The organism is Burkholderia pyrrocinia (genome assembly GCF_003330765.1).
GTDB classification, from domain to species: Bacteria; Pseudomonadota; Gammaproteobacteria; order Burkholderiales; family Burkholderiaceae; genus Burkholderia; species Burkholderia pyrrocinia_B.
Genome location: NZ_CP024903.1, coordinates 3189427 through 3247097, shown reverse-complemented (window position 1 = coordinate 3247097; position 57671 = coordinate 3189427). Strand labels below are relative to the sequence as shown.

Below are 57671 nucleotides of genomic sequence, written 5' to 3'. Positions count from 1 at the left end.
GATGCTGTTGAACAGCGCGAACTCGAACGCGGCCGGAACCGTGGGAAAGAACGCCGGCTTGCAGATCGTTTCCCAGAACTCGCGCAGCCGTTCGACGCGATGCTCGGGCGCATTGCCGGCGATCAGCGCGGTGTTGAGCGCGCCGATCGAGATGCCTGCGATCCAGTCGAGCGGAACGCCCGCCTCGTGCAGCCCTTCGAACACGCCGGCCTGATACGCGCCGAGCGCGCCGCCGCCCTGCAGGACGAGTGCGATCGTCTCGTACGGCAGCGACCGCGCGGGGGCCGGCGCGCCGGCTTCGTGATGCAGGTCCGCCGCATCGACGGCCTGCTTTTCGGTACGGGCGTGCGGTTTCATCAGTTGCTCCGAAAAATTCCGCCGTTGATGGCGGAGACGAACGGCGTGCCGTCGACAGACGGCATTCCGTCGTGAGAATAAGCGGTGGTGCGGGAATAATCGCCTCCCGTTCGGGAGGCGGGGGCGTTACTGCATGAACCAGCCGTGGCTGACGATGAACGACTGGCCCGTGAGCGCGGCGCTCGGGAATGCCGACAGGAACAGCACCGTCTGCGCGACGTCCTGCACGGTCGTGAACACGCCGTCGACCGTGTTGCCGAGCATCACCTTCTTGATCACTTCGTCTTCGCTGATCCCGAACTCCTTCGCCTGCTCCGGAATCTGCTTGTCCACCAGCGGCGTGCGCACGAAGCCCGGACACACGACGTGCGAACGCACGTTGTGCTTCGCGCCTTCCTTCGCCAGCACGCGCGCCAGACCGAGCAGCCCGTGCTTGGCCGTCACGTAGGCCGACTTCAGCGGCGACGCTTCGTGCGAGTGCACCGAACCCATGTAGATCACGACGCCGCCGCGATCGTCCTTGTACATGTGCTTCAACGCAGCCTTCGTGGTCAGGAACGCGCCGTCGACGTGGATCGCCTGCATCTTCTTCCAGTCGGAGAACGAGTAGTTCTCGATCGGGTTGACGATCTGGATGCCCGCGTTCGATACCAGGATGTCGATCGAGCCGAACGTCTCGGCCACCTTGTCGATGCCGCTGTTGACCGCTTCCTCGCTCGTCACGTCCATCGCGACGCCGATCGCCTTGCCGCCCGCCTTGTTGATCTCGTCGGCGACCGCGTTCGCGCCGTCCTGGTTCAGGTCGGCGATCGCGACGGCCGCGCCCGCCTTGGCGAGCTCGAGTGCGATTTCCTTGCCGATGCCGCTCGCGGCGCCCGTGACGACTGCGGTCTTGCCATTCAGGTTGCTCATGTTCGAATTCCCGTGGTGAAAGGATTGACAGGGAGAAAGGACTGCGGACGTGTTACTGAGCCAGGTAATCGTAGACGACTTCACCGAGGCCAAGTGTCAAATCTGCTACGAGGTGCCGGGCTTCGACGATCTCGAGCACGGGCAGGTCGGCCACGGGCGCGAGCGCGTGCGGCGCCAGCTCGAGCGATGCGGGGCCTGTCCACGCGCCCTTCATCTTGATGTCCTGCAGGTAGTAGCGCACCAGTTCGCACACGCGGGCGGTGCCATCGACGTGCGGGATGATCTTCAGCAGGAAATTGGGACCGGCGAGGCGCTTCGTCTGCTCGTCGATGTCGAGTTCCTTGTGCTTGTAGCCCATCGTGCCGGTCGCGACGCGCACCTTGCCGTAGTCGAGCGTGCCGAGGATGTGGTCGGTGTTCACGTGCAGGGTGGGCGACGCGAGCTTCTTCGGGAAGCCCCACAGTTCTCGGCCGCCGGCGATCGGCGGGTGGTCGTCGAGATACATCGCGAGCGTGTAGCCGCCCGGCTGGCCGTTGTATTCGACGGGAATCACCTGGCCGCTTTCGGTGTAGTCGCCGAAGCCGGTCGAATCGGCCATGCGGATGAACTCGTAATGCACGAGCGGCTCGGTGATCTGCAGGGGCTCGGGGACGATTGCGCGGAGGAGGTCCGGATCGGTGCGATACGTAATGATCAGAAACTCACGATCGACGAAACGGTAAGGACCCATCGGGAAGGCAGGGCTGGTCAACGGCATTGCAAACGCTTTCGATCGGACATCGCTGGGCTTCATGCGGACTCCTTGTTGTTGATCGCTTCGTGGATGAGTGCTCGTAAGGTCGTAATCGTATGCCTGTGCGCCGCTGTTGTGCGATGCCGCAATTGGAATTAATTGTTGCTTAAATAGAAGGGTTGACCGCGCAAATATTGAGGCAAACGGTGAAAACGGTCCGGACGGCGCCCGGCGGCCCGATCTTCGCACGCGGCGATGACGCCACGATGTGAAAAAGGTGAGTCTTTACGGGATGTCAGGTGAGCCTTTTCGGGAGACAGTCGCGCGGAAATATGACAATTGTATGAACTTGTGTTGCAGTGCAGGCTCTAAGTGCGTTCGCCGCGGTGGGCGGCCCTGTCCCGCATGCCTGTCGCATTAAGCATCGCTTAAGCGGGGGCGCCCTAGCATCGTTCGTGTCCGACCGGGTAACCGGTCGACTCTTTACGCCCTACGCAACCGGATTCATGCAGAACCTCAATCTCACCCTCTTTTCCGCCATCAACGCCGGGGTTGCACCGCAACCGGGCGTTGCCCGCCTCGCGATCTTCGCCGCCGACTGGCTCGTCTATGCGCTGCCCGCGATGCTGCTGCTGACCTGGATCTTCGGCGCGCGCCCGACGCGGCGCCAGGCGATCGAAGCCGGCGTCGGCGTGTGCGTGGCGCTCGCGCTTGCGCAGGTGCTTGGGCATTTCTGGTTCTCGCCGCGCCCGTTCATGGCCGGCGTCGGCACGCAACTGATTCCGCACGGGCCGGACAGCTCGTTTCCAAGCGATCACATGACGTTCGCGTGGAGCATGGCAGTCGGCCTGATGCTCGGCGGCACGACCCGGCTCACCGGGTTCGTGATGGCCGCGCTGGCCGTAGCGATTTCATGGGGGCGCGTCTATGCGGGCGTGCACTGGCCATTTGACATCGCGGGCGGCGTGCTGGTCGGCACGGCCGGCGCGCTGGCCGCGCACCTGTACGGGCAACGCGTGACCGCGCTGCTCGAACGGCTCGGCGATTCGGTGCACGCGGTCGTGATGGGGCGCCGACACGTGCCGTAAGCGGAAGGAAGTCGGGCAGGATGCCGTCAGCCCGGCGAGCGGGGTGTGTGGGCCGATTCGGCCGCCGCGGACGGGCCGCCGCTCGCATCGTGCAGTTCGGGTGTATCCGCCGGGTGCTGTGCGGCGTCGCGTTCAAGGGAGCTTTCCTTCAGGATCGCGCACATCGCGACGAACAGCGCGAGTACGACCGCGGCGAGGCCGCAATAGCCGGCGATCTTCAGGTTGCGAAGGAAAGGCGAAGCGTGGCTTTCTTTTGTCATGACCGGGCGCTCCTGGGCGGGCTGCGGCGGCTGTCGCCCGACAGCGGCGTCGCAGACGTACATATAACCCAGCCGCGATGCCGATGCCAAGCCCGTTGGTGCGCCGGCGCCACGGTCGCATCACCCGTCAGTCAGCCGGGTGCCCGCACTCGTCAGTCTTCCAGCGTTTCGTGCACGGCCGCCGCGCCGCGCTTCCAGTAGGCCGCCGCGCGGATGCGCGACTTGTCGACGCCGCGCTCGCCGGTCAGGTGCTGGCGTACCGCGCGCATCGACAGCGCTTCGCCGGCCGCCCACACGTAGCCGTCGCCGGATTGCGGCAGCGGCAGGTCGCGCACGGCATTCAGCAGCACGTCGCCGTCCGCCGCGTCGGCTTCGGCGCGGAAGCGCCAGATTTCATGCACGTCGGCGCGCGTATCGAACGAGATTTGTGCGGTGCGATCCGCGACTTCGAGCACGACCGCCGCGCGCGCACCGGCCGGCAATTCCTCGAGACGCCGCGCGATGGCCGGCAGCGCCGTATCGTCGCCGATCAGCAGATGCCAGTCGAAACCGGTTGGGACCACGAACGAACCGCGCGGGCCGCCGATGCCGAGCCATTGACCGACGCGCGCCTGCGCGGCCCACTGCGACGCGGGGCCCGGATGGTTCAGCACGAATTCCAGATCGAGTTCGCCGGCGGCGCGGTCGAAGCGGCGCGGCGTGAAGTCGCGCGCGACCGGCTTCGGTTCGCCTTCCGGGAACTCGGGGCCGTTCGCGCCGAGCGTCGGCATCGTGGGCCGTTCGGCGCCGGGCGGCGGGAAAAACACCTTCACGTGATCGTCGAACGACGCGGATTCGAAATCCGCGAGATCGGGGCCGCCGAGCGTGACTTGCAGCAGATGCGGCGTCACCGCATGTACGCGCAGCACCTGCAGCAGGCGGAACTTGAGGGGGTGGCGCACGCGGGTCACGGTGCGGTCGGATGTGTTCTGCATCAATCCGTTCTCCTTGGGTTTTGACGGGCCGGCGCGGATCACGCGCCGGTGCCGCCTTCGATTTCGGCAGTCGCGCGGCGCATGATGGCCGCGATGCGCCGCTGTTCGTCGGCGTCGGCGGCGCTCTTGTGCAGCAGCGCCCGCTTGAGCGCGAGGCGCGCCTCGACGAACTCCGGCAGCCAGCCCGCTTGCGCTTCGTCCTGCGCTTCGTTGCCGGCCGATTCCCCGGCGAACGCGCGGCGCATGAATTCCATCTTGCGTGCGAGGTGCGTGAGGCGGGCGAACAGCGTGTCGACGCGTTCGCGTTGCGCGTCGAGATGCGCGCGGCCGGCATCGGTCAGCGCATAGCGCTTGCGGTTGCCTTCCGGCTGCGACGCGACGAAGCCGCCTTCTTCGAGATACGTGAGCGCCGGATACACCATGCCGGGGCTCGGGCTGTAGAAACCGTTCGAACGCGTATCGAGCGCCTTGATCAGCTCGTAGCCGTGGCTCGGTTGCTCGGCGACCAGCGCGAGCAGCAACAACTGGAGATCGTCGGAGCTGAACTGGCGGCCGCGCGGCATGCCGTCGTCGCCGAAATCGCCAAAGCCGCCGCGCCCGCCACGGCCGCCGAACGGGCCGCCACCACCGAACGGATCGTGGCCGCGCCGGTGGCGGCCGATCGCGTACCAGAGACCGGCGAACCAGTCAGGGCGGGCATGCGCACCATGACCGTCGCATCGGGCATGGCCGCGGGAGGGGTTGTGTCGCATGATCGTGTCCTTGGATATGTCGAAAAACATATCTAAAGATATATATCGAAAGATAGGGCGTCAAGAGGAATTATTGGGGCGGGATGTTGGGTCGTGGCGTGGCTTCAAATTTTTGTGGATGTGACTATCGATAATTTATCCTGATAGTTTTTCGTGCGGCATCCTGCGTAAGACGAGAATTTCCGTCGATACGCTTCCCAACACTTGGCAATTGGACAATCAGGGCAATGCCTGCGTTTGAAATCGTCGGAAGCGACTTATCGTGAAGTGCAGCCGTGGCGAGGCTAATTCTTTTATTGCTGATTCCACGAGATATCCGCTGTGGTTTAAGACCAAGCGCGACTATGCCGCGATGGCATAGAAGAAGTCTTGTCCCTGATAAGTATTCACGATCAGCCTAAATCGCGAATCGCAATTGGACCTCTTCAATTTGGAGGTGGACGATCGTTTCACTTGCCGTGCATAAAAGGCTTCTTGAAGCGAAATCGTGAGACAAATGTAGCGAAATAAACCGACAAATACCAGTCGCCGCTGCATTGCCATCTTCGATGGATCTTACCGCGCGTCATCTCTGACGTGCCGCGCGATCCCTGCAACGAATCCCGCAAGACATTGCATGCGTGACGAGTCGACAGGCAAGCGTGCTTGCACGAGCGAACGAAAATTTTCAGGTGTTTTCGCGCGACGAAGATTCACATAACGACGGAGGTGGGACGGAGATGGAGATGAACATGCAAGAGATTCACATAAGTGAATCTGCTCCCAAAAAGTTGTCGGGAAACATGGGCCCGATCGGCCTGGCACTGATGGTGCTTGCATTCTCGGCACCTTTAACAACGGTATCCGGTTACATCCCGTTCGCGTTGATGTTCGGAGGCGTCAGCAGCCCGGTCCTGTTCGTCGTTGTGACGATCGCTCTTCTGTTCTTTTCCGTCGGTTACGTGACGCTCAACAATATCGTCAAGCGCCCGGGCGATTTCTATGCGTTCGTGAGTTTTGGTATCGGAAAGTCGACCGGCCTCGGCTCGGGCATCCTCGCGGCGGTATCGTACTTTCTGCTGCTCGCCGGTGTGACGTCGTTCTTCGGCGTGTCCTGTTCCGACCTCCTTCATGAAACGACAGGTGCCGTGCTTCCGTGGTATATCCCCACGATCGCATGCTGGCTGGCCTGCGGGATCCTCAGCTATCTGCATGTCGAGTTGTCAGCAAAAGTCCTGACGTGGATCATGCTGCTCGAGATCGCGGTGTGTCTCGTCTTTTCGTTCTTCGTGCTGGTGAAGGGCGGGGCGGCGGATATCTCGGCAACTGCACCGTTTGCGCCAAGCCAGCTGTCGAAGAGCGCGAGTGTGCCGTTTTCGGTGCTGTTCATCGTCGGCTTCTTCATGGGATTCGAGGCGACCGCGCTGTTCCGGGACGAAGTCCGGATGCCCGACCGGACGATTCCGGTAGCCACTTATGGTGCGGTCATCTTCATCGGCGTCGTCTACACGATTTGCGCGTACGCGCTGATCATGGCCTATGGGTCGCATGTCCAGGACATCGCTACCAAGACACCTGCTGCAATGTTTCCCGATGCATTCTCGAAATTCGTCAGCGGTCGTCTCCATGTCGTGATCTCGCTGCTGGTACTGACGTCGGCATTCGCATCGGCGCTGTCGACGCAGAACGTCCTGGCGCGCTATATGCACAACCTCGGCACCGACGGCGCGCTGCCGCGATTCCTCGGCAAGGTTCACCCGAGGCACGAGTCTCCCTATCTTGCATCGATCACGGTGTCCGTGATGGTGCTCTGCGTGCTGATTCCCTTCATCGTGCTGGGCGCCAAGCCGGATCTGCTCTACGGGCAACTTTCCGGAGTAGGTACGTCGGGGATCGTCGTTCTGATGGCCATCGTCAGCATCTCGTCGTTGGTGTGGTACAGCCGAAGCGGCAGGCACCAGGGCGTCAGCTTTTTCAAGTCGGCGGTTGCGCCCGCGATTTCCTCGGTGTTCTTTATCGCACTGGTCGTGCTGATCGCCCTGCACTTCGATGTTCTGGCCGGTGGCGATCCGGGGCAGTACGTGTGGATGTTCTACTGCCTGATTAGCGTGCTGCTCGTCGGCATCGCACTGGCTCAATACTTCAAGTACCTGCGCCCGGAGATCTTCGAAAGACTTGGCCGCAGCCATAAGGACTGAATCGTTGAACGACAGGGGCGGTGGTGTTCCGCCTCAACCTGGGTCGTTTCTCCTTGGATCCCGAGCAATTTTCGGGATCTTTTTTTGTTTCTCCGGTTCGTCGTTCCCCAAGCATCCGGCTACCTGTGCCGGTCGATGCGGAAACGTCGCGACCGGCTCCTCATCATCCGTTCATCCAGAAGATGTCCGATTTGTCGGACGCACCCCAGACCATGGTCGTCGAGACTGCAAGCGAAAACAACAAACGGGCCGCGACGCGCGCATCATTTTTCCTCGCCGGAATCAGCGTCGCGACGTGGGCGCCTCTGGTGCCTTACGCGAAAGCCCGGCTTGACGTCGACGAAGCTAAATTCGGCTTCCTGCTGCTCTTTCTCGGAATCGGTGCCGTTGGGTGCATGCCGCTCTGTCAGCGCGCAGTCGAGCGATTCGGCTGTCGCAATGTCATCGGAGCGGGTGCCGCGATGATCTGCGTGTCGCTTCCGCTCCTTGCGACGCTGTCCGGCATGCCGGCGATGGCTGTCACGCTGTTGATCTTCGGCGCCGGTCTGGGATTCGTCGACGTAGCGATGAATATCCAGGCCACGCTCATCGAGAGGCAAAGCGGTGAGCAGCTGATGTCCGGTTTCCACGGCCTGTTCAGCGTCGGCGGAATCGCGGGATCGTTGGTTGGTGGCTCGCTGCTGTCGGCCGGCGCGAATCCGCTTGGCGTAGCGGGTGCCATGGTTGCCGTCATCGCCGCGCTGATGTTTCGCTACGCGCGATATCTGGAGTCGGCTGGTGCGGGCGAGCGTACGGCTTCGGCACTGATCCTGCCGCAGGGGATCGTGGTCTTGATGGGCGCCATGGCGATCGGATGCTTTCTCGTCGAAGGCGCGATGCTCGACTGGAGCGCACTGTTCCTGACGTCCGTGAAGTCTTATGCGCAGGATCGCGCGGGGTTCGGCTATACCGCGTTCGCGATGACGATGGCGGCGGGGCGCCTGTTCGGCGATATGTTGATTACGCGGTTCGGTCCGCGTGCGGTGATCGTATCGGGCGGGATCCTTGGCGCGATCGGGATGTGCATCGCAATCGCCGCGCCGTCGGGCACCGGCGCGATCGTCGGCTTCGCCGTCTGCGGCATCGGGTGCGCGAACATCGTACCGATTTTGTTCGCCGCTGCCGGGCGGCAAAAGGCAATGGATCCGTCGGCCGCGATTTCGTCGATCACCACATTGGGCTACGGCGGCAATCTCGTCGGGCCGGCAATCGTCGGCTTCTTTGCACATGCCATCGGCCTGCATCTCGCATTCGCGTTGCTCGCCGTGCTGCTTCTGCTCGCTGCGTTCGGCGGCAGGAAGATCGAGCCGTGACGGCGCGCGCTGCCGACGACTGATTACGAATTTCGATCAATAACCATTTTTGTTCTTCATTGGATTGAATCGATCGAGGTTGATGTAATGCACGGACGTCTTTCACCGTGAGCGAATGCCATGACCGATCTCTCCTCCGGCGACTTCTCGGTCGCCGACATCGAAGCCGCCTATGTGCGCATCCTGCCGTTCGTCGTGCGAACGCCTCTGCTCGAGAGCGAAGCACTTAACCGCGCGGCCGGCGCCCGTGTGCTCGTCAAGGCCGAGAGCCTCCAGAAGACGGGCTCCTTCAAGTTTCGGGGCGCGTGCAATCGCGTGCTGCAAATTCCCGTCGCACTGCGGCCGCGTGGCGTCGTTGCCTTCTCGTCCGGAAATCACGCATTGGCGATCTCGGCGGTTTGCGCACGGCTCGGCATGCCCGCGACCATCATCATGCCGGCGGATGCACCCAAGGCAAAAATCGAAGGGGCGCGCGCTTACGGTGCAACCGTGCGTCTTTACGACCGGCAAACGGACGACCGCGAGGCAATCGGCCGTGATATTGCGGAGCGCACCGGCGCGGTGACCGTTCCGCCCTACGACGATCGCCAGGTGATGGCCGGGCAGGGCACCGTCGGTCTTGAGATCGTCCAGCAAACGCAAGCCATGTCCGTGGTGCCGGATGTGGTTCTCGCGGCAGCCAGCGGCGGTGGTCTGGTCGCCGGTGTCGCGACGGCGATCAACGCGTACTGCCGGCAAGCACGAATCTACGCGGTCGAGCCGAAGGGCTTCGACGACCACGCGCGGTCGATTGCGAAGGGGGAGCCGGTGGCCAATGCCACGGGAGCCAGATCGATCTGCGATTCGTTGCAGGTCGCGTCTCCGGGCAAGTTGACGTTCCCGATCAACAAGAGGCTGCTAGCCGGGAGTCTCGTGGTCGACGATGACGAGGTGCGTCGAGCGATGCGCGTGGCGTTCGAGACGCTGAAGCTCGTCGTGGAACCTGGTGGCGCAGTGCCGCTCGCGGCGGTACTGGCAGGGAAGCTCGACGTAGGCGGAAAGACGGCCGTACTGGTGCTGAGCGGCGGCAACGTGGACCACGACGTCTTCGTCAGTGCGTTGGCCTGACCATCCGGCATTCATCAACAAAGAGCGCTTTTTGCCAGGAGGCAATTGCCATGCTGCAACGGGACAGCAAACAGTATCAACGCGTCGCACGCACGATCGATGAATTCATGACGCTCGACTATACGGGCGTCGGGCTCATCGCCAACATTTACGCTGCGCTGCAGAAGCGGCAGCCCGGCTTCGCATGCATGGGCGCGGCCGAACGCATCGTCGAGGCGGTGCGGCGCCACGGTGGCCCGGTGCTTATCGCTACGGGATTCCCTGAGGGTGGCGGTGCACCCGAGACCGACGGGCCGGTGGGTGCTGCGCTGATGGCGCGCGCATTCTTCCTGGGCCTGGGCGTGCCGACTGTCATCGTGATAGACGAAGACTGGGAGGACATGATGATCCAGACCTGCCGCGGCGCAGGACTGGCTCCGATGCCGTTTCCGGACGATGGCGTGGTGAAAGGGATCGAGTATCTGCGGCCCGTCTATATCCGAACCGTTCCCAAGGACAAGGAAGGCAGTCATCGTGTGTCGGACGACTTGCTCGAGCGTACCCGGCCCAGCGTGATGATTTCAATCGAGCGTCCCGGCTGCAATGCGCTGGGGCTATACCACGGCCTGGGCGGCCGTCCGCTCGACGGGCTTGTCGCCGATCTCGACTACCTGTTTTATCAGGGAAAGGAGCGACGCATTCTGCACGTCGGCGTGGGCGACGGCGGCAACGAGCTGGGGATGGGGGTGATTGCAGAAGATCTGCCCGCGTTCTCGCCGAAGGCTGCGTCGACCGGCGTTGCGGGACGGGGCGGAGTGGCCGCGGTCAATGCGGCCGATCACCTCGTCGTCGCGAATGTGTCGAACTGGGGGGCGACGGGCATCATCGCAGCGCTTTCGGCGCTGCTGGAGAACCCGATCGTGTTTCATGACCCGGAGCTCGAGATCCGCTGCATCGAATGCTGCGTCAACTCGGGCGGCGTGGACGGCATGTTCATGGCGCCCGAGCCCGCCGTGGACGGTATCAGCGCGCTCGAATGGGAGGGGCTCCTTCGTACGCTGCGCGCGAGCGTTCGACGCACGCTGGGCGATTCGATCAACTGGCAGGGCGAACGTGGCGACTGGAGGCAGTTGAAATGACGGAAAAAACGACGATCGATGCACGCCTCGCCGAACTGGGCCTCGAACTGCCGCCGGCGAGCGTGCCACGCGGCAGCTATCTGCCGGCGGTGAAGTCGGGAAATTACCTGCAGATAGCGGGTCAAGGACCGCGCCGAGGCGGCGAGCTGCTGTATGCCGGAAAGGTTGGCACCGACCTCGGCGTGGAGGACGGGCAGCGCGCAGCTCAGCTGTGTGCGCTCAACATCCTGAGCCACATCGGGCGAATGCTCGATGGCGATTTTTCGCGCGTCGTTCGCATCGTTCGCGTAGCCGGCGTCGTGCAATGCGACGCCGGCTTTACCGAACACGCGACGGTGCTCAACGGTGCTTCCGATCTGTTCTTCGCCGTTCTCGGCGAAGCGGGGCGGCACGCACGTATCGCGACCGGCGCCAACTCCTTGCCGTCCGGCATGGCTGTGGAAGTGGAGGCGACCGTAGAAGTCGCTTGACGCCCTGCCTATGCAGATGTCCGGGCGCAAGGGGATCACCACGGTACGAAACTGAAGGGACAGAGGTGAGCATGCAATACGATTCAACTGCCGGTCCGGTCCGTGACGGCGAATATTCCGAAGGTACGTACCGGATGGTCGCATTCCGGGTCATGCCTTTTCTGATGCTGTGCTACGTCACCGCATATCTCGATCGCATCAACATCGGCTTCGCAAAGCTGCGGATGCTGTCGGATCTCGGGTTGACGGACGCAGCGTACGGACTGGGAGCCGGTCTGTTCTTCATCGGCTATTTTCTGTTCGAGGTACCGAGCAACGTGCTGATGGCGAAGATCGGTGCGAAACGGACCATCTCGCGAATCATGATTCTTTGGGCGCTGATCTCGGCGGCCTTTGCGTTCGTTTCGACGCCGGCTCGGTTTTACATGCTTCGCTTTCTGCTCGGCGTGGCCGAGGCCGGCTTTTACCCCGGCATCATTCTGTATCTGACGTATTGGTTTCCGTCCGCGCGCCGCGCGAAGATGGTGGCGCTCTTCGTCGGTGCGGTGCCTTTGTCCGGCATGATCGGTGCGCCGGTATCGGGTGCGATCATGTCGGCGCTCGAGGGCGCGCATGGTCTGGCGGGATGGCAATGGCTTTTTGTCATCGAAGCGATACCGTCGTTTGCGCTCGGGCTGCTGACGCTCGTATTCCTCGACGATGGTCCGGGGTCGGCTCGTTGGTTGCCGGATCGGGACAGACGATTCATCGAGCGCGAGCTGGAGGCGGATCGTCGGGCGATAGACGGACAGGGCGCCGGGATGAGCCTGCGGCAGACGGTGACGGACCGCAAGGTCTGGCACATGACGCTCATCTGCTTCTGCTCGGCGATCTGCTCGTACGGCGTTTCGTTCTGGTTGCCTACGCTGATTGCGCAGCTCGCGCCAGGCGACGTCTTGCGCATCGGGTTCTATACGTCGGTACCGTTCAGCGCGGCGTTCGTCGGGATGTATCTGATCGGTCGCAGCTCCGATAAACTTCGCGAACGCCGCTGGCATCTCGTCGTGCCGTTTTTGTGCGTGATTGCGGGGCTCGTCACGAGCGTGTTCGCACGCGGTGCGCCGGCGATCGCCTTGGCAGCGTTGTGTGTCGCGGCCGTGGGCGCGTACAGTACGACGTCGATGCTGTTCTCGATTCCCGGATTGTTCCTGACGGGGATAGGCATGGCCGCAGGTGTCGCGTTCATCAACTGCGTCGGCGGGTTGGGCGGGTTCGTGAGTCCCTATGTCGTGGGCGTCGTCAAGGACATGACCGGCAGCACCGATTACGGCGTTTTCTTTATTTCGACGATGGCCGCAATCGGCGTGGTGCTGACTCTGGGCCTTCCGAAGAAGCTCGTCAATCGTTGAGATCGATGCGCGTCGACACCCGTTGCGTCTGAACGATTGCGGGCGGGGCAATTTTCTTCATGTTCGACGTGAACAGAGCAGATGATCAATCTGAAAAGCCTGGAAACCTTCTACTGGGTCGCCACCCTCAACAGCTTTCATAAGGCGGCGACCAAGATGCACACGACGCAATCGGCCGTGTCGCACCGGATTTCCGGGCTCGAGGACGATCTGGGCGTGCTGTTGTTCGAGCGAGCGGCGCGAACCATCCGGTTGACACCCCGCGGCCGAACGCTGCTGGATTATGCGGAGCGGTTTCTGGCGCTCGAGTCCGAACTGATTTCGGCTATCGCGAGTCCTCAGACGTTGTCCGGCGTGGTTCGGCTGGGCGCCGCCGAAACCATCGTTCATATGTGGCTCACGGAGTTCATCGAGCGTGTGCACCGTGAGCATCCGGGTATCGTCATCGACATCGTGGTCGACATTACGCCGGCGCTTCGCGACGCGCTCAAGTCAGGCGAGATCGATATGGCGTTTCTGCTGGCGGGGCCCGTTGTGGATCCCGATTTCGTCGAAGTGCCGCTGTGCAGGTATCCGGTCGACTTCCTCGTGTCCCCGGATCTCGATGTCGGCGACGGCCCGTTGACGCCGCAGGTGCTCGCTCGCTTCCCGATCATCACGCTGCCGAAGCGGACTCATCCCTACATCACGCTGAGAAACGCCATTGCAACCCGGGACAAGCCTTCTCCGCGAATCTTCGCGAACTGGTCGCTGTCGACGATCGTGAAGATGGCGGTCGACAGGATCGGCATTGCCGTGATGCCCGGCGCGGTTGCCCGGCACGAACTCGAGACGGGCGAACTCGTCGCGAAGGCGTCGACGCTCACGCTGGACGATTTCGTATTCAGTGCGGCATACCCCCGCGGACTCGACATGCGGATCTACGAAATCCTGACCGCTTTGGCGCTTGAAGCGTCTGCGTCGACGCTCGCGTAACCGCGTTCCCGGATATCCGGCCAGCCACCCGCAGGGTGGCTTCTGCTGTCTCTCTCAACGGCCGGCGTCGTGGCTGCCCCGCAGCGGTCATCGTTTCCCGACGGGCCATGGATGCAATCGTCCGACCCGCATCAAATGGGGTTGCATCACGACGAATCCCGCCTTCCTGCGAAGTTTGGCGATTTTTATCATCCTTTGGGTGGACGAGGGACGCGCGCGTCATTTCTAGAATGAAATCAAATGCCGGGATACGCGATGTCACCGCCCGGCTTGACGCGATTCGCACGTCGCAAGCCTTTTGGCGAGTCTCCAACGAAGAGCCGCATGGCGACGTCAGTTCGACCGACAAACAGGCTGTTGATCACGGGCTCTCGCAAGAGAGCGGGACAGGAGGGACGTCTATGACCGATACAAGCGAGAAGAGGGTGGCCTCGATGAGCGCGTCGGTGCGCTATGACGCTTCGGAAAAGCAGAAGGCACAGGCTAAAACGGCGCGCATTCCAATCAAGATCGTCCCGATCGAGCCACTTCGCAAACCACGGTGGATCCGTGCCCAAGTTGCGACGCCGAATACGCGCTTTTTCGAGATCAAGACGATCCTGCGCGAGCACAACCTGCACACCGTGTGCGAGGAAGCGAGCTGCCCGAACATCGGCGAATGCTTCGGCAAGGGCACCGCGACGTTCATGATCATGGGCGACAAGTGCACGCGCCGCTGCCCGTTCTGCGACGTCGGCCACGGCCGCCCCGATCCGCTCGACGCCGATGAACCGAAGAACCTCGCGCGCACGATCGGCGCGCTGAAGCTCAAGTACGTGGTGATCACGAGCGTCGACCGCGACGACCTGCGCGACGGCGGTGCGGCCCACTTCGTCGAGTGCATCCGCGAAGTGCGCGAGCAGTCGCCGGAAACGCGCATCGAGATCCTGACGCCGGATTTCCGCGGCCGTCTCGATCGCGCGATCTCGATCCTGAACGCCGCGCCGCCCGACGTGATGAACCACAACCTCGAAACGGTGCCGCGCCTGTACAAGGAAGCGCGCCCGGGTTCGGACTACGCGCACTCGCTGAAGCTCCTGAAGGACTTCAAGGCGCTGCATCCGGACGTCGCGACGAAGTCGGGCCTGATGGTCGGCCTCGGCGAGACGGAAGAGGAAATCCTGCAGGTGATGCGCGACCTGCGCGCGCACGACGTCGACATGCTGACGATCGGGCAGTACCTGCAGCCGTCCGAGCACCACCTGCCGGTGCGTGCGTACATGCATCCGGATACCTTCAAGATGTATGAGGAAGAGGCGTACAAGATGGGCTTCACGCACGCGGCCGTCGGCGCGATGGTGCGTTCGAGCTATCACGCGGATTTGCAGGCACATGAGGCAGGCATTGCGTGAAGGGACGATTCCTGTGCCCGTGATAAGGATCGGTTATCGAAAAACATCGTCAACGGCAATTGGACCTGATCAATTTGGCGGTGGACGATGGCCCGCGATACGAACTGACCTGAGTACTGTGTCGGCACGCAGTTGACGACGACTGTTCAGACACACGAACGATCGCGGTGCTATGCAGCGCAAGTTCGACAATGCTGGCGAAATGTTGAAGGGGTAAAGAGATGGAGGTGGAGATGGAGATGAAACTGAATATGGACGACGTTCAAATAGAAACGTCTCCGCAGAAGAAGCTGTCGGGCAGCATGGGGGCCGTCGGTCTGGCGCTTACCGTGCTCGCGTTCTCGGCCCCGTTGACAACCGTATCGGGTTACATCCCGTTCGCGTTGATGTTCGGGGGAGTCGGCAGCCCAGTGATATTCATATTGACGACGCTTGTATTGCTGCTGTTTTCCGTCGGCTATGTGACGCTCAACAATATCGTGAAGCGCCCCGGCGACTTCTATGCGTTCATCAGCTATGGCATCGGAAAGTCAACGGGCCTCGGTTCCGGCATTCTTGCCGCGGTCTCGTACTTTCTGCTCCTCGCCGGCGTCACATCATTCTTCGGCGTATCGTGCTCCGATCTCGTGCACGACATGACCGGCGCGTCGATTCCGTGGTACTGGCCGACGCTCGCATGCTGGCTGGTGGTTTCGATGCTGGGATACCTTCATGTGGAGCTGTCCGCGAAGGTGCTGACGTGGGTGATGATTCTCGAGATCGTCGTCTGTCTGGCATTTTCGTTCGGTGTGCTGGCGAAAGGCGGAGTGCCTGGTGTTTCTGCATCCGCTCCCTTCATGCCGAGCCAACTGGCGAACAGTACCAACGTGCCGTTCTGCATGTTGTTCACCGTGTCGTTCTTCATGGGATTCGAGGCCACCGCGTTGTTTCGCGACGAAGTGAAAATGCCGGACCGGACGATTCCGCGTGCGACGTATGGCGCAGTCATTTTTATCGGCGCGATCTACACGCTGTGTGCGTACGCGATGATCATGGCCTACGGACCGGAGGTTCAGTCGATCGCGGCCAAGACGCCCGCGGCAATGTTCCCTGACGCCTTCGCGAAATTTGTGAGCCCTGGCCTGCACCTGATCGTTTCGGTGCTGGTGATGACGTCGGCGTTTGCGGCGAGCTTGTCCACGCAGAACGTGCTTTCGCGCTATATGCACAACCTTGGCACGGACGGCGCGCTTCCCCGCTTCCTCGGCAAGGTGCATGCGAAGCACGAGTCTCCGTATCTTGCTTCGATGACCGTCTCGGTCATGGTGTTGTGCGTGCTGATGCCGTTCATCCTGATGGGCGCCAAACCCGATCTGCTGTATGGGCAACTCTCCGGTGTCGGGACGTCGGGAATCATCATTCTGATGACTATCGTCAACCTCTCGTCGTTGGTCTGGTACGTTCGTCGAGGCCGGCAACAGGGCGTGAGCTTCGCCAAGTCATTTCTTGCGCCGGCGATTTCGTCCGTATTCTTCATTGCGTTGGTTTATCTTGTGGCAGCACACTTCGACGTGCTCGCGGGTGGCGACCCGGGGCAGTACGTGTGGATGTTCTACTGCCTGATCGGTGTGCAGGTTGGGGGCATGGCACTTGCCCAATACTTCAAGCACCGGCGCCCCGAAGTCTTCGAATGCCTTGGGCGCAGTCAGAACGGTTGACGATCACGACAAGCCAGGACTCATCGAGTCCTGGCTTTTCTTGTGCAAAGCAAGCGCGGCGCGTTGCCTACCGCCCTTCGTAACGAGCGGCGACGTTTTGGGCGAGCCCGGCCACGATCGAACTCAGCGGCATGTCGGCTCGGCGAACGAAACTGGCGGTGAACGGCATCACCGGCATCTCGTGGCCGGTATCGATGCGGCGCAGCCGGCCGGTCGCCAGATGCTCCGCCACGACGTGATGCGGGATCGCCGCAATGCCGATACCGTCGAGCGTCATCCGGACGATCGATGACAGCGACGAGTTGCCGAAGATCCTCACGTGATGCAGATGAGATCGATCGAACATCTCCTTCAGCTGCATGTACGGACGCGTCGATCGGGAGAACGTGATGATCGGATGCCGTGCGAGGTCATTCAGCGTGAGGTCTCCCGCGTCGCATTCGAAATCCGACGAAACGATCCAACTGATCGGATAGCAGCACAACGGCAAATTCTCTGCGTTGCTCGCATTTACGGGACCCATCAGCAGCGCGACGTCGATCGTGCCGTCGGCAAGGCCCGCGGTGAGATTCGGCGTGGCGTCGACATTGACCTCGAGTGTGATATCGGGGTACTCGACGCTGAGTCGTTTGAGCAGCGTGGACAGCCATGTGTGCACGATCGTGTCCGACGCGCCGAGCTGGACCGTCCCGCTCAGAGCAGTGCGGCCCGCGACGGCCTCTACCATCTCCGCGCTCAGCGAGATCATCTGTTCTGCGTAGATGAGCAACTGCCTGCCCTTGATGGTCAGGAAGCAACCCCGTTTGTCTCGCTCGAACAGGCGCCCTTTCAGTTGCTGTTCGAGTTGCGCGATGCGCGCGGATACAGCCGGCTGAGTCGTGTGCAACCTCTCCGCGGCGCGGTGAAATCCTCCCAGCTGGGCGACGGCGTAAAAGGTCTCCAGGTTTCGAAGATCGATCATGTGACGAACTCCACCCACATAGGGAAAGGCGATTCGATCGCACCTGTCCGGCGCTCGGTTGCCGATCAGATAAAGCGACGCATTTCCCCATTGCGGGGAAGCTTCGGTCGATCATAACGACGAAGGTTTGAGCGCTCAACACCGAACGCCTGAAACCGGCGAAAGCGGACGCGCTGCACATTCTTTCTCCACCTTTAGGTGGACGAACCTCATCAGGCGTCTAACTAGAATTTCAACAACGCTGAACGAACAGCGCGTTCGTGACTGTTGATGCGAGCGTTGATGATCGATTGCGAGTGCGTGGTTCGCGCGTCGACGTGGATCCCGGATCGGGATTCGGTTTTGTGCTCAGGCACTGATAAGAATCGGTGATCGCACGAAATCGCCAATCACAATTGGACCGAGCGAAATTGGCCGGTGACGATTGAAATGGCATGTCGGCACTGCTGTCGCGATATTCGTCGGGCGATCGGGATTTGCAAGAGGGCTGAGTGTGCCGCGTCGAAGCGCGCTGCCACGCACACCATTTAAATAAAGGAGATTGGAATGTCCGCCTTGAAGTTTCCCAGTGAGCGGCTCGTGGACGCTTATCGCGCCATGCGAACGATTCGCCGCTTCGAGGAGCGGGTGATGGACGAAATGTCGACCGGCGACATTCCGGGCAACACCCATCTTTGTGCGGGACAGGAAGCCAGCGCCGTCGGCGTGTGTCTGCACCTGTCGGACAAGGACTACATTTCGTCGACCCATCGCGGGCATGGTCACAGCATTGCCAAGGGATGCGACATCGGCGCAATGATGGCCGAGCTGTTCGGGCGCGCGACGGGAACGTGCGGCGGAAAAGGTGGCTCACAGCACATCGCCGACCTGCGCAAGGGAATGCTGGGTGCGAACGGCATCGTGGCCGGCGGTGCACCGATCACGTGCGGCGCCGCGCTCACGGCGAAGTTGCTCGGTACCGGTGGTGTGGCCGTCGCGTTCGCGGGTGACGGTGCGATGAATGAAGGCGTGATGTCGGAGAGCTTCAATCTCGCGAAGATCTGGATGCTTCCGATTGTCTTTGTGATCGAGGATAACGGCTTCGGCGAGGCTACGGCGAATTCGTTTGTCTCGGCCGGCAGCTTCACCCGGCGCGCGCAGAGCTACGACATTCCGGCCGCCGAAGTGGACGGTACCGATTTTTTCGCGGTCTACCAGGCCGCGGGCCAGGCGATCGATCGTGCACGCAATGGCGGCGGTCCCAGCCTTCTGCAAATCCACGTGCCGCGCTACTACGGTCACTACAGCGGCGATCCCGACAACTATCGCACCCCGGAAGAAAAGAAGGCCATGCGTCAGGAGCGCGATTGCCTGGCCAATTTCCGCAGGCAAGTGCAGGAAGGGTCGCAAGTGGACAGTGGCGAGCTGGACGCGGTAGACGGGCAGATCGAGGTCCAGATCGACGCTGCCGTGAGTGCTGCGCGTGCAGCACCGTTCCCGCCGCTTTCGGCACTGACCGCCGACGTTTACGTGAAGTATCTGTAAGGACCCACTGCAATGGCAAAGAAATCGTTCCGTCAAGCGCTGAATGACGCGCTGCACTCGGAGATGGCGCGGGATCCGCGCGTGATCATGATGGGTGAAGACCTGACCGGTGGTGCAGGCGCCAACGGCGTCAAGGACGCGTGGGGCGGCGCATTCGGTGTGACACGCGGGCTGCTCGAGGCATACGGCCCCGAGCGCATTCGCGATACGCCGATCAGCGAGGCCGCATTCGTTGGCGCAGCTGCTGGCGCAGCCCTCACGGGGCTGCGTCCGATCGCCGAGCTGATGTTCGTCGACTTCGCGGGCGTATGTCTCGACCAGATCATGAATCAGATCGCGAAGTTTCGGTACATGTTCGGCGGCCACGCCAAGACGCCGCTCGTGATTCGCGCGACATACGGGGCCGGCACGCGCTCGGCCGCGCAGCACACGCAGGCCTTCTATCCGATCTTCACGCACATCCCCGGGCTCAAGGTGGTGATCCCGTCGAATCCGTACGACGCGAAAGGCCTGCTGCTCCAGGCGATTCGCGACGACGACCCGGTGATCTTCCTCGAAAACAAGATGCTGTATGACACGACGGGTGAAGTACCCGACGGCGCGTACACGATTCCGTTCGGCGAAGCACGTGTGGTGCGGGACGGGAAAGACGTGCTGATCGTTGCCCTCGGTCGCATGGTCAGCGTAGCCGAGTCGGCCGCGCGCATCCTCGCCGCAGACGGGGTCTCGGCATGCATCATCGATCCGCGCACGACGTCGCCGCTCGACGAGGACACGTTGCTCGAATACACCGAGGACATCGGGCGCGTCGTGATCGTCGACGAGGCGAACCCGCGCTGCAGCGTGGCGACGGATATCTCCGCGCTGTTGGCTGACAAATGCTTCGACTCGCTGAAGGGGCCGATCCGGCGCGTAACGGCGCCGCACACTCCGGTGCCGTACGCGCCGAACCTTGAAGACGCGTACGTACCTTCGCCGGAAGCCGTCGTGAATGCCGTCCAGTCGATTCTGAAGGGGTAATCAATCATGTCGTTCATTGAAGCCGTCACCATCCCCAAGTGGGGGATGACGATGACCGAAGGCACCGTGCTCGAATGGCACGCGAAGGAGGGAGACAAGGTCGAGCGCGGTCAGGAGCTCCTCGAGGTTGAATCCACGAAGGTCAACAACGTGGTGGAAGCGACCGTGTCCGGGATTTTGCGACGCATCGTCATCAACGAAGGTGAAATTGCGCCGGTTGGCGCACTGATCGGCGTCATCGCCGATGCGGAGGCGACCGAGGAGGAAATCGACGCGCTCGTCGCAAGCTACGCGCATCGCCTGAATGCGGGCGACGCTGACGCAGGCGGTGCTGTTGCACCGAAGGTGGTTCCCGTGTCCGGGGGCAGCGTGAATGTGCTGGAGCTCGGCCCCGGAAGCAACGAATCCGTGCTGTTCATTCACGGCTTTGGTGGCGATCTGTCGACCTGGCTTTTCAACCAGGGCTCGCTCGCCGAGCAGTTCCGGACGATTGCGTTGGATCTTCCGGGGCATGGCGCGTCGACGCCGGTTACCGACGGCGACGTGATCAGAAAGATCACCGAGGCCGTCGAGGAAGCTGCCGACGCAGTGACCTCCGGGAAACTGCATCTGGTCGGTCACTCGTTTGGTGGTGCGATCGCCGCCGCCTTTGCGGCCGACAAACCGGCGCGTGTCGCGTCGGTGACGCTTATCGCGCCGATCGGCCTCGGCAAGGAAATCAACCGGTCATTCGTGACTGAATTCGTCGCGGCAGAGCGCCGCCGTCCGCTTCAGGCTGCGCTGGAAAAGCTGTTTGCCGATCCGTCGAAGATCACGAGCGAAATGGTCGAGGGCACGCTTCAGTTCAAGCGTCTGGAAGGCGTCCAGGAGGCGCTGTCCGCCATTGCCGACACCATCGCCGACGAAAACGGTCAGGTTCAGACGATCGGCGCGACGCTCGCGGGGCTCACATGTCCCGTGATGCTGCTCTGGGGCGAGCGCGACGGAATAATCCCGGTCCCGCGGGCCGACAGCCTGCCGTCCACGGTGCAGCTGCGCGTGATTCCGGACGTCGGCCACATGCCGCAAATGGAGGCAGCGTCGGTTGTGAACGATGCGGTGCTGGACAACATCAATCGCGCCCGATAACCGCGCCTGCCGAGCGGCGGGATGCCGATTCGGCGGCGTGGTGCGGTTATCCGCGCAGTGATCTTGAGGAAACTGTGATGTCAGGACGTTTGACAGGCAAGCGGGTACTTCTGACCGGCGGCGTTGCCAATATCGGTCTCGCCATTCTGGAGTCGTTCGTTGCCGAAGGCGCGACGGTGTCGGTCGTCGATATCGACGAAGTCAAGGGCCGCGCACTCGAATCCCGGTTTGGTGACAAGGTGCGCTTTTTCCGAGCGGACATCTCGAGCGAAGAAGAGATCAAGACCGTAATCGGGAAGTCGTCCGAATGGATGCACGGCATCGACACGTTGTGTCTGAATGCCGGCGTCCAGCTCTCCGGGCGCGTCGAGGATTTCAGCACCGAGAACTGGGACAAGGTGTTCAGGATCAACGTGCGGGCCAACTTCATTTTCGCGCGCGAGTCGCTTCGCTACCTGCGAGCCGCGAAGAAGTCATCGATCGTGATGATGTCGTCCCTCGCGGGCAAGCGCGGTGGTACTGGCCTCGCATGCTATTCGGCGTCCAAGGCGGCCATCATCGGTCTCACGACCACGCTTGCCATCGAGCTCGCACAGGACGGCGTGCGCGTCAACGCCGTGTGCCCCGGCTGGATCGATACGCCGTTCAATCAACCGGCGATCGATTTCATGGGCGGTCGCGAGAAGCAGGAATCGGTCGTTCGAACGGCCATCCCTCTTGGCCGACAGGCGACGCCGGACGAGGTCGCGCCGCTGTTCGTCTACCTTGCCTCGGACGAGTCGTCCTACGTGACCGCGCAGGCGATCAACGTCGACGGTGGCGCATACAACTGACTCCCGGACAGGATCAGGAGGAGAACAATGAGCAAACAGATCACATGCGAAGCCGCTCGGCGAGCGATTGAGGCGGGCGTCGCCAAAGCGAACGAACTGGCACAGCGCTCGTCGCTGTCAATCGTGGATGCCGGTGGCCATCTTATGGCGTTCGCGCGAGTGAACGACGCAGCGTTTGGCACGATTGAAATTGCGCATAACAAGGCCTATACCGCGGCGGCATTGCGGCTCCCGACCGATTACTGGATGAAAACCGTGCAACCCGGAGCCGAGCTGTACGGGCTCGAGCGCTCGGCGTCCCGTCCGTTGGTCGTGTTCGGCGGCGGCCTGCCGGTGAAAAGCGGCGAGGACGTTATCGGTGGTGTTGGTGTGTCGGGTGGCCCGGAGGAAGCGGACGTTGCGATTGCGCGTGCGATGGTCGCTGCGCTCGGCGAGAACTGAACAATTTCGGGCAAGGGTGCTTTCAATGGAATCGACTGCAGGTACGCGGACGATGTCGGCCGACCAGGTCCGGCTGCTGATTCGCAACGGCAAGTTGCGTGCGCCGACCACGGGATACGCCGATGGATTCATGCAGGCAAATCTGGCAATTCTGCCGAAGATGTATGCAGATGAATTTCGCGAGTTTTGCCGACTCAACCCCAAGAGCTGTCCGTTGGTCGGAGTCGGGCAACCCGGAAACCCGGAGCTGGACGGACTTGGCGCAATCGACATTCGAACCGACGTGCCCCGTTATCGCGTGTATCGGAACGGGGTTCACACCGACACGGTCGACGATCTAGTCGATCTGTGGCGCGACGATCTCGTGACGTTCGCACTCGGTTGCTCGTTTTCATTCGAGAGCGCGATTCTGCAGGCCGGGATCGACATTCGCCACATCAGCGCAAACCGGAACGTGCCGATGTATGTGACGAACATCCAGACGGCAGCCGCGGGGCCGTTTCATGGCCCGATGGTTGTGTCGATGCGTGCGTTCAAGCCTGCCGACGCGATCCAGGCGATTGTGCTGTCGGAGCGGTTTCCGCTCGCGCATGGCGCGCCGGTTCATATCGGCGACCCGGCAACCATCGGGATTCGCGACGTTGCCCGGCCGGAGTTCGGTGATCCGCCGGTGATCGAAGCAGGCGACATTCTCGGCTTCTGGGCCTGCGGGGTAACACCGCAGATGGCACTTCAGGCGGCGAAGCCGGACTTTGCGATCACGCATGAACCGGGGTACATGCTCGTCACGGATTTGCCAGCGAACACGGCAGTCGTGTGAGCAAGGAGTCGTTGCAATGTTCGATGCAGAAATCGCTGCGAAGCTGCTCAATCGCGGAACATCGCAGGCGTCGGACGACTGTGGCATGCAATACCTCGACGTATTGAACGAGGGGCTGCTTGATTTTTCTCACAGGATCGAGCGTCTGGCCGTACAGGACGCCGGTTCCGAAGTTCCTCGCGAAATCGAGTGGCTGACATTCGGCGACGGCTCCCGCGCGTTGCGCATTCGTACGGATGACGTGCAGACGTGTTGGAGCGAATGGGTTTCGATTGCGAAATCGGGTGACATCAAATCGATAAAGAGTGCGAATAAATACATTGCGGCGGAATGAGCAGACGAAACCGTCGCAGTCTGTCCGCAATGGAAATTGACTGATTGGCGAGGAAGCTCGCCGGGAGACACCGATGTCCGAGCATGGCGTTCGATTGGAATGGAATGTCGAGAAGCATCACGAGCGAGAAGGGACCTATAGCCGGGACCACCGGGCGATCATCAGTCCGACGGTGACGATCCCTGTATCCGCGGCCCCCGATTATCTCGGGAACGAAAACCTGGCGGACCCGGAGCAGTTGCTCGTCAACGCACTCGCAAGTTGCCACATGCTGTACTTCCTCGCGCTCTGCGAAGGCAGTGGCTATGCGGTCGAGTCGTACTCTGACAATGCAGTCGGGAAGGTCGAGAAGAGCGCAGAGGGGTTTCACTGGGTATCTGAGATCGTGCTCAGGCCTCGCGCGACCTTCACGTCCGAAAAGCAGCCGAATCAGGCGCAACTCGAGCGACTGCATCACCGTGCCCACAAAGGGTGCTTCATCGCCAATTCGATCAAGTCGAAAGTGGAAATCTATCTCGGCTGAACTGGGACCAGGATCGACTATCAGCCGATCAAAAACCGTAATGAGGAGAGTGAGATGAAAAAGGAAGATCTGGTCGTGGTCGCAACCGTCGTTGCTCGCTCCGGCAGCGAAGACGTGCTGCGCGAAGCGTTGAAGGAGCTGGTGCCGTATGCAAAGACGGAGCCGGGCTTCATTCAATACGATCTTCATGAATCGACCGAGACGCCCGGGCAGTTCGTCTTCTACGAAATCTGGGAGAACGAAGCCGCTCTTGAGACGCATTCGAATACCGAGTTTGCGAAGGCGTTCGGCGCACGGGCGGGGCAATGGATCGAGTCCGTCTCGCTCAGCAAGTTCCGGAAAATCGCGTGAACCTCGCACGAACGCTAGAGCAGCATCGTGTGTTCGTGCATTGAAGGAATCCTGTAGGCAGCGTCATGGTAAGCATTGATTTGAACTGCGATCTCGGTGAGAGCTTCGGCGCTTGGCGGATGGGCGACGATGCGGCGATGCTCGACATCGTGACTAGCGCAAATGTTGCTTGCGGTTTTCATGCCGGCGATCCGGCGGGGATCTATACCGTGCTGCATGAAGCGGCACGGCGCGGTGTCGCCGTCGGCGCGCACGTCGGTTATCGCGACCTGGTGGGTTTCGGGCGTCGCAACATGCAGCCATCCCGTGCAGAACTGACGGGCGACGTGATCTACCAGATCGGTGCACTGCAGGGGCTTGCAAAAGCCGCGGGCACGTCGATTCGCTACGTGAAGCCCCATGGTGCGCTGTACAACACGATCGCGCACGATACCTACCAGGCGGCGGCCGTCATCGACGCGATTCGGGCGATCGATCCGACGCTCGTACTGATGACGCTGGCCGGCGCACCCGTCGCGGATCAGGCCCGTGAAGCCGGCCTCGCCGTCGTCAGCGAGACGTTTGCCGACCGGGCGTACAACGTGGATGGAAGCCTCGTGAATCGCCGCATGGAAGGGGCGGTCATTCATGATCCGAACGTCGTTGCACGTCGCATGCTGCGGTTCGTGCAGGAGGGTGTCGTGACGGCAATCGATGGAACGGACATCACCGTCGATGCCCAGTCGATCTGCATTCACGGAGACAACCCGTCGGCCGTTGCGACCGCTCGTCTGCTGCAAACGCAACTCGCGGCGCGTGGCGTTGCACTTCGGCCGTTTGCCGGAGCGTGCAGGGGAGAGAACCGTGCGTGAGCAGATGCGCATCCTTTCGGCCGGCTCCGCCGGCGTTCTGGTCGAGCTCGAGAGTCTCGAAATGACGCTGGCGATTCTCGACCGGCTGCTCGCGAGCGAAGTGGAGGGAGTCGACGAGGTCATTCCGGGTGCGCGTACCGTGCTGGTTCGCTTCGACCCGGTCGTCATCGATCGTGCGGCGCTGATCGGACGGCTCGGGCAGCTCGACGTGTCCGTTCGTCGGGAGCGTAGCGGGAGCACGTTCGATATCCCGGTTTCCTACGACGGGGAGGATCTTGGCGAGGTCGCCGAGCTGCTGGGATGGTCCGTGGCGGAACTCGTCCAGCGGCACCTGGATGCAGTCCACTCGGTCGCGTTTACCGGATTCGCGCCGGGGTTTGCCTATATGACCACTGACGATCCGGGATTCGATGTCCCGCGGCGCAAAACACCTCGTGTGCGTATCCCGGCGGGCTCGGTCGCGATCGCGGGCAAATTCAGCGGAATCTATCCGTCGGATAGCCCCGGCGGATGGCAGCTTCTCGGTACGACGCAGGTGCCGATGTGGGACCCGGCGCGTCCGCGTGCGGCATTGCTCGCGCCCGGCGATCGCGTCCGCTTTCTCGACGCGAAGAAAGGCGCGGCCGTTCCGGTATCGCGGCGACGGGAGCCGGCGCCGGTGCGCCAGGTTTCAGCCAGCGGCATCGTGGTCACGCGTGCGGATCGCCCGGTGTTGTACCAGGATCTCGGTCGGCCTCGACAGGCTGACCAGGGTGTCTCCGTGTGCGGTGCCGTCGATAGCGCCGCGCTACGGACCGCGAACGCCTGTGTCGGCAATCCCGACAGTAGCGCCGCGCTCGAAGTGACGTTCGGCGGTCTTTCGCTGGTGCCCGATCGTGCGGTGACCCTGGCGGTGACGGGGGCGTCGTGCCCGATTTCGATTCGCGACGCGAATGGCCACGTGACAGTTGCCCCCCACTCGCGACCTTTTGCCGTCGATGCGGGCGAGGAAGTCACGCTCGACATTCCCGGCCGCGGCATGCGGAGCTATGTCGCACTGCGCGGCGGGTTTGTCGTCGCGCGCACGTTGGGATCCGCGTCGACCGACACGCTTTCGAGGATCGGCCCGGCGCCGATTGCCCGTGGCGATGTTCTCGTTCCGGCCGACGAAGCGGCTACGTTCGTCGAGCCCGAGCCGCTGGCCGTGCGGCCGCTTCCGTGCGCCGGCGACGTCATCGAGGTCGATGTCGTCCCGGGGCCGCGCACCGATTGGTTTACCGATGAAAGCGTCGCACGGTTTCTGTCGCAGGAATGGCATGTCACGTCCGAGTCGAGCCGCGTCGGCATGCGGCTGTCGGGTGACCTGCCGCTGCAGCGGCGCGATGACGCGGAGCTGCCGTCGGAAGGCACGCTGTTCGGATCGATTCAGGTGCCGCACAGCGGGCAGCCGGTGCTGTTTCTGACCGATCACCCCGTCACCGGTGGGTATCCGGTGATTGCCGTGGTCGCGGCCAATCATCTGGGCATGCTCGGACAGATTCCGATCGGCGCCCGCATTCGCTTCAACCCGATATCCGCATTCGATCCGCAAGTGAAGGAACTCGTTCGATGAAGAAGCTGCTCATCGCAAATCGTGGCGAAATCGCCATTCGCGTCATTCGTGCCGCGCGCGACTACAACGTGACGTCGGTCGCAATTTACTCGGACGCCGATGCCGGTTCGCTGCATGCCGAACTGGCCGACGAAGCGTACGGGTTGGGTGCCGGTCGCCCGGCGGACACCTATCTTGACATCGCGAAGATTCTGGCGATCGCACGTCGCTCCGGTGCCGATGCGATTCACCCCGGCTACGGCTTCTTGTCCGAGCGTGCGGAATTCGCTCAGGCGGTCATTGATGCCGGGTTGATCTGGGTCGGCCCGTCACCGGAGGTCATCACCGCACTCGGCGACAAGGTGCAGGCTCGACGTATCGCATCGAAGGTAGGCGCGCCGCTGGTCAAGGGATCCGACGGGCCGTTGCACAGTGCGTCGGACGCGGTAGCTTTCGCGCGGGAAGCCGGCTTGCCGCTGGCGATCAAGGCGGCGTTCGGCGGCGGCGGTCGCGGTATGAAGATCGTCCGGCGAATGGAGGATGTCGCGGAAATGTTCGATTCGGCCGTCCGTGAGGCGACGGAAGCGTTCGGCCGGGGCGATTGCTACGCCGAGCAATTTCTCGATCGTCCGCGCCACATCGAGGCGCAGATCCTCGCCGACCATCATGGCAACACCGTTGTTCTCGGAACGCGCGACTGTTCGCTTCAACGTCGAAACCAGAAGCTCGTGGAGGAGGCACCCGCGCCTTTTATCACCAATGACCAGCGATCGCGCATTCACGACTCGGCGCGACGGATATGTGCTGAAGCCGGCTATACGGGGGCGGGCACGGTCGAGTTTCTGCTTTCTCAAGACGGGGTCATCTCGTTTCTCGAAGTGAATACGAGGTTGCAGGTCGAGCATCCGGTGACGGAGGAAACCACCGGAGTCGACATCGTGATCGAGCAACTGCGCATCGCGGACGGCCTTCCTGTCTCGACAACGGCCACGCCGGAGCCACGCGGTCACGCAATCGAATTTCGTATCAACGCGGAGGACCCGGGGCGCGGCTTCTTGCCGACACCTGGTGCGATCACGCGTTTTCGTCCACCAGCAGGCCCCGGCGTGCGGCTCGACTCCGGCGTCGAATCCGGCTCGCAGATTCCGGGACTGTATGACTCGCTGATGGCCAAGCTGGTGATTACCGGTGAGACGCGGCAACAAGCGCTGACTCGTGCGCGTCGAGCGCTCGCCGAATTCAGAATCGAGGGCGTGGCATCGGTACTGCCTTTCCATCGAGCGGTGCTCGAGGACAAGAGCTTCACCGGCGAAGATGGATTCAGGATCCATACCAACTGGATCGAAACGGAGTTCGGCGGTGTCGATCCTTCTGCGCGCGTCGCGCCGGCTGAGGGCGGCGTGCTGCAGAGCTTCATCGAGATTGACGGAAAGCGTCACACGATCGGCCTGCCTGTGTCGCTGTTCGCGAACCTGGGTGCCCCGCGTGCGTTCGACGATGCGGCGAACACGGAGGAGCGTGCCGATATCGTGACGGCGCCGGTGCCGGGAACGTTGCAGAAGTGGCTCGTGGAAGACGGTTCGACGGTCGCAAAAGGTGATGGTGTCGCCATCATGGAGGCAATGAAGATGGAGATGCGTGTCGTCGCACCGAAAGGCGGGCGAATCCGGATCCATGGGGCATCGGGAAGTCCGGTCGCGGCGGGCGAGAAGATCGCGGTTATCGAGTAAGGAGCGAAGGAGACATTGAATCGAGCTTGAACTGTCGAGACGCGGAAGATATACGCCGTGTAATTTGGAATCCTGAGTAACTGGCGAAAAATCAAATTTTTTGTCGGAAGAGTCAAGAAATCGGCTGAGTGCGTCACGAGTACGACAGCCTTAATGGAGGAAAACCGTGAAAAAACTGAATGTCGCTCTGGTAGGCACTGGCTTCATGGGCAAGGCCCACTCCATCGCTACTGCCGTGGTGCCGATTTTGTTCGGCTCGCCGGTGGAGATCGAGCGCAAGGTCGTGGTCGACATCGACGACGAACTCGCGCGCAATGCAGCTGCGCAATACGGGTTCGCCGAACATGCGACGGACTGGCGCGAAGTCGTGTCGCGCCCGGATATCGATATCGTCGATATCTGCACGCCGAACGACACGCACGCGGCTATCGCGATCGCTGCCGCGAAGGCGGGCAAGCACGTGATGTGCGAGAAGCCGATGGCCATGACGGTGGCCGACGCGGAGGCCATGTATGCAGCCGCGAAGGAAACGGGCGTAGTAACGATGATCTCGTACAACTATCGCCACACGCCGGCACTGCAGATGGCCAAGCGCCTGATCGACGAGGGGCGTATCGGCGAGATCCTGACGTTCCGTGGCTACTACCTGCAGGACTGGGGCGCCGATCCGAGCACGCCGCTGTCGTGGCGCTTCAACAAGGAGAAGGCCGGCTCGGGGACGCTAGGCGATATCGGTACGCACGTCATCGACGCAGCGCGCCTGCTCGTCGGCGAGTTCGAATCGGTGAATTCGATCGTCAAGACCTTCATCGCCGAGCGGCCCCTTCCGGCCGGTCGCTTCTTCGGCCCGGCAGGTCAGGCGTCATCCGAAAAGGGCAAGGTCGACGTCGACGACATGGCCATGACGATGATCAAGTTCACCAACGGCGTGTGCGGGACGATCGAAGTGACGCGCAATGCGTGGGGCCACCACAACCAGCTCGGCTTTGAAATCCACGGCACCCGCGGTTCGATTGCGTTCGATTATCAGCGCCTGAACGAGTTGCGTGTGGCATTCGCTGATGATCCGTCGGACGCGTTCGGCTTCCGCACGATCTATTCGGGCCCGCATCAGCCGTTCGGCGACAAGCTGTGGCCGGTTGCCGGGATGGGGCAGGGCTACATCGATATCAAGTCGATCGAGTGGTACAACTTCCTGCAGGCAATCGCCGGGAACAAGCCCGCCGCACCGAACTTCGAAGACGGCGTTCAGATCGAGCGCATCGCAGACGCGATCCTCGTGTCGGGGCAAAGCGGCGTGTGGGAACACGTCCAGCAGCCGACTCGCGGATAACACGGCTGCCGCCTGAAGTCGTGCTGAGACGGTGAGCTTCTTCGGGAGCGGCAAATCTGTCAGGCGGCCCGTCGGCAAGAAATCCGACGGGCGCCTTTTCATCCACTACCAACGTTGAAGCATCACCGTCAAGGCGGCGAATCGCGATAGATCCGGATGCGGCCGTCAGGGCGGCCACATTAAAACGACAGCGTGTCAATAGATCGGAGGCAGTAGATGACGTTGGCAATTGGGGTGATCGGCGTCGGTGTAATGGGATCGGAGCACGCGCGCATTTTGCGTGAAGAGACGTCGGGAGCGGAGCTGATCGCCGTTTGCGATGCACACGAAGGGCGCGCGCGTGAGGCCATCAGGGTCGTCGACGCGGAAATCGCGAAAGGCCGCAGGCTGGTCCAGGTTGGTTACATGCGTCGTTTTGACCAACCGTACCTCGAGATGAAGCACGCCATCGGAGACGGCGAGATCGGTGCACCGGTTGTCGTGCACAACATCCACCGCAATCCCGTCGCGCCGGATTGGTTCAATGGCCCGATGTCCCTCCGCGAGCGGAGGGTTGTGCCGGTCGTATACGGTTCCTGAGACACGAACTGGGGCGAACATGATCAGATACGCTGTTGTAGGCGCCGGATGGATATCGCAAGAAGCGTTCATGCCGGCTGTCGCGCAGACCGGAAATTCGACGATTGGTGCGTTGGTCTCCGGAAATCCTGAAGGGGCACGGAAGCTTGCGAGATTCCATGGTGTCGACACGATCGTAGGCTACGACGACTACGAGCGGATGCTGAATAGCGATATCGTCGACGCCGTCTACATCGCGGTACCCAACCCGCTTCACGCGGATTACGCGATTCGCGCGGCGCGGACCGGCAAGCACGTATTGGTCGAGAAGCCGATGGCGACCAACGTCGCGGACGCCGAAGCGATGATTGCGGCCGTCGCCGAGGCCGGCGTGTTGTTGAGCACCTGTTACCGCTTGCATCTCGAGGCAGGGACGATTGCGGCGCTGGAAGCAATCCGGGAAGGTCGCATTGGCGATCCGAAGTACTTCAGCGGGGTTTTCGGCTTTCAGTCCGCTACGGGCAACCATCGGCTGGACAGTAAAAACTGGGGTGGCCCGCTTCAAGACATCGGGATTTACTGCGTCAATGCGGCACGACACGTCTTCTCTGACGAACCCGTCGAGGCGTCGGCGATTACGACGCGTCGTTCTGGGGATCCCCGCTTCGCCGACATTGACGACGCCATTGCGGTCACCTTGCGCTTCCCCAGCGATCGAATTGCGCAGTTCTATTGCAGTTTCGGCACCGCGCCAATCGATATGTACAGGGTGCTGGGGAGCGAAGGGGACCTGACCATGGAGCCCGGTTTCAGGTTCGAGACGCCGACGCGGATGGTACTGAACGCGAAGGACGCTTCGGAGACGATGCATTTCAGGCACAGCGATCACTTTGGCGGGATGATTCAGCAATTTTCCGAATGCATTCAGAAAGGCAGCAAACCTGTGGCGAGTGTCGAAGAAGGATTGGCTGATCTGAAGGCCCTGTTGGCGATCGAGGAGTCTGCGCGTACGGGAACAGTGGTATCCGTCGAGCCGACGCGTTTCAGCCGTCGAAACCTGACGCTGGACGATGTGCGCGCCGTGCCGAGAACGGAAAAGCGGTTGCTGCTGTAGGTGTCAAGTCACGAGGCCCTGCGGGATGCACTGTTCGAGGCTCGCCCGACGAGCCTCGAATTCCTGTTGTGGATCGCGAAGCGAGGCTCGAGATTCAGTTGTAGCCGAGGATCGACACCGACCTGAGATCAGGCCGATCGGGAACATTCGCCGCGATGGAAGACATGGGTTCACGAAGAAGGACCGTGTACGGCGAGGTGCTTCGCTGGTCGGTGGTAGGCACCTTTCGATTGCTCGCCCGGGTTCCCGGGTCAGCGTTGTAAAGGGCGGTGCCGAGAACTGTCCGTGGCGTCATTGGAAGAAGGTCCAGATAGATCCGTTATTTCGAGACTCACGGTTGCCCGAGTGGTTCCCGCGTTCTACGTCATTAAAGTAGGAATGCGAATAAATAATAGGATGGAAAATGACCTTGAACCAACGAGAAATCATGATCACGGCTGTCAACATTTTCCTGACAGGAGGTGACGAACGTCTCAATGCTCAGGGCAGATGTGAGGTTATCGCCATGTTGGCTCGAGCAGATCGACCGGCGCGGGCGGATGCTCGATACCGGGTGTCGGGAGGGATTCCGGCCTCCTCTATGGTGGATCAATGAATACACGCTTTCTGGAGACGTTCGTGACGCTCGCGCAACAAGGTAGCTTCCGGGCCACGGCGCGTCTTCTCCATACTTCGCCTGCGACGATATCGACACGTATCAAGGCTTTGGAAGACGAGTTGAAGACCGTACTTGTCGATCGAACGGCGACGGACTTTCGTCTCACGCTATCGGGGGAGACTTTGTTGGCGCTGGCGAAGAATGTGGTAGACGCAGCCCGTGCACTCAAGCAGGCCGCTGGTCTCGAACTCGAGTTGCGCGGGCCGATACGTTTTGGCGTCATCGACACGATTGTTCATAGCTGGCTTTCTTTATATGTAACGCAGTTGAGAGAGCGCCTCCCGGGATTGGTGGTCGAGCTGACCGTAGATTCGAGTCCGGCATTGAAAAAGAAAATCCTGCACGGTGAACTCGACATTGCTGTCTGCGCAGAGGTAGTCGATAGCGAGAAGATCACGTCGTGCAAGATTGCAAGCTATCCGGTTCGATGGATTGTTAGCCGGGAACTGCTTTCGTGTCCAGAAGCGGATCCGGTTCGGCTTGCCCTTGAGCGGCCGGTACTGACGTTCGGAAGGGGCACGACGTCTCACCTGGCGGTGGAACGTATCGTCCGAACACTCGCCAGCGAAGTCGGCATCCCGGACGAGGCGATACGCATAACCTGTGCCTCTTCTGTCGCTGCGATCGTGCAATTGGTGCGCGATGGATATGGTGTCGGGGCAGTTCCTCGTCTTTTCGTACACGACGAACTGGAGAACGGGCACATCGCCGAGCTCGCGCTGGAGCCGCAGCCGCCCTCGATCGACGTGTCGTTATGCATGTCGGTCAATGCGTCACCGGCGGTCGTAGCGGCAGCCGACGCGGCCAGGGACGTGTGCGTCGCATACTGCAGTCGAAGGCCAGGGACGCTGATCCGGGCGGCATGACCGATCATCCCCGTTGCGTTCGTTCGGGTGGTGGGCTGGGAATCGCAGAGCGTTTGCAGTGCCGATGCGGGTACCGCAGGCGTCTCGATTGATTTTCGAGATATAGTCGCCGGTTCGTATATGACTTCCCTAGTATGAACCGGCGGCGCATTGCGATAGCCTGTCATGTTAGGGGTACCAGATGCTAGTCTGGTGCGAATTTCATGCTCGACGCTCATGCGGCTTTCGTTCCCGGTGCTGGCGCACCTGCAAGGCCGCTGATTCCGCGTGATCGGCGTGCGCGCTCGTCCCTTTCGGCAAAGAGAATTGGCGATGTTAGTCGAAGTCAGCAGATTCAGGGAATCCCAGGAGTTCGCCCTTCAGACCGTTAACTTTGCGCGGTCGATGCTCAACTGTTCGGCGGCCGTGTTTACATGGCTCGATTCGCACGACCAGCTCTTGCCGCACACCCAAATGGGATGGCCTGAAGAAACGATCAAGGACTATTACACAGTATTCGCCTCTGCCGATCCGTTGAACGTATATCGTCTGATTAAACAGCGTGCGACCGTGGTGACCCTCAAAGGGACGAAGCGCGACGACCAGCACTCCAACTGGTCGGATTACCAGAGAAAGTACGGTCTCGTAGACGAAGTCGGGTTTCTGTTTTGGGCGGGCGACACACCATTGGCGTGCCTTTCGGTCATCAAGAAGCAAGGCGACAGTCCTTTCTCGACCCCTGAGCCTTTCGGGCAGATGTACGACTACATGCAGCACAGCTTCTCGATGCTCGCATCCGTCAAGAAGGTCCAGGCAGACCACGTGTTGCGAAACGAGTATTTCCTGACGGAGCGGGAACTGGGCGTCGCGTCCCTAATGACCGCTGGCCTGTCCAACAAGGACATTGCGGAGACGCTGGGCATCGAGCTTGCCACCGTCAAGTCGCATGTCATTCGAATCCTGGGCAAGTTGGGAATCGATAGCCGAACGCAGCTTGCGGCATTCTCTGCGGATCTGGGTACTCCGGCAACGAAGTAGCCTGCATGCACCGGCGCAGTGCATTCGTCTTCGCGCCCGTTGCTTCAATAGAAATTTTTCTCATCCTTTAGATGGACGAAGGGCGTCTGGACCATACATACAATGGTTTCAAGGCCGCCGGATGTCGTCTTGACGGTCGGTACGCGCGAATCGGCGCTCACCTGTAGCGTGGCCCGACCGATTGCTTCATCGGCTTGGTACTTCACCTTCAAAGATGGCGCGGGTCAGACGTAGCTCGATCGATTCTCGGATATAAATTCGCATTCCAAAATAAATTTTAGTTCGTGAAGGATATTTGCCGAGCGTCGATCGATCGTGGTTACCGTATCAGGCATGGCTCACCAAATTGATAGAAATTCGTGATCTGTACGCATCGCGAATCACAATTGGACCTTGTCAAATTGGCGCAAGACGATGCGGGAAAGAAGCGGGCGCACGATTCGCTGGCTCAGTGAGCGGCGCGTGTACTAGTCAAAGTCAAGTTAAGGAGATGTTTCAGTGAATGATTATTCCGGACGCGTGGTTGTCGTAACCGGTGCGGGGTCTGGCATGGGCCGCGCAATGGTTCGCGAATTTGTCGCCCGAGGGGCGAACGTTGCCGCGCTTGATATCAATCTCAAAGGTGCCGTTGCAACGGTCGAGGCATTGGCGAACTCGTCGATGGCGTCCGCACATCAAGTGGATGTCAGCGACCCGCGTAGCGTTGAGGCCGCTGTAAATGCGGTGATCGAGCGCTGGGGGCACATTGATCTCCTGTGCAATAACGCCGGCATTCTGGATGGGCACGCAACGGCCCACGAGGTGAGCATCGAAGAGTGGAACCGCGTTATCGCTGTCAATCTCACGGGGCCGTTCCTGATGGCGCGCGCGGTCATTCCGCAGATGCTGAAGCAAGGCAAGGGGGCGATCGTGAACACGTCATCCACTTCGGGATTCAGTGCGGCGGGCGGTGGTACCGCATACACCGCGTCCAAACATGGTGTGATCGGCCTGACTCGACAACTCACCTTCGAATACGGCGCTCGAGGGATCCGGGTCAACACTATCTGCCCGGGCGCGACGGCGACTCCGCTGGCTATGTCCGAGCAGACGGCAGCGAATTCTCCCGACATGGAAGCGGCACTTCAGAAATTCCCGGCTCGTCGTTGGTGTCAGCCTGAAGAAATTGCCAAGCTCGCAGCCTATCTGGGTGGAGACGACGCCGACTTCGTGCATGGGAGTGAGTACGTGATGGATGGCGGTTGGCTTGCTGCCGCTCGGGATCCCTTTTAATCGAACGTCTGACGACAAGCGTGGTGTGACGCGGGCGCTTGCGCATGTTGGTGGGACAAGAGGAGCTTGTGAATGTTTTCGAATCGTGAATGGCCGGAGACAGGCATCGAAGGTTTCGAGCGTGGCTTTCAAACGGTCGATGGCGTACGGCTGCACTATGTGAGCGGTGGTAAGCCGGATGGTGACGTACTGGTACTGATCTGCGGCTTTCCTCAAAGCTGGTATGCATGGCGCAAGATCATGCCTCTGCTCGCGCATCGATATCGCATCATTGCGCCGGATCTTCCGGGACAAGGTGATTCGGATCGGCCTGCAGGTTCGCTCGATACGGTCAAGGCGGCCAAGCTCCTTCGTGGCCTGGTCGAAAAACTTGGTGTCGATCGACACGCACTTGTCGTGCACGACATCGGTGGATGGGTCGGTTATCCGTATGCGTCGATGAACGGCGATAAGGTCACTGGCCTCGCGATCCTCGACACCGGTATCCCGGGCATCAGCCTTCCGGACACGCTGCCGTGGGCTTCCGATGTTGCGTGGCGGACGTGGCATGTCGCATTTCACAACATCCCGGATCTTCCGGAGGCGCTCCTGGCCGGACGCGAGCACATCTATCTCGAGTGGTATTTGCAACGGAAGGCGGCAAATCCGCAGGTGTTCTCCCAAGCGGACTTTGAGGAATACCATCGCGTCTTTTTGACGAATGGCTTGAAGGGCGGTCTCGCATACTACCGGGCTATCTCCGTGTCTGCGGAGCAGAATCGCGAATTGAGCGCGAAGGGCAAGCTCAAGATGCCGGTTCTTGCGGTCCGCGCAGATCAGGGGTCGATGCCGGATCTGGTTCCTCAATTGCAGCAGGTTGCGGTAGATGTTCGCGGCACGATGGTCACTTCCGGTCACTACATTCCGGAGGAGGCGCCTGACGCACTTGCGAAGGAACTCGAGAATTTCTTCGGCTAGTACGGGCGGATAGGCAGGCGCCGGTTCTGACGACCGAGCTGGCGTCTGAAGATATCCGTCGCGCAGTTTGTACGGGTACGGAGTTCACGCGGCATGCTGCCGATCGAGGTCAGTGCGTCGCGGGTGCTGCGTTCCGCTCGGCGAGCGATTGCTGATCTTGAGACGAAAACGGCCTGCATCGACGAAATTCTTCAGCTTATTTAATAAGTATTCCTATTGTAATTAACTTTGAAGATTGGGGGAGGCATATGAAAAAGAAAGTCATTGCAGTGGCCGCACTGAGCGTCGTAGCGTTCTCGCAAGCAAAGGCTCAAAGTTCCGTGACGCTTTACGGGATTGTCGACACGGGTGTGGGGTACGTGCACAACAGCGGCGGGCAGAATTCGCAAGTGAGGATGTTGCCCAGCAATCTTTCTGCTTCCCTGTGGGGATTGAAGGGAACGGAGGATCTGGGTGGTGGGCTCTCGGCCATCTTTACGGTAGAGAGCGGCTTTGACGGCACGAACGGCGCACTTGCGACACCGGGCAAGTTGTTCAGCCGAGAAGCGTTCGTGGGTATTTCGAGCCCGTACGGCACCCTGACGCTTGGTCGTCAGTACGATCCCCTGACCGACCTCGAACAGCAGTTGACCGCTGACGTTTACAGCGGCTGGTTCGCTACGCCGGGTGACGTCGACAACTACGACTCGAGTGCTCGGTTCAACAACGCCGTCAAATGGGTGAGTCCGTCGTGGGGGGGCGTTTCGGCCGAGGTCATGTATGCACTCGGCGGCGTCGCCGGATCCACGGGGTCGGGGCAGACGTGGAGCGCGGCAGTCGGCTATCAAAGCACGTCGTTCAGCGTCGGCGGTGGCGTTCTCCACATCGACAACGGCAACGCAACGTTGGGCAATCGCGGCACCTCCTCGTCCGACACGCTGTTCAATTCGCCGGTGAATGCGGCCTATGCGTCAGCCCGCTCGATCAATATCGCACGGGTCGGTGCCAATTACGTTGCAGGTCCGTTCACGGTCGGCGCGGCGTATGGCTATGCCCAGTATTCGGCAGACTCCGCGTCGACGTTCACAGGTTCGGAAAAGTATCACAACGGCTCGGTCTTTGCCCAGTATCAGATGACGCCTGCGTTCCTGCTGATCGCGGGCTACAACTACACGCGCGCACTGGGGGATTCGTCTGCCAAGTACCACCAGGTGAATATCGGGGCCGACTACAGCTTGAGCAAGCGCACCGACGTCTATGCGCTCGCAGGGTATCAGCACGCGAGCGGGCAGAACGGGCAAGGTGCCGCCGAGGCCTCCATCGGTTCGTACGGAATTGCGGCGGGCAAAAGCACTCAGGAAGTTGTAGCCGTTGGCCTGCGGCACAAGTTCTGAAGCAATCTACATGAGGCGCCGCGGACCGATACGAGGACGATTCCTTTGCGAGGTCCGCGGAACCACATAGCTCCTTTTCTTTACACGAGCGTATTGGGATTTCTGAATGCCGGCATCAACTCACTCCGATGAGGATTACGCCTCCAGTCCGGTTCCTGAAGATGCAAGGACCAGTTGGGGGGGGCATATTCTTTGCTACGTTAGGTATTGCGACCGCGCTTTTCTTTGCTCAGATTGCGTCGATTATTACCGTAAGGTTTGGCGTAGTAGCGGCGCTGATCGGACTGGCTTACGGATACTGCGTTTCGACATTTGTCGGTGTGCTCCTTGTTCGTCGATCCATCGAGACAGGATTTGGCATCAATATCTGGGCCAGAACCGTGCTCGGGTATCGTGGAGCGGGATTGTTCAGCCTGGCTTACGGAGTGGCCTGCCTCACTTACTTCGTTGCAGAAGCCAGCATCATGGGAGCTTCGCTGCAGGCCCTCTTTCCTGAGGTTCCTCATGCGTTGATATACGTCTGCCTGGTCTTCGTCATGTTGCCGCTCGTGTGGTCGGGCATGAAGGTCCTTGCAAGATTCCAGACGATAAGCCTCGTGCTGTTTGTTGTGTTCGTCGTGTGGGCGATAAGAAATGCGCTTGGTACTCCAGTTGCGCGAGTCCCTCTTCCGGAGATTCAGCTTGCAGCGGACCCGTACAAAAGCTTGCTTGAGGTATTGGGCATCGTTAACGGCCTTGCCTTCATCATCGGTCTCGTGACGGCCGACTACGCAAGATTTGTACGCAGGCGAGAACTCCGAGCAGGGACGGTGTTTGTTGGAGCCTTGTTTCCGGCGTTCTGCTACGGGATCACCGGGATCTTGGGCATCTGGTTTGCCATCCAGATGCGGGAAAGCAATCCTGGCGTCTATTTCGTTTCGTTGCTGGGTGCAGGGGGGATCATTTTCGCCTGTACGACTCAGCTCAGAATCAATCTCGGAAACATCTACTCAGGCACCGTTGCCTTCGTCAACGCAGTCGAGCATCTATTCGGCGTTGCGGTCAGCAGAAGAGTCGTCATCGTTGTTTTCTGCGCGGTTGCGGCCACTGTGCTGATTTCAGATGGCACGCACTTGCTCGCGAGTGCCCTGAACTATATCGGCATGTCCATGGCTTGCTTCGTCACATTGTTGCTCGTCGATCAGTTCTGGGTCAGGCGCTCCCGGGATGGGGCCGAGGCCACACCCCAAGCGATTGAAAACTGGCGATGGACCGGATTGAGTTCATGCCTGATCGCAACCCTGTGTGGAGTGTGCGTCGGTAACGCGTCGTTTTTCCCTTCGTTGTACCAGTGGGCGACACCGTTGTCCGTGCTTGTCCAGGCAACTCTTTTTCTTGGTATCGAATCGTACTCCAGCCGACGGAGGGGAGTGTCGTCACATGCTGCCTCGAGTTAGAGGGACCACGTGAGAAATTGATCGGTGTTCCGGAGCGCGAGGCAACTTGACGCTAGCGAAGGTCACGTTCGAGGAAGATGTGAGGATGAGGAAGCGCTTCACGGAAGAGCAAATCATCGGCTTCTTGAGAGAGGCCAAGGCTGGCGAGGCGGTCCAGTATCTGTGCAGGACGTACGGTTTCAGCGATACCTCCTTCTACTCTTGGCGGGCGAAATTTGGCGTCAAGGACGGCGTCGAATCGCAAAGGGTGAAGGACCTTGAGACCGAGAACGATCGGCTACGGAAGCTATTGGCAGAAGCCTTGGCCAAGCTGGGGGCGTCGGGTATCGCTATAGACGACGTATAGATCATCCACGTCGCTCGAATCGTCGTCGTCCCGATGTCGTTGTCGTTGGCATCGTGCGATTTGTCATTCGTCGAGGTCTGTATGCAGGCCTCGGCAGTGGACTCAATGTGGAATCGAGCCATGCGAAAGATAATTCTACGTTTGTGGAAAAACCATCACCCGATCGATTCAGCGGAGGACTCTGCTTGTCAGACGGATCCCGTTCACGGATTCCAGACTGTTGAGTCGGACCGAGACAGCCTGGTTACGTACTACAGCCTCGGACAAGTAGTAGCGAGCCTGCGTTTCGACACGTGGAGCGGAAAGGTGAGTTCGAACGACCGTATTCGAACGTTATAGAATGGTCTCCGATCAGAGTTCAACTTTTCTGCGAATTTTGTAGGGAAAGGTCACCTTTTCTGCCACTTCTACGGAGGGAAATTCTCCGAAAAGGTGCCCAAGCCATTGATTCATATGGACGGGAGAGGCCACCTATTTTGCGAACCTACAAAGATCTCAATGCCAGCGACGCGCAGTAAGCATCCTTGCGAACGCCTTGTCGAACAAATGCAGAACGTGCGTGTGACGGCGCATGTACGACTGATGTCGTGACGAGTCTTGTGACGCGGCACGGAAGCCGTTTCGGCTTCATTGCCACGTCTGGATCCGGCCGCGAACGGTGCGCGTCGGGCGTGCATCCGTGATCGCAGTACCCGCGGGGTTTTCCATTATCGCGACGAAATACGTCGAGAAATGCGCAGTCTTTTTACGTATTTCACCCCATGCCGGCACGAATGAGATTTTTTTCGCCGAAGCCGGGCGATATGATTTCTTCGACCCAACACCAGATAGTGGAACCATCCGGGATCGCCCGAAGCGGCCCCGCGAGTATCGAGAGAGTCGTATGCCGGACACGCCATTCGCCATCGTTGAACGCGCCCGCAGGCGAACCGCCCAGATTCGGTTCGGCGATGTTCCTGCCGCCTTGCTGGAAGGGCCCAAGTGGGTGTGCCAGATCGTGTCCGACTGCGCGGTAGAGGCCGATGTCGAGCCGACGCAGGCCGCACGGGCGGCCGAGATGCTGGGTCGGCTGAGGCCCGCGAACGTCGCGTTGGCCGGTCGAGTTGCGCGCGCGAGTGGCTGGCTGGCCCGTTCGGTGCTCGATGCGGACGACCGTTGCCGGGCGTATGCCCACTTGGGCACCGACCGGATCATCGAGATGGTCGGCATGCCGGGCGTCGGCCCCTGGCTCGCCGAGCGCGATACGTGGTGGCCCGGCACGTATGAACTGCCGCTGCTCGAGCAATTGCCCGCGACCGTGAAGCCGCTGCTCGACGTGCTCGGCGTGACCGCTTCCGCGTATCTGCTGATGAGCCTGACCGCGATCGACGGCACCGCGCTCGTGACCGAATCGGACGATGGCATCGAGCGCCCGTTCCGCATACCTGCAGGTGTGGACACGATCCATTTCGCACCGGTCTGCATCGACGGGCCGGCCGAACAATGGCGCGAAGCACTCGTCGCAGCACTTGACGGCGTCCGGCGTCTCGTCGGGCTCAAGTCTGCCCGCCCGTTCTACCTTTGAATTCGATGCAGCCCATCCGCCAGGCAACGCCATGACCGACGTACTCGACGCCTTCGACCGCAAGATCCTGTCCATCGTCCAGCGGGATTGCACCGCGACCGCTGATGCCATCGCCGAGCGCATCGGCTTGTCCACGTCCGCCGTGCAGAAACGGCTGAAGCGGATGCGCAATGAAAAGATCATCTCGGCGGAAATCGCGGTAGTCGATCGCGCGGCGGTCGGGCGCCCGATGACCTTCATCGCCGGGATCGAAATCGAACGCGAAAACTACGAGACGATCGCGAAATTCCGCGAGTGGTCGAAATCGCAGGACGAGATCCAGCAGATCTATTACGTGACCGGCTCCGTCGACCTGATCGCGATCATCACCGCCGCCGACGTCGAAGCATACGACCGTCTGTCCCTGCGGATCATGCAGAGCAATCCGATGATCCGCCGGATCAACACGAACGTCGTGCTGAGTCCGATCAAGATCGGACTGTTTGTTCCGGTGGAAAAGGACGCCGACGACGAGCCGCCCGCCGGCTGACGCGCGAGGACGGCCTACTCGGCCGTCCTCCGTAACGAATCGCAAGCGGCGCGTCTTGATATCGGTCGAAACGCATAATTTGTCGATCAATTCGCAGGACTAACATATTTCCTGAATTCACTGAACAGGAGATGATCGAGATGGAACTCAAGCTGGCACTGATCGGCTTCGGCGGAGTCAATCAAGGACTCGTCGAGCTGCTCAAGAAGAAGAACGCGATGCTGTCGGCCGCGGGGCTCGACGTATCGGTCACGATGGTCGCCGACCTGCGGCTCGGGATCGCGACGAATTCCCGAGGCATCGATCTGGGTGTGCTCGACGAAACCGCGCGGCGCGGTGTCGATGCCGGTGCGTTGCACCGCGACCCCGGCACGCTGGTGTCGCCGGACGTCAGCCTCGGCGCGGTGCTGAAGGCGATCGCGTCGGAGCATGTCGATGTCGTCGTCGAAGCGACCTTCACCGACCCGAATACGGGCGAACCGGCGCTGTCGCACTGCCGAACCGCACTCGAATGCGGCAAGCACGTGATCACCACCAACAAGGGGCCGATCGCGCTCGCACAGCATGCGCTGACGCGGATTGCCGCGCAGTCGGGCGCGTGCCTCAAGTACGAAGGCACGGTGATGAGCGGCACGCCGGTGCTGCGCCAGCTCGCGACGACGCTGCGCGGCTGCGACGTGAATGGCTTCGCCGGCATCCTGAACGGTACGTCGAACTTCGTGCTCGGGCAGGTCGAGGCCGGCGCGAGCTTCGACGCGGCGATCAAGGAGGCTCAGCAGCGCGGTTACGCGGAGGCGAATCCCGCAGCCGACGTCAATGGCTCGGACGTGCAGCTGAAGGTTGTCATTCTCGCGAACACGCTGTGGAACGCGGGCCTCAAGCGCGGCGACGTGACGTGCCGCGGCATCGTCGAACTGACCGAGGACGATGTGCGCGCCGCGGCGGCCGAGGGGATGTCGTGGCGATTGATCGGTTCGGCGACGCGTCATCCGGACGGCACGGTGACTGCGAGCGTCGAGCCGCGCAAGCTGCCGGCCGGCCATCCGCTGCGCGCCGCGAACGGTGTGACGAATGCGATCACGTTCGATACCGACGTGCTCGGCGGCGTGACGATCAGCGGGCCCGGCGCAGGCCGCGAGGAGACCGCTTTCGCGATCCTGTCGGACCTGATCGAACTGGGCGACCGCATCGGTGCCGCCGCATCGGAGGTGCTCGCATGACCGCGCGCGATGCAGTGATCGGCGATCTCGCGACGGCCGGTGTGGCCGACGTCCGGTCGCCGTATGACGGGGCGGTCGTCGGCACGGTTCGCCTGTCGCCGGTCGAGGCGGCGCCGGCGATCGTCGAGCGGGCGCTCGCCGGCGCAATCGTGGCCGAGTCGCTCGCACGCAGCCGGCGTTCCGACATCCTGTTTCGTGCGGCGGCTCTCGTCGAGGCGCGCGCAGAGACGCTCGCGCGCACGATTGCGCTCGAAGCGGGCAAGCCGCTCAGGCAGGCGCGCAAGGAGGTCGCGCGTTGCGTGAATACACTGCGCCTGTCCGGCGAAGAGGCGAAACGCCTGGTCGGCGAGACGATCCCGTTCGATGCGTATCCGGGTTCCGAGGATCGCAGCGGCTTTTACACGCTGGCGCCGCTCGGCGTGATTCTCGCGATCACGCCGTTCAACGATCCGCTGAACCTGGTCGCGCACAAGCTCGGGCCGGCGATCGCGACCGGCAATGCCGTGATCCTGAAACCATCGCTGCTTGCACCGCTCTCCGCGCAGGCGCTCGTCGAGATCATGTGGGAAGCCGGTGCGCCGCACGACGCGCTGCAGATCGTGCACGGCGGTGCGGAGATCGCGTCCGCGCTGGTGCGCGACCGGCGGATCCGAATGGTGACCTTCACGGGCGGCCCGGCAACCGGCGAGGCGATCGCGCGCGACGCGGGGCTCAAGAAGATCGCGATGGATCTCGGCGGCAACGCACCGGTGATCGTGATGGCCGACTGCGACCTGAAGGACGCCGCCGAATCATGCGTGTCGGGCGCGTTCTGGGCCGCGGGCCAGAACTGCATCGGCACGCAGCGGGTCTTCGTCGCCGAGGCCGCGTACGAGCCGTTCGTCCGCTACTTCGTCGAGCTGACCCGCAAGATGGTCGTCGGCGATCCGCTCGACGACGCGACGGACATGGGGCCGATGATCGGCGAGGAACAGGCGATCCGGATCGAACGCTGGATCGACGAAGCGGTGGCGGGCGGTGCGACGGTGCTGACCGGCCATCGCCGGCGCGGCGCGCTGGTCGAGCCGACGGTGCTCGTCGACGTACCGTGCGACGCGCGCGTGTGGACCGACGAAGTGTTCGCGCCGGTCGTGACGATCACGAAATTCACCGATCTGCAGCAGGCACTCGATGCTGCGAACGCGTCCGAAAGCAGCCTGCACGCGGGCGTGTTCACGAGTCGGCTGGAGATTGCGCTCGGCGCGGCAGAGCGCCTGCAGGCGGGCGGCGTGATGATCAACGATTCGTCCGACTACCGTTTCGACGGCATGCCGTTCGGCGGATTCAAGTATGGGTCGCTGGGCCGCGAAGGCGTGCGGTTCGCGATGACGGAGATGACGCAGCCGAAAGTGGTCTGCTTCAGGCGCAACCGGGTGCTGTCGAACTGACGCGAGGCGCCGGCGCGTGGGGCGCCGGCACCTCGCGGACCGGGGCGGTGTGCAACGTATCGAAGAGGGAGTCGGGGATGCCAGCAGTAATTCCTGCGTGCAAGCCAGCGGCCGACGTGCTGGTGGTCGAGGATATTCACAAGTCGTTCGGTGGCGTCGAGGTGCTGAAAGGCATCTCGCTGACCGCGAGAAATCACGAGGTCGTGTCGATCCTCGGAAGCAGCGGATCGGGCAAGAGCACGTTCCTCAGGTGCATCAACCTGCTGGAAACACCCGATCGAGGCCGGATCAGCGTGAACGGCGAGACGCTCGCGCTGAAGCCGGCGGGCCGGGACGGCGCGCTCGTCGCGGCCGATCCAAGCCAGGTGATGCGGGTGCGCCGCAAGCTCGCGATGGTGTTCCAGCAGTTCAACCTGTGGGCGCACATGACGGTGCTGCAGAACGTGATGTTCGTGCCGATGCGCGTGCTCGGCGTGCCGAAGCGCGACGCGCGCGACAAGGCGATCGCGATGCTCGATCGTGTCGGGCTCGCGGGCAAGTGCGAGCACTACCCGAACCAGTTGTCGGGCGGCCAGCAGCAGCGCGTCGCCATTGCACGTGCGCTCGCGACCGATCCCGAAGTGATGCTGTTCGACGAACCGACGTCGGCGCTCGATCCCGAGCTCGTCGGCGAAGTGCTGAAGGTGATGCGCTCGCTCGCCGACGAGGGCCGCACGATGCTGGTCGTCACGCACGAGATGGGCTTTGCGCGCGAGGTCGCGAACCGCGTCGTGTTCGTCCACCAGGGGCGGATCGAGGAGGACGGCAGTCCTGACGAAGTGTTCGCGAACCAGAAATCGCCGCGGTTCCAGAAGTTTCTGTCCAGCATCATCTGATGCGGATCCATTGCCAACCGAAGGGGAAATCATGAAGAAACTGCTTCAGTCGCTGTGCGTGGGCGCGGCCTTGCTCGGATCCGTCGCGCATGCCGAACAGGTCGTGCGGGTCGGCACGCTCGCCGATTACGCGCCGTTCGAATACAAGGACGCGTCCGGCAAGCTGCAGGGCATGGAGATCGACGTCGGCAAGAAGATGTGCGACGCGATGAAGGTCAAGTGCCAGTGGGTGACCATGGATTTCGACGCGCTGATTCCGGCGCTGAAGGCCAGGCAGATCGATGCGGTGCTCGCGCAGATGTCGAAGACGCCGGAGCGCGAGCAGTCGGTCGACTTCACGCGCATCTTCACGACGGCGCCGGTGCAGTTCGTCGCGAAGCAGGGTTCGGGCATCACCGACAACCCGGCCGCGCTGCGCGGCAAGACGATCGGCGTGCAGACCGCATCGACGCATGAATCCTATCTGCGCCGCCGGCTGCCGGCGAGCAAGTCGGGGGTCAACGTGAAGGTCTACCAGACCCTCGACGAGGCGTGGCTCGATCTCGAGGCCGGCCGCGTCGACGCCGTGCTGGCGGACAACACGGTGGCCTACGACTGGCTGGAAAAGGCCGGCAAGAAGGAGGGCTTCGATTTCGTCGGCAAGCCGATTGTCGACATGGAGATCTTCGGCGACGGCACGGCGATCGCCGTGCGCAAGGGTGACGCGCCGCTGAAGACGCTGTTCGACAAGGGCATCGCGCAGGTGCAGGCCGACGGCACGTTCTCGGCCGCCAACAAGCGCTATTTCCCGTTCAGCATCGCGCCGCAATAACCGCGCATCCGGATCGAGCAGCCGCCGGGCGGCGGCGCGCGCACGGTCCGCGCCTCACAAGGAGCGATACCACGATGGACATGTTGGTGAACTACGGCGCCCAGATCGCGGCGGGCGCGCTCGTCACGCTGGAGCTTGCGGTGGCCGCGCTGTGCGTCGGCATGCTGCTCGGCATCGCCGGCGCATCGGCGAAGCTGTCGAGCATCCGCTGGCTGAGCGGCGCGACCTACGCGGTGACCAATTTCCTGCGCGGCATTCCCGAATTCCTGATCCTGCTGATTTGCTACTTCGGGCTGTCGCGGATGCTGAACACGCATTTCGATGGCGCGATCACGGTCAGTCCGTTCTCGGCCGGCGTGATCGCGCTCGCGCTGGTGTTCGGCGCCTATTCGTCGGAGATGTTCCGCGGCGCGTTCCTTGCGGTGCCGGCCGGGCAGATCGAGGCGGCGCGCGCGTACGGGATGACGCGCCTGCAGACGCTGTGGTTCGTCCGCCTGCCGCAGGCGTGGCGGATCTGCCTGCCGAGCCTGAACAACATGTGGCAGAACCTGCTGAAGGACACCTCGCTCGTGTCGATCGTCGGGCTCGAGGACATGCTGCGCAAGGCCAACATCGCCGCGCAGTTCACCAAGCAGCCGTTCGTCTTCTACATGGCGGTCGGTCTCGTCTACTTCGGCTTTCTCGCCGTCTCCAACCCCGCGTTCGCGTGGCTCGAACGTGTCGCGGGTCGTGGCTACGCGAAGCGCACCTGAACAGGACCTGCCATGAACGACCTTCTTTCCCTGCTCGCCCAGTCCGGCCCGGACATCGTGCGCGGCGTGTGGATCACGCTGCAGTTGCTGGTGCTGTCGTGCGCGCTCGCATTCGCGCTCGCGGTGCCGCTCGCCATCGCGCGCACCTCGGAGAGCCGCTGGCTGTCCACGCCGAGCCGCCTCTTCATGTCGGTGTTCCGCGGCACGCCGCTGCTCGTGCAGATCTTCGTGCTGTATTACGGGCTCGCGCAGTTCTCGGTCGTGCGCGCGTCGCCGCTGTGGCTGCTGGTCGGCGGCTCGTTCTCGTGCGCGTTGTGTGCGCTGACGCTCAACCTTGCTGCCTACATGGCGGAAGACATCCGCGGCGGGATCGCCGGCGTGCCCGCCGGTGAAAAGGAGGCTGCACTCGCGTTCGGGATGAGCCGATTCATGCTGACCTGGTACGTGGTCGTGCCGCGCGCGATCGGCATCGTCGCGCCGACGCTCGGCAACGAGATCGTGCTGCAGCTCAAGTCGACCGCGCTCGCGAGCACGATCACCGTGCTCGACCTGACGGGCGTCGCGCGGCGCATTTCGATCGAAACCTATACGACCGATGCGCTGATGCTCGCCGGCATCGTGTACGTCGGCATCACGGCGGTGCTGTCGACCGCGCTGAGATACGTGGAAGGCTCGCTGAACCGGCATCTGGGACGCGTACGCGTCTAGCGCGGTGCGGCATGTACGGAATACATCGAACGATCCGAGGACGATATGGGATACAAGCTTGAAACGCTGGCGCTTGCCGCCGACCGCGACGTGACCGACGAGAAGACGGTCGCGCCAGCCATCCATTATTCGGCCGTGTTCAAGGCCGCCGGCAGCGAGGAATTCGCGGAGATGTCGAGCGTGCCGCAGCATCCGCGCAACTACACGCGCTACGGCAACCCCGTCCACGAACGCGTGAAGGCGATCATGGCCGAGCTCGAAGGCACGGAGACTGCGCTCGTCACCGCCTCCGGGATGGGTGCGATTACGACGGCGATCCTCAGCGTCGTGAAGGCGGGCGATCACGTGATCGGCCAGACGCGTCATTACATGAGCACGACAAAGATGCTCGACGACATGCTGCGCAAGTTCGGCGTGGACGTGACGTTCGTCGACCAGGCCGACCCCGCCGCGTTCGACCGCGCGATCCGTCCGAACACGCGGCTGATCGTGCTCGAGACGCCGGTCAATCCGCTGCTGCTCGTGACCGACATCGCTGCGGTGACGGAGATCGCGCGGGCACGCGGCATCCTGACGCTTGCGGACAACACGTTCGCGTCGCCGGTCAACCAGCAACCGCACCGGCTCGGCGTCGACATCGTCGTGCACAGTGCGACCAAGTACCTCGGCGGCCATCACGACCTCACCGGCGGCGTGATCTGCACGAGCCGCGTGCTCGCCGAGCAGATCTGGCATACGCACATCACGCTTGGCTCGGTGCTGTCGCCGATGGACGCCTGGCTGCTGCTGCGCGGGCTGCGCACGCTGCCGCTGCGGGTCGAGCGGATCAATGCGAATGCGCTGGCGCTCGCCGAATTCCTCGAAGGTCAGCCGAAGGTCGAGCGCGTGTTCTACCCGGGCCTGCGCAGCCATCCGCAGCACGCGCTCGCGTGCCGGCAGATGAGCGGCTTCGGCGGGGTGGTTGCGTTCGGCGTGCGGGGCGGCTACGACGACGCGCAGCGTTTCGTCGAGGCGCTGCGCGTGCCGCTGAACGCGGGCAACCTCGGCGGCGTCGATTCGCTTGCGATCCACACGGCGGCGATGTGGGCCGGCACGATGTCCGCGGAGCAGATGCGCGCGGCGGACATTCCGCTCAACTTCATCCGCTATTCGGTCGGCATCGAGCACGTCGACGACCTGAAGGCGGACCTCGCGCAGGCGCTCGAACGCCTCTGATCTTTCGGCTTACGCACAACGAACCATGACCCACCTTTCCCATCCGATCCGGGGCAGCATCGTCGCGCTCGTCACGCCGATGCATGATGACGGCAGCCTCGATCTTCCGGCGCTGCGCGCACTCGTCGACTGGCATGTCGCGAGCGGCACCGCCGCGCTCGTCGCAGTCGGTACCACCGGCGAATCGCCGACCGTCTCCGTCGACGAGCATCTGCGCGTGATCGCCGCCTGTGTCGAACACGCAGCCGGCCGCATTCCGGTGATCGCGGGCAGCGGCGCCAATTCGACGGCCGAGGCGATCGAGCTGACCGTGCGCGCGAAAGCGCTCGGCGCGCGAGCGTCGCTGCAAGTGGTGCCGTACTACAACAAGCCGACCCAGGAGGGCCTGTATCGGCATTTCGCGCGGATCGCCGAGGCGGTCGACCTGCCGGTCATCCTCTACAACGTGCCGGGCCGCACGGTGGCGGATCTTGGCCACGACACGGTGCTGCGTCTCGCGCACGTCCCGGGTGTCGTCGGCATCAAGGACGCGACGGGCGACCTCGAACGCGGAATGCGTCTGCTGCGCGCGGCACCGCCCGGCTTCTCGGTCTACAGCGGCGACGACGCGACCGCGCCCCTGCTGATGCTGATGGGCGGCAGCGGCAACATCTCGGTGACCGCGAACGTGATGCCGCGCGCGATGGCCGGGCTGTGCGACGCCGCGCTCGCCGGCGACGCGGCCACGGTACGCGCGATGCAACTCGCGCTGATCGAGCTGCATCGCGCGCTGTTCACCGAAGCGAACCCGATTCCGGTGAAGTGGCTGCTCGCGCGGATGGGCAAGCTGCGCGGCGGCATCCGGCTGCCGCTGACGCCGCACGACGCGCGCTTTCATGCGGCGCTGGCAGAGGCGTACGACCGCGCCGAAACCGCATGCGACGCAATCCTGCCGCGAACCGGGCAGATCGCGTCGAAGGGGTACGGACAATGAACGGCATCACGGTACTCGACGGCGGCATGGGACGCGAGCTGGCGCGTATCGGCGCACCGTTCCGGCAGCCGGAATGGTCGGCGCTCGCGCTGATTGAAGCGCCGCACTACGTCGGCCTCGCGCACGACGCGTTCGTCGCGGCGGGTGCCGACGTCATCACCGCGAACAGCTACGCGGTCGTGCCGTTCCATATTGGCGAGGACCGGTTCCGCCGCGACGGCGTCGCGCTCGCGGCGCTGGCCGGACAGCTCGCGCGGCAGTCGGCCGGCCGGGCGGGGCGGCCGGTGCGCGTCGCGGGCTCGTTGCCGCCGACGGGCGGCTCGTACCGACCCGACCTGTTCGACGCGGTGCGCGCCGATGCAATCCTCGCGACGCTCGTCGACGGGCTCGATCCGTATGTCGACCTGTGGCTCGCCGAGACGCAGAGCCTGATCGAGGAGATCGACGCGGTCCGGCGCGCGCTCGGCGCGAATCCGAAGCCGCTGTGGGTGTCGTTCACGCTGCGTGACGACGTCGACGCGAGCGCGTGCCCGGTGCTGCGGTCGGGGCAGACGCTCGACGAGGCGGTCGACGCCGCGTTGTCGGCGCGCGCTGCCGCGCTGCTGTTCAACTGCAGCCAGCCCGAAGTGATGGGCGCGGCGGTCGACACGGTACGGCGCGCACTCGCGCGCTCGGGCGCGGCGTTGCCGGTCGGTGTCTATGCGAACGCGTTTCCGCCGCAGCGCGACGATGCGCAGGCCAACGCGGAGCTGCACGGATTGCGCGGCGATCTCGATCCGCCCGGATATGCGAAATGGGCGGAGCAATGGATGGCCCTGGGCGCGCAGATCGTTGGCGGGTGCTGCGGGATCGGCCCGGATCACATTGCGGCGCTGCGGAGCGCGGTCGATACGCGCGATACCGGCAAGGCCGGGACGCCGCAATGAAGGTCGACGGCATCGACCAGAAGATCATCGACGTGCTGTGCACGGATGCGCGGATTCCGCTTGCCGTGCTGGCCGACCGGATCGGCCTGTCGCGGCAGGCGGTCCGGCACCGGGTCGACCGCCTCGAAGCGCTGAAGATCATTGCCGGCTACACGGTGCGGCTCTCGCTGCCTGACGAGGTGGCATCGGTACGCGCGGTGATGCTGGTTTACCGCAAGGACCGGATGCGCGGCGCGGACGTGCTGGCCGCGCTCGCGCGGATCGCTGAGGTGCGCGACTGTTCGGTGCTGAGCGGCGAGGTTGATCTGCTCGTCCAGATCGAGGCTGCGTCGCACGAACGCATCAGCGAGATCTGGGCGGCGATCAGCGCGATGGACGGCGTGCAGAACATGACGACCTGCTTCGTGCTCGATTCGGTGATACACAGGCGGTGAGCGGGGGCGCCCTTTGCGCGTGCGGTCAGCTTCACGAGAACTTCGCAGGATGCGACACCGAATTGTGAGAATTCCCGGTTGCCGAATCCTCGGCGAACGTGCCTGACCCATTGATTCGTCAACGAGTCAGGCACGTTCATCAGCGCATCAGCGTGTCTGGCGGCGCGGTCTTCTTTCGATCAACAGCAACTGCAATAGCGCCGGCAGTACCAGCAACACCAGCGGCAGTTGCACGATCAGCCCCGAGATGATCGCCACCGCCAGCGGCTGCTGCATCGCCGAGCCCTGCCCGAGCGCGAACGCGAGCGGAAGCAGGGCGAGGATCGCCGCGATCGTCGTCATCGCGATCGGCCGCAGCCGGTTGCGGCCCGCCGCGAGCAACGCGGCATCGGGCGCCATCCCTTCGTCGCGCACGAGCCCCTGGAATTCCGATACGTAGAAGATCGCGACCTCGGTCACGATACCGACGATCATCGTCATGCCCATCATCGCGGAGATGTTGAGCTCGATGCCCGTCGCCCACAGCCCGATGAACACCGCGCCGGTCGCGCACAGCGGCATCGCCATGACCGCGAGCGCGACGCGAAAGCGTTCGTAGAGAAACAGCAGCAGCCCGAATACCAGCGCGACCGCCGCGCCGAACACGGCGATCAGTCCGCGGAACGCGATCTGTTGTTGCTGGTACAGCCCGCCCAGTTCGTAATAGACGCCTTGCGGCAGCAGGTTCGCATCGCCGAGCGCGCGCTGCACGTCGGCGATCGTCGAGCCGAGATCGCGCCCGTCGATCCGCGCGGTAACGGCGACCATCCGTTTCAGGTTGTCGCGGCTGATCTCGGGCTGCCCGCTGACCGTGATGCGATCGGTTACGCGATCGAGCGGGAACAGGTGCCCATCGGGCGCATGGATCTGCAATGCGCCGAGCCCCGTGCCATTCATCCGCATTGCGTCCGACACCCGCACGCGCACGCCGACCGTCTTCGGCCCCTGCTGGAACTGTGTCGCGACGCTGCCTTCGAGCAGATTCGACACCTGCTGTGCGATCGACTGCGGGTCCATGCCTTCGGCGGCGGCCGCGTCGGGCCGGATATGCAGATCGAGCGCGTCGCCGGCCGGGTTGATACCGTCGTCGACGTCGACGATGCCCGGAATCTTGCCGATGCGCGCGGCCACGCGCTGCGCGGTCGCGTCGAGCACGTTCGGATCGTCCGAGTAGATCTTGATCTGCACCGGCTGTGGCACCGCGGTCAGATCGCCGATCAGGTCTTCCATCAACTGCGCGAGCTCGATGTTGACGCCGGGCACGTTCGTCTCGACCTTCGAGCGGATTTCTTCCATCACGGTGTCGATCGGCTCGCGCGAACCCGATTTCAGGCGCACGAAGAAATCGCCCTTGTTCGGCTCGTTGAGATCGCCGCCGAGGCCCGCCCCGGTTCGACGCGAATACGTCGCCACGTTCGGGTTCTCGCGGATGATCGTCTCGATCTCGCGCATCAGGCGATCCGTCTCGGTGATCGAAGTACCGGGCGCCGTGTGGTAATCGAGCACGAAACCGCCCTCGTCCATCGACGGCATGAAGCCGCTGCCGACGCGCGTGAATGCAAACGCGGCGACGACGACGAGCGGCAGCACACCCGCGAGCGCGAGCACCGGCCTGCGACTCACGCGCTCGATCAGCGTCGCATAACGCGTGTTCAGCCAGTGCGTGAAGCGCGACTCGCGATGCTCCTCCGCGTCGGCCGGCGTGAGCCAGTGATCGCACAGGATCGGGATCGCGAGCCAGCTCACGACGAACGAGATGAACAGCGCACTCGCCATCGTGATCGACAGCGCCTTGAAAAACGCGCCAGTCACGCCGGACAGGAACGCGAGCGGCACGAAGATGATCAGCGTCGCGGCCGACGAGCCCGCCAGCGGCCGCGTGAATTCGAGCGCCGCGCTCATCACGCGGCCGTGAAATGCGTGCGCGCCCGCCTCGCGCATGCGCCGCGCGATGTGTTCGATCATCACGATCGCGTCGTCGATCACGAGCCCGACCGCCGCGGCCATCCCGCCGAGCGTCATGATGTTGAAGCCCATGCCGAACACGTCGAGCAGCAGGATCGTCGCGCTCATCACGACCGGCACCAGCGCGACGGCGATCGCGGTGATCTTCCAGTTGCGCAGGAAGACGAACAGCGTGAGCGCAGCCAGCACGACGCCGATCAGGATTGCATCACGCACGCTCGACGCGGACGCGATCACGAGCTGGCTCTGGTCGTACCAGTTTGCGAGATGCACGCCGGGTGGCATCTGCTTCTGAAAATCCGCAAGCTTCGCACGGATCGCCGCGGCCATCGCGACGCTGTTCGCGCCCGGCTGCTGGAACACGTTCACGAGCACCGCGTCCTGGCCGTCGGCGGTCACGCGGATCCATTGCGGAACCGTGCCGCGCGATACCGTCGCGACGTCGCCGACGCGTACCTGGTTGCCGCCCGACGACGAAACGACCGTATTGCGAAGCGTGTCGAGCGACGTGATCGTCGTGTCGGCAACGACGAGATACAGCTTGTAGTGATCCTCGATTCGGCCGGCCGCAGTCAGCACGTTGCCCGCGCCGATCGCCTTCGACACGTCCTCGACCGACAGCTTGTACGCGGCGAGCCGCGCGGGATCGATGTCGACCTGCAATTCGTCCTGCGCACCGCCCGTCACTTCGACACGCGCCACGCCGTCGACGGACGACAGCAGCGGCCGCAACTGAAATTGCGCGAGATCGCGCAACTGCGACAGCGACTGCCGCGACGACGTGAGGCTGTATGCCAGTACCGGGAACACGGTCGGATCCATCCGCTTGACCTGCATCGTCGTGCCGGCCGGCATCGACGGCAGGATCTCCGAAATCGCCGACTGCGCCTGCAGCGTCGCCTGCGCCATGTCGGTGCCCCAGTCGAAATTCAGCGAGATCTCCGCCGAGCCGCGGCTCGTTTTCGATTCGACGTCGCGCACGCCCGGCACGCGCCGCAGCGCCTCCTCGACCGGCATCGTCACGAGCGTCGCCATCTGCTCGGCAGGCCGGTCGCCCGCATCGAGCGACACGACGGCGCGCGGAAACGCTACGTTCGGAAACAGCGAGATCGGCAGCCGGAAAGCCGTCAGCGCGCCGGCGATCGCGAGTAGCGCGACGACGAACAGCAACGATCGCCGGTGCATCTGCATCCATTGCCCGACATTCATGGGTGCGTGCCTCCGGCAGAACGCACGGTCATCCCGTCCTGCAATTCGTAGTTGCCGGTGACGACGAGCGGCTCCGATGCATTCAGCGGGCCGTCCACGCCGTAACGGTCGCCGCTTTCGACGCGCACTGCGACATCGACGCGATGCGCGGCATGCTTCGGCGTGACCTGGAACACGTACGCGCCCTTCGTATCACGCAGCACGGCGGCGCGCGGCACGACCCACCACGTGCCGGTCTGCGTCGCGATGTCGGCGCTTACGCGGGTGCCGGGGATGAATGCGGTGCCGCCGAGCGGCACGTTCGCGCCGACGTCCACGAGCTGGCTCTGCGGATCGATCGACGCGCCCGCGACGATGACCTGTCCTGCCGGAGCCGCGTGTGCGAGCGCGGTGGACAGCCCGTGCAGCACGACCGTATCGCCCGCGTGAATCGATGCGGCCGCGGACGGCTCGACGCCGAGCGTCACGTTCGCCTGACGGCTGGACGCGCCGCCCGTCGCCGCCAGCTGTGCAATCGTCGCGCCCGCCTGCACCTGGTCGCCCGGCAGTGCGGAAAGCTGCGACACGACGCCGGCGAACGGCGCGGCGATCGTCACGTCGCCGTTCCGCACGCCCATCAGCCGCTGCGCGGCTTGCCCCTGCTGCGCATCGTCGAGCGCCTTCTGCGCAGCGGCGAGCTGCGATTGCGTCGCCAGGCCGTCGTCGAGCAGTGCGCGCGTACGTGCGAGTTCGCCGCGCGCGAGCGTCAACCCGCTCGAGGCCTGCGACGCGGCCAGCACCGCAGCGGGATCGGCCTGCACGACGACCAGCGGCGCGCCGCGTGCGACCGTCTGGCCGGGCAACACGAGCACCTTGCGGATGCGCGCCGTGTACGGCAGGTTCACCGACGTGACGCTGGCTGACGATGTGGCGACGACGCCATAGGCACGCACCTGTTGCGAGATCGGCGCGCGTTGCACGCGCACGGTATCGACCGCGGCGGACACGGGTTCGTCGGCCCGCGCGGGGCCGGCGAACGGCGTGAGTGTGGCAAATGCGGCGGCAAGCACGGCCGCGCGACGGCAGGTAAAGCGATTCAGGACGGCTGGCATGAGGTCAACGCTGGGTGGAATCGGTGGAAAAGGCATCCGGGACCGCGCTGCCGAGCAGCGCCTGCAGGCCGATGCGCTGCTCGGCCAGTGCATCGCGCTGCGTGGCCGCGTCGATCCGCTTCGTCAGCGCGGCGAGCTGCGCGTCGGTATCCTGCCCGAGCGTGATGTCGTGCGCGGCGTACGCGTGCTCCGCATGCGCGGCCGCCTGCTCGAGCGCGGGCAACGCGGCCTCGTCCTGAGCAAGCTGCTGCGCGGCGAGTCGAGCATCGGTGCGCAGATGCGCGATGTCCGCATAGGCGGCGTTCAGCCGGGTCTGGTATTCGTCACCGAGCCGCTGGCGGGTCGCCTGCTCGATCGCGATGTTGCCGCGATTGCGGTTGAAGATCGGCAGGCTCAGCGCAATCTGGAAGCCGGTCGTATAGATGCCCGACGTGTCGCGCGCGCGATTGAAGCCGACGTTCAGGCTCGGAAACTGGTTCAGGATCGCCGCGCGGTACTTCTGTTCCTGCGCGTCGTAGCCGGCCTGCAGCGCGATCAGGTCCGGACGCCGCTTCGGCAATTCGGTCAGTGCGGCGTCGAGCGTCGCGTCGGTCACCGGCACCACCTGATCGGAGCCGGCGAGCCGCAGTTCGACATCCGGCGCGAGTCCGAGCAGCGCATTCAGATCGTGACGGGTCTGTTCGCGCGCCCGGACCATGTCGTCGTATTGCTTGCGCGCGTCGCCGTAGGCGGCCGACGCGACGGTGACGGTGTCGTCGGTCACATTGCCGGCCCGCCGCGCGTGCGCGATCCGTTCGTAACGCGTCGCGCCGAGATCGCGCGTCTGCGCGAGCAGCGGCAGCACCGCATCTTCGTAGCGCGCCTTCGTATAGAGCTGCTTCGCCTGCGCGACAACCTGCCACTCCTGCCAAAGCAGGCCGAGATCGGTCTTGCGCACGGTCGCGTCGGCGGAGCGCTTGTTCGCATTGCGCGTGACGATCGCCATCACGTCCATGCTCAGGCCGTAGTTGAACGCACGCTCGAGGCCGGCCGCGCCCGGATAATCGCTCGATACCGACAGTTGCGGATCGGGCAGCAGCCCCGCGGAATACGCCTGCGCCTGCGCGATCCCGAGATCGTCGCGCGCGAGTTTCAGATCGGGATTGTTCGCGACCGCGAGCATCGCAACGTCCTCGATGTCGAAGCCGCCGGACGGATCGAAGCGATGCGCGGCCAGTTCCGGCAGCGGCATTTTCGCCGGGTCGATGCGCAGCCTGCCGAGCTCGACGGCCGTCGTGAATGTCGAATGCGCGGCAAGCGGCTGCGGGCGATAGGCCGTGCAGCCGCCGAGCGCGAATGCGCACGACGCGGCACCTACGACGAGCGTGCGTACGAGCCGCGGCGACGCTGTCTGAGATAAGCGGGACAACGGGCGCTCCCTGTGCGGTTGTCATGAAAACGTCATTCCGGCGGGCCGGAACGCTGATTCGGGCGATTATGTTGGCCGCCTGCTTAACGATTGCTTAAGCACTGGCGGAACGTGATCGGCTCCGGAAGCCGCGCAGCGTCCGACGCCGCCGAATGAACGGCGCCGTGCCTGCTTCAATCGCCAGCCGATGACATCGCGAAACATCCGATGTGGCGTACCGGAATTTCTCAATAAGTTAAGTAATGACGATTGCCAAAACACCGTCGATCATTATTTAAATTGTCGAAATGATTTAATTTATTTCCGGTTTGCCAAACAAAATTTCCGCGGCGGCAAAGGTGATTAAACCAACCCCGTCATCCAATGTGAACATGTTCGGCCAGCGCATGTCCCGCCGTGGTTTGCGCGCCGATTAAGATGTTCGACCCTTTATTTGCGACCCGGAAATTCATCGAGAATGTAAAGCATTGCAATATAAAACTCGGAAATTGGAATTACGGTTGCGGTGTGCGAATTTATTTGGCAGGATTTTCATCAGGTTGCTCGATTTTAAAACAACAAAACGGTCGATAATTCAATTGGCTGAAATAACGCATGCCCGATGAGCAACGATTCGAAAGCAGGCTGACGAAAAAACAGGTAACGAGGCGGCGAACAGTCGACATTGTTCGCGATCAGTGAATCAATCGTTTGCCCGGCAGCGTCGATGCGTCACTCGAGCGATCCGGGCGAATCCGACACGGGGCAGCCATGGCAAT

54 protein-coding genes and 1 pseudogene (2 of these 55 only partly in view) are annotated in these 57671 nt (G+C 62.5%); 45 read left to right on the top strand and 10 right to left on the bottom strand.

Translation table 11 applies throughout. The annotated features are described in order from the left end of the window. From CUJ89_RS32405 to CUJ89_RS32395, 3 genes are all read right to left on the bottom strand, one after another. On the bottom strand, positions 1–357 hold the 5' end (the start) of the coding sequence (locus tag CUJ89_RS32405) for a patatin-like phospholipase family protein (RefSeq protein ID WP_201752357.1). The gene continues 861 nt to the left of window position 1, outside the view; 357 of the gene's 1218 nt are visible here — the first part of the coding sequence; its start codon is at positions 355–357; its stop codon lies off the left edge, out of view. A 126-nt stretch (positions 358–483) separates the two neighbouring features. After that, entirely contained in the window at positions 484–1269 is a 786-nt protein-coding gene (locus CUJ89_RS32400) for a 3-hydroxybutyrate dehydrogenase (protein ID WP_114181296.1), read from the bottom strand. Between the two features lie 52 nt (positions 1270–1321). Beyond that, positions 1322–2062, bottom strand: coding sequence for an acetoacetate decarboxylase (locus tag CUJ89_RS32395; protein ID WP_114181295.1), 741 nt, complete (start codon positions 2060–2062; stop codon positions 1322–1324). 446 nt (positions 2063–2508) lie between these two features. Here CUJ89_RS32395 and CUJ89_RS32390 point away from each other — a divergent pair, with 446 nt between their 5' ends. Further along, entirely contained in the window at positions 2509–3090 is a 582-nt protein-coding gene (locus CUJ89_RS32390; RefSeq protein WP_114181294.1) for a phosphatase PAP2 family protein, read from the top strand. A 26-nt stretch (positions 3091–3116) separates the two neighbouring features. Here the strand turns inward: CUJ89_RS32390 and CUJ89_RS32385 are convergent, their stop codons facing one another. The 3 genes from CUJ89_RS32385 to CUJ89_RS32375 form a co-directional block, all read right to left on the bottom strand. Then, the gene (locus CUJ89_RS32385) at positions 3117–3350 is read right to left on the bottom strand and encodes a hypothetical protein (protein WP_114181686.1); all 234 of its coding nucleotides are present in this window, start codon (positions 3348–3350) and stop codon (positions 3117–3119) included. Between the two features lie 152 nt (positions 3351–3502). Beyond that, positions 3503–4324 carry a siderophore-interacting protein gene (locus CUJ89_RS32380; protein ID WP_114181293.1) on the bottom strand — a complete coding sequence of 274 codons (822 nt, stop codon included), beginning with the start codon at positions 4322–4324 and terminating at the stop codon, positions 3503–3505. 38 nt (positions 4325–4362) lie between these two features. Next, positions 4363–5076 (bottom strand): PadR family transcriptional regulator, encoded by a 714-nt coding sequence (locus CUJ89_RS32375; protein ID WP_114181685.1) that lies wholly within the window; start codon positions 5074–5076, stop codon positions 4363–4365. Between the two features lie 725 nt (positions 5077–5801). Here CUJ89_RS32375 and CUJ89_RS32370 point away from each other — a divergent pair. From CUJ89_RS32370 to CUJ89_RS32330, 9 genes are all read left to right on the top strand, one after another. Next, positions 5802–7253 carry an APC family permease gene (locus CUJ89_RS32370; protein ID WP_161556578.1) on the top strand — a complete coding sequence of 484 codons (1452 nt, stop codon included), beginning with the start codon at positions 5802–5804 and terminating at the stop codon, positions 7251–7253. Positions 7254–7273: 20 nt separating this feature from the next. Then, positions 7274–8605: an MFS transporter gene (locus tag CUJ89_RS32365; RefSeq protein WP_152036685.1), complete on the top strand. Its 1332-nt coding sequence runs from the start codon at positions 7274–7276 to the stop codon at positions 8603–8605. 120 nt (positions 8606–8725) lie between these two features. Next, positions 8726–9712, top strand: a complete 987-nt coding sequence (locus CUJ89_RS32360; RefSeq protein WP_114181290.1) for a threonine/serine dehydratase — start codon at positions 8726–8728, stop codon at positions 9710–9712. A 50-nt stretch (positions 9713–9762) separates the two neighbouring features. Beyond that, positions 9763–10830, top strand: a complete 1068-nt coding sequence (locus CUJ89_RS32355; RefSeq protein ID WP_114181289.1) for a DUF4392 domain-containing protein — start codon at positions 9763–9765, stop codon at positions 10828–10830. After that, on the top strand, positions 10827–11300 hold the full coding sequence (locus CUJ89_RS32350) for a RidA family protein (protein WP_114181288.1): 474 nt from the start codon (positions 10827–10829) through the stop codon (positions 11298–11300). The genes CUJ89_RS32355 and CUJ89_RS32350 overlap by 4 nt, the downstream gene beginning before the upstream one ends. Before the next feature lie 71 nt (positions 11301–11371). Then, a complete protein-coding gene (locus tag CUJ89_RS32345) occupies positions 11372–12688 on the top strand; it encodes an MFS transporter (protein ID WP_201752356.1) in 1317 nt (438 codons plus the stop codon). 81 nt (positions 12689–12769) lie between these two features. Beyond that, positions 12770–13663 carry a LysR family transcriptional regulator gene (locus tag CUJ89_RS32340; protein WP_236655021.1) on the top strand — a complete coding sequence of 298 codons (894 nt, stop codon included), beginning with the start codon at positions 12770–12772 and terminating at the stop codon, positions 13661–13663. A 401-nt stretch (positions 13664–14064) separates the two neighbouring features. After that, positions 14065–15054 (top strand): lipoyl synthase, encoded by a 990-nt coding sequence (gene lipA / locus CUJ89_RS32335; protein WP_114181287.1) that lies wholly within the window; start codon positions 14065–14067, stop codon positions 15052–15054. 233 nt (positions 15055–15287) lie between these two features. Further along, positions 15288–16751, top strand: coding sequence for an APC family permease (locus tag CUJ89_RS32330; protein ID WP_236655020.1), 1464 nt, complete (start codon positions 15288–15290; stop codon positions 16749–16751). 67 nt (positions 16752–16818) lie between these two features. Here the strand turns inward: CUJ89_RS32330 and CUJ89_RS32325 are convergent, their stop codons facing one another. Further along, on the bottom strand, positions 16819–17712 hold the full coding sequence (locus CUJ89_RS32325; protein ID WP_114181285.1) for a LysR family transcriptional regulator: 894 nt from the start codon (positions 17710–17712) through the stop codon (positions 16819–16821). Positions 17713–18258: 546 nt separating this feature from the next. Here CUJ89_RS32325 and CUJ89_RS32320 point away from each other — a divergent pair. From CUJ89_RS32320 to CUJ89_RS32155, 34 genes and pseudogenes are all read left to right on the top strand, one after another. Continuing rightward, positions 18259–19236, top strand: a complete 978-nt coding sequence (locus CUJ89_RS32320) for a thiamine pyrophosphate-dependent dehydrogenase E1 component subunit alpha (RefSeq protein WP_114181284.1) — start codon at positions 18259–18261, stop codon at positions 19234–19236. A 12-nt stretch (positions 19237–19248) separates the two neighbouring features. Then, a complete protein-coding gene (locus CUJ89_RS32315) occupies positions 19249–20256 on the top strand; it encodes an alpha-ketoacid dehydrogenase subunit beta (protein WP_114181283.1) in 1008 nt (335 codons plus the stop codon). A gap of 6 nt (positions 20257–20262) precedes the next feature. Next, the gene (locus tag CUJ89_RS32310) at positions 20263–21384 is read left to right on the top strand and encodes an acetoin dehydrogenase dihydrolipoyllysine-residue acetyltransferase subunit (RefSeq protein WP_114181282.1); all 1122 of its coding nucleotides are present in this window, start codon (positions 20263–20265) and stop codon (positions 21382–21384) included. A 77-nt stretch (positions 21385–21461) separates the two neighbouring features. Further along, entirely contained in the window at positions 21462–22217 is a 756-nt protein-coding gene (locus tag CUJ89_RS32305) for an SDR family NAD(P)-dependent oxidoreductase (RefSeq protein WP_114181281.1), read from the top strand. A gap of 27 nt (positions 22218–22244) precedes the next feature. Then, a complete protein-coding gene (locus tag CUJ89_RS32300) occupies positions 22245–22658 on the top strand; it encodes a GlcG/HbpS family heme-binding protein (RefSeq protein WP_114181280.1) in 414 nt (137 codons plus the stop codon). Positions 22659–22710: 52 nt separating this feature from the next. Then, positions 22711–23478: a putative hydro-lyase gene (locus tag CUJ89_RS32295; protein WP_201752355.1), complete on the top strand. Its 768-nt coding sequence runs from the start codon at positions 22711–22713 to the stop codon at positions 23476–23478. A 16-nt stretch (positions 23479–23494) separates the two neighbouring features. Continuing rightward, positions 23495–23812, top strand: coding sequence for a hypothetical protein (locus CUJ89_RS32290; RefSeq protein WP_201752354.1), 318 nt, complete (start codon positions 23495–23497; stop codon positions 23810–23812). A gap of 73 nt (positions 23813–23885) precedes the next feature. Next, positions 23886–24335, top strand: a complete 450-nt coding sequence (locus CUJ89_RS32285) for an OsmC family protein (RefSeq protein WP_114181278.1) — start codon at positions 23886–23888, stop codon at positions 24333–24335. Between the two features lie 54 nt (positions 24336–24389). After that, a complete protein-coding gene (locus tag CUJ89_RS32280; protein ID WP_114181277.1) occupies positions 24390–24686 on the top strand; it encodes a putative quinol monooxygenase in 297 nt (98 codons plus the stop codon). Between the two features lie 65 nt (positions 24687–24751). Further along, positions 24752–25537, top strand: a complete 786-nt coding sequence (locus CUJ89_RS32275) for a LamB/YcsF family protein (RefSeq protein WP_114181276.1) — start codon at positions 24752–24754, stop codon at positions 25535–25537. After that, a complete protein-coding gene (locus tag CUJ89_RS32270) occupies positions 25530–27128 on the top strand; it encodes an urea amidolyase family protein (protein WP_114181275.1) in 1599 nt (532 codons plus the stop codon). The genes CUJ89_RS32275 and CUJ89_RS32270 overlap by 8 nt, the downstream gene beginning before the upstream one ends. After that, entirely contained in the window at positions 27125–28837 is a 1713-nt protein-coding gene (locus CUJ89_RS32265) for an acetyl/propionyl/methylcrotonyl-CoA carboxylase subunit alpha (RefSeq protein ID WP_114181274.1), read from the top strand. Before CUJ89_RS32270 ends, CUJ89_RS32265 begins: the two co-directional genes overlap by 4 nt. 166 nt (positions 28838–29003) lie before the next feature. Continuing rightward, positions 29004–30170, top strand: a complete 1167-nt coding sequence (locus CUJ89_RS32260; RefSeq protein ID WP_114181273.1) for a Gfo/Idh/MocA family protein — start codon at positions 29004–29006, stop codon at positions 30168–30170. A gap of 216 nt (positions 30171–30386) precedes the next feature. Next, positions 30387–30749: a Gfo/Idh/MocA family oxidoreductase gene (locus CUJ89_RS32255; protein ID WP_114181272.1), complete on the top strand. Its 363-nt coding sequence runs from the start codon at positions 30387–30389 to the stop codon at positions 30747–30749. Between the two features lie 19 nt (positions 30750–30768). Continuing rightward, entirely contained in the window at positions 30769–31842 is a 1074-nt protein-coding gene (locus CUJ89_RS32250) for a Gfo/Idh/MocA family protein (protein ID WP_114181271.1), read from the top strand. 591 nt (positions 31843–32433) lie between these two features. Further along, positions 32434–33366, top strand: a complete 933-nt coding sequence (locus CUJ89_RS32245) for a LysR family transcriptional regulator (protein WP_114181270.1) — start codon at positions 32434–32436, stop codon at positions 33364–33366. A 312-nt stretch (positions 33367–33678) separates the two neighbouring features. Next, positions 33679–34383, top strand: a complete 705-nt coding sequence (locus CUJ89_RS32240; RefSeq protein ID WP_114181269.1) for a response regulator transcription factor — start codon at positions 33679–33681, stop codon at positions 34381–34383. A gap of 498 nt (positions 34384–34881) precedes the next feature. Then, positions 34882–35655, top strand: coding sequence for an SDR family NAD(P)-dependent oxidoreductase (locus CUJ89_RS32235; RefSeq protein ID WP_114181268.1), 774 nt, complete (start codon positions 34882–34884; stop codon positions 35653–35655). Between the two features lie 72 nt (positions 35656–35727). Continuing rightward, entirely contained in the window at positions 35728–36612 is an 885-nt protein-coding gene (locus CUJ89_RS32230) for an alpha/beta fold hydrolase (RefSeq protein ID WP_114181267.1), read from the top strand. Between the two features lie 248 nt (positions 36613–36860). Beyond that, on the top strand, positions 36861–37985 hold the full coding sequence (locus tag CUJ89_RS32225; protein ID WP_114181266.1) for a porin: 1125 nt from the start codon (positions 36861–36863) through the stop codon (positions 37983–37985). Positions 37986–38146: 161 nt separating this feature from the next. After that, on the top strand, positions 38147–39421 hold the full coding sequence (locus CUJ89_RS32220; protein ID WP_152036684.1) for a hypothetical protein: 1275 nt from the start codon (positions 38147–38149) through the stop codon (positions 39419–39421). A gap of 85 nt (positions 39422–39506) precedes the next feature. Next, positions 39507–39725, top strand: a pseudogene (locus tag CUJ89_RS32215) (transposase); the annotation flags it as partial. 721 nt (positions 39726–40446) lie between these two features. After that, a complete protein-coding gene (locus tag CUJ89_RS32210; protein ID WP_236655019.1) occupies positions 40447–41331 on the top strand; it encodes a hypothetical protein in 885 nt (294 codons plus the stop codon). After that, positions 41276–41860, top strand: a complete 585-nt coding sequence (locus CUJ89_RS32205) for an Lrp/AsnC family transcriptional regulator (protein WP_236655018.1) — start codon at positions 41276–41278, stop codon at positions 41858–41860. The genes CUJ89_RS32210 and CUJ89_RS32205 overlap by 56 nt, the downstream gene beginning before the upstream one ends. A gap of 140 nt (positions 41861–42000) precedes the next feature. Then, positions 42001–43080 carry a homoserine dehydrogenase gene (locus CUJ89_RS32200; protein ID WP_114181682.1) on the top strand — a complete coding sequence of 360 codons (1080 nt, stop codon included), beginning with the start codon at positions 42001–42003 and terminating at the stop codon, positions 43078–43080. Then, positions 43077–44507 carry an aldehyde dehydrogenase family protein gene (locus CUJ89_RS32195; protein ID WP_114181261.1) on the top strand — a complete coding sequence of 477 codons (1431 nt, stop codon included), beginning with the start codon at positions 43077–43079 and terminating at the stop codon, positions 44505–44507. Before CUJ89_RS32200 ends, CUJ89_RS32195 begins: the two co-directional genes overlap by 4 nt. A 77-nt stretch (positions 44508–44584) precedes the next feature. Beyond that, a complete protein-coding gene (locus CUJ89_RS32190) occupies positions 44585–45382 on the top strand; it encodes an ABC transporter ATP-binding protein (protein WP_114181260.1) in 798 nt (265 codons plus the stop codon). Positions 45383–45413: 31 nt separating this feature from the next. Beyond that, on the top strand, positions 45414–46193 hold the full coding sequence (locus CUJ89_RS32185; RefSeq protein ID WP_114181259.1) for a transporter substrate-binding domain-containing protein: 780 nt from the start codon (positions 45414–45416) through the stop codon (positions 46191–46193). A gap of 74 nt (positions 46194–46267) precedes the next feature. Then, positions 46268–46945, top strand: coding sequence for an ABC transporter permease (locus CUJ89_RS32180; RefSeq protein WP_114181258.1), 678 nt, complete (start codon positions 46268–46270; stop codon positions 46943–46945). Positions 46946–46957: 12 nt separating this feature from the next. Continuing rightward, entirely contained in the window at positions 46958–47653 is a 696-nt protein-coding gene (locus tag CUJ89_RS32175; RefSeq protein WP_114181257.1) for an ABC transporter permease, read from the top strand. A 45-nt stretch (positions 47654–47698) separates the two neighbouring features. Further along, positions 47699–48868 carry a trans-sulfuration enzyme family protein gene (locus CUJ89_RS32170; protein ID WP_114181256.1) on the top strand — a complete coding sequence of 390 codons (1170 nt, stop codon included), beginning with the start codon at positions 47699–47701 and terminating at the stop codon, positions 48866–48868. Between the two features lie 25 nt (positions 48869–48893). Then, the gene (gene dapA / locus CUJ89_RS32165; RefSeq protein WP_114181255.1) at positions 48894–49841 is read left to right on the top strand and encodes a 4-hydroxy-tetrahydrodipicolinate synthase; all 948 of its coding nucleotides are present in this window, start codon (positions 48894–48896) and stop codon (positions 49839–49841) included. Next, positions 49838–50767 carry a homocysteine S-methyltransferase family protein gene (locus CUJ89_RS32160; protein ID WP_114181254.1) on the top strand — a complete coding sequence of 310 codons (930 nt, stop codon included), beginning with the start codon at positions 49838–49840 and terminating at the stop codon, positions 50765–50767. The genes dapA and CUJ89_RS32160 overlap by 4 nt, the downstream gene beginning before the upstream one ends. After that, complete coding sequence (locus CUJ89_RS32155) at positions 50764–51201, top strand: Lrp/AsnC family transcriptional regulator (RefSeq protein ID WP_114181253.1); 438 nt, start codon at positions 50764–50766, stop codon at positions 51199–51201. The genes CUJ89_RS32160 and CUJ89_RS32155 overlap by 4 nt, the downstream gene beginning before the upstream one ends. A 147-nt stretch (positions 51202–51348) precedes the next feature. Here CUJ89_RS32155 and CUJ89_RS32150 read toward each other — a convergent pair whose 3' ends face one another. The 3 genes from CUJ89_RS32150 to CUJ89_RS32140 are packed head-to-tail and all read right to left on the bottom strand — an operon-like array spanning position 51349 to position 56913. Next, positions 51349–54414 (bottom strand): efflux RND transporter permease subunit, encoded by a 3066-nt coding sequence (locus CUJ89_RS32150; RefSeq protein ID WP_114181252.1) that lies wholly within the window; start codon positions 54412–54414, stop codon positions 51349–51351. Beyond that, the gene (locus CUJ89_RS32145; protein WP_114181251.1) at positions 54411–55505 is read right to left on the bottom strand and encodes an efflux RND transporter periplasmic adaptor subunit; all 1095 of its coding nucleotides are present in this window, start codon (positions 55503–55505) and stop codon (positions 54411–54413) included. The genes CUJ89_RS32150 and CUJ89_RS32145 overlap by 4 nt, the downstream gene beginning before the upstream one ends. A gap of 4 nt (positions 55506–55509) precedes the next feature. Beyond that, complete coding sequence (locus CUJ89_RS32140) at positions 55510–56913, bottom strand: TolC family protein (RefSeq protein ID WP_236655017.1); 1404 nt, start codon at positions 56911–56913, stop codon at positions 55510–55512. A 750-nt stretch (positions 56914–57663) separates the two neighbouring features. On the opposite strand from CUJ89_RS32140, the gene CUJ89_RS32135 reads away from it, so the two are divergent. Then, positions 57664–57671, top strand: the beginning of a protein-coding gene (locus CUJ89_RS32135) for an FHA domain-containing protein (RefSeq protein ID WP_114181250.1). 994 nt of this gene lie beyond the right edge of the window; 8 of the gene's 1002 nt are visible here — the first part of the coding sequence; it begins with the start codon at positions 57664–57666; its stop codon lies beyond the right edge, outside the window.

Excerpts from the sequence above, each read along its gene's own strand:
- CUJ89_RS32155 (WP_114181253.1), top strand. The coding sequence starts at position 50,764 with ATGAAGGTCGACGGCATCGACCAGAAGATCATCGACGTGCTGTGCACG.
- CUJ89_RS32360 (WP_114181290.1), top strand. The coding sequence starts at position 8,726 with ATGACCGATCTCTCCTCCGGCGACTTCTCGGTCGCCGACATCGAAGCC.
- CUJ89_RS32390 (WP_114181294.1), top strand. The coding sequence starts at position 2,509 with ATGCAGAACCTCAATCTCACCCTCTTTTCCGCCATCAACGCCGGGGTT.
- CUJ89_RS32195 (WP_114181261.1), top strand. The coding sequence starts at position 43,077 with ATGACCGCGCGCGATGCAGTGATCGGCGATCTCGCGACGGCCGGTGTG.
- CUJ89_RS32255 (WP_114181272.1), top strand. The coding sequence starts at position 30,387 with ATGACGTTGGCAATTGGGGTGATCGGCGTCGGTGTAATGGGATCGGAG.
- CUJ89_RS32150 (WP_114181252.1), bottom strand. The coding sequence starts at position 54,414 with ATGAATGTCGGGCAATGGATGCAGATGCACCGGCGATCGTTGCTGTTC.
- CUJ89_RS32320 (WP_114181284.1), top strand. The coding sequence starts at position 18,259 with ATGTCCGCCTTGAAGTTTCCCAGTGAGCGGCTCGTGGACGCTTATCGC.
- CUJ89_RS32290 (WP_201752354.1), top strand. The coding sequence starts at position 23,495 with ATGTTCGATGCAGAAATCGCTGCGAAGCTGCTCAATCGCGGAACATCG.
- CUJ89_RS32145 (WP_114181251.1), bottom strand. The coding sequence starts at position 55,505 with ATGCCAGCCGTCCTGAATCGCTTTACCTGCCGTCGCGCGGCCGTGCTT.
- CUJ89_RS32285 (WP_114181278.1), top strand. The coding sequence starts at position 23,886 with ATGTCCGAGCATGGCGTTCGATTGGAATGGAATGTCGAGAAGCATCAC.
- CUJ89_RS32305 (WP_114181281.1), top strand. The coding sequence starts at position 21,462 with ATGTCAGGACGTTTGACAGGCAAGCGGGTACTTCTGACCGGCGGCGTT.
- CUJ89_RS32170 (WP_114181256.1), top strand. The coding sequence starts at position 47,699 with ATGGGATACAAGCTTGAAACGCTGGCGCTTGCCGCCGACCGCGACGTG.
- CUJ89_RS32280 (WP_114181277.1), top strand. The coding sequence starts at position 24,390 with ATGAAAAAGGAAGATCTGGTCGTGGTCGCAACCGTCGTTGCTCGCTCC.
- CUJ89_RS32370 (WP_161556578.1), top strand. The coding sequence starts at position 5,802 with ATGAACATGCAAGAGATTCACATAAGTGAATCTGCTCCCAAAAAGTTG.
- CUJ89_RS32380 (WP_114181293.1), bottom strand. The coding sequence starts at position 4,324 with ATGCAGAACACATCCGACCGCACCGTGACCCGCGTGCGCCACCCCCTC.
- lipA (WP_114181287.1), top strand. The coding sequence starts at position 14,065 with ATGACCGATACAAGCGAGAAGAGGGTGGCCTCGATGAGCGCGTCGGTG.
- CUJ89_RS32275 (WP_114181276.1), top strand. The coding sequence starts at position 24,752 with ATGGTAAGCATTGATTTGAACTGCGATCTCGGTGAGAGCTTCGGCGCT.
- CUJ89_RS32345 (WP_201752356.1), top strand. The coding sequence starts at position 11,372 with ATGCAATACGATTCAACTGCCGGTCCGGTCCGTGACGGCGAATATTCC.
- CUJ89_RS32200 (WP_114181682.1), top strand. The coding sequence starts at position 42,001 with ATGGAACTCAAGCTGGCACTGATCGGCTTCGGCGGAGTCAATCAAGGA.
- CUJ89_RS32295 (WP_201752355.1), top strand. The coding sequence starts at position 22,711 with ATGTCGGCCGACCAGGTCCGGCTGCTGATTCGCAACGGCAAGTTGCGT.
- CUJ89_RS32375 (WP_114181685.1), bottom strand. The coding sequence starts at position 5,076 with ATGCGACACAACCCCTCCCGCGGCCATGCCCGATGCGACGGTCATGGT.
- CUJ89_RS32385 (WP_114181686.1), bottom strand. The coding sequence starts at position 3,350 with ATGACAAAAGAAAGCCACGCTTCGCCTTTCCTTCGCAACCTGAAGATC.
- CUJ89_RS32160 (WP_114181254.1), top strand. The coding sequence starts at position 49,838 with ATGAACGGCATCACGGTACTCGACGGCGGCATGGGACGCGAGCTGGCG.
- CUJ89_RS32330 (WP_236655020.1), top strand. The coding sequence starts at position 15,288 with ATGGAGATGAAACTGAATATGGACGACGTTCAAATAGAAACGTCTCCG.
- CUJ89_RS32175 (WP_114181257.1), top strand. The coding sequence starts at position 46,958 with ATGAACGACCTTCTTTCCCTGCTCGCCCAGTCCGGCCCGGACATCGTG.
- CUJ89_RS32265 (WP_114181274.1), top strand. The coding sequence starts at position 27,125 with ATGAAGAAGCTGCTCATCGCAAATCGTGGCGAAATCGCCATTCGCGTC.
- CUJ89_RS32240 (WP_114181269.1), top strand. The coding sequence starts at position 33,679 with ATGTTAGTCGAAGTCAGCAGATTCAGGGAATCCCAGGAGTTCGCCCTT.
- CUJ89_RS32230 (WP_114181267.1), top strand. The coding sequence starts at position 35,728 with ATGTTTTCGAATCGTGAATGGCCGGAGACAGGCATCGAAGGTTTCGAG.
- CUJ89_RS32310 (WP_114181282.1), top strand. The coding sequence starts at position 20,263 with ATGTCGTTCATTGAAGCCGTCACCATCCCCAAGTGGGGGATGACGATG.
- CUJ89_RS32300 (WP_114181280.1), top strand. The coding sequence starts at position 22,245 with ATGAGCAAACAGATCACATGCGAAGCCGCTCGGCGAGCGATTGAGGCG.
- CUJ89_RS32325 (WP_114181285.1), bottom strand. The coding sequence starts at position 17,712 with ATGATCGATCTTCGAAACCTGGAGACCTTTTACGCCGTCGCCCAGCTG.
- CUJ89_RS32400 (WP_114181296.1), bottom strand. The coding sequence starts at position 1,269 with ATGAGCAACCTGAATGGCAAGACCGCAGTCGTCACGGGCGCCGCGAGC.
- CUJ89_RS32350 (WP_114181288.1), top strand. The coding sequence starts at position 10,827 with ATGACGGAAAAAACGACGATCGATGCACGCCTCGCCGAACTGGGCCTC.
- dapA (WP_114181255.1), top strand. The coding sequence starts at position 48,894 with ATGACCCACCTTTCCCATCCGATCCGGGGCAGCATCGTCGCGCTCGTC.
- CUJ89_RS32395 (WP_114181295.1), bottom strand. The coding sequence starts at position 2,062 with ATGAAGCCCAGCGATGTCCGATCGAAAGCGTTTGCAATGCCGTTGACC.
- CUJ89_RS32190 (WP_114181260.1), top strand. The coding sequence starts at position 44,585 with ATGCCAGCAGTAATTCCTGCGTGCAAGCCAGCGGCCGACGTGCTGGTG.
- CUJ89_RS32340 (WP_236655021.1), top strand. The coding sequence starts at position 12,770 with ATGATCAATCTGAAAAGCCTGGAAACCTTCTACTGGGTCGCCACCCTC.
- CUJ89_RS32220 (WP_152036684.1), top strand. The coding sequence starts at position 38,147 with ATGCAAGGACCAGTTGGGGGGGGCATATTCTTTGCTACGTTAGGTATT.
- CUJ89_RS32355 (WP_114181289.1), top strand. The coding sequence starts at position 9,763 with ATGCTGCAACGGGACAGCAAACAGTATCAACGCGTCGCACGCACGATC.
- CUJ89_RS32250 (WP_114181271.1), top strand. The coding sequence starts at position 30,769 with ATGATCAGATACGCTGTTGTAGGCGCCGGATGGATATCGCAAGAAGCG.
- CUJ89_RS32225 (WP_114181266.1), top strand. The coding sequence starts at position 36,861 with ATGAAAAAGAAAGTCATTGCAGTGGCCGCACTGAGCGTCGTAGCGTTC.
- CUJ89_RS32180 (WP_114181258.1), top strand. The coding sequence starts at position 46,268 with ATGGACATGTTGGTGAACTACGGCGCCCAGATCGCGGCGGGCGCGCTC.
- CUJ89_RS32245 (WP_114181270.1), top strand. The coding sequence starts at position 32,434 with ATGAATACACGCTTTCTGGAGACGTTCGTGACGCTCGCGCAACAAGGT.
- CUJ89_RS32185 (WP_114181259.1), top strand. The coding sequence starts at position 45,414 with ATGAAGAAACTGCTTCAGTCGCTGTGCGTGGGCGCGGCCTTGCTCGGA.
- CUJ89_RS32315 (WP_114181283.1), top strand. The coding sequence starts at position 19,249 with ATGGCAAAGAAATCGTTCCGTCAAGCGCTGAATGACGCGCTGCACTCG.